This is a genomic window from Mycobacterium sp., from assembly GCF_050700595.1.
GTDB lineage: Bacteria > Actinomycetota > Actinomycetes > Mycobacteriales > Mycobacteriaceae > Mycobacterium.
This window is the reverse complement of record NZ_JBOHHI010000169.1, coordinates 1-46,596: the sequence shown is the minus strand read 5'-3', so window position 1 is coordinate 46,596 and position 46,596 is coordinate 1. Positions and strand designations below refer to the sequence as shown.

The following is a 46,596-nucleotide window of genomic DNA, read 5'->3' as shown; positions in this document are numbered from 1 at the left end:
CACAGGTGCTCGCGGCTGACCACGCTGTCTTGATGGTCACCGAGCAAGGTCTGGATGGCCTTGGCGCGTTCGGCTACGTTCGTCGCGCCCGTCGCCGCCGCGGTGTAGCGGAGTCGCTTGGCGCTCTTGCGCGTCCGGTGCAGCGCCTCGTTACGGCTTTCTTCGGGGGATTGGACCGCGGCCTTGGCGGCCTTGCGCACGCGCTTGTAGGCGGCGTCGACGGTCGCCGGCGCCGATTCGACGCCGCCCTCGACCGGTGGCGGCTCGCACACCAGCGCGTCCAATGCGTCGAGCAACCGGAAGTATCGCCGCGATCTCAGTGCCATCAGGGATCGCTGCAGCCCGGTGCGATACCGCCCTCGCGCGCCACCGACCAGGCGTTTGGCGATCGGGCCGCGCACCAGTTCGGCCGGCAACCGGTCCAGCGCGCGCTGATAGCGCTCGGCCAGCACTTCGGCGTCGCGGGCGGTACCCAGTACCCGCGCCAACTCGCGGAGTTCGTCGAGGACCCACGTGTCGTCGGCCAGCCCGAACGTATCCGGGGCGACCCGTAACAGACTGCGGAGCTTGCGGCTGGTCACCCGCATCTGGTGGACCGCATCGTCGGCGTCGGCCCGCACCGCCCGATCCCATACCAGCAACTCGTCGATCTGCTCGGCCACCGCACAGCGAAGCGGGTCCGACGACGAGTCCGGCGCGGGCGCGGTCTCGTCGAGCAACCGCGCCAGTTTGGAGCCGTGCCGCGCCGGCGTGGCGCCGGCGTCGAGTAGCCGGTTGCTCAGCCGGTCGAACAGGTCGGTGTTCGCGATAGCGTCGGGACCGACAAGTTCGATTTCCCACTCCCGCCACCGTTGCATCTCCTCGGCGGGTTCAGCCAGGCATGCGGCAACCTCGTCATCGCAGAATTCGGCCAGTACCTCGCCGTTGTGCCCGCACAGCAGATGAACATCCCGGGTGGTGGAGATCTGCGCGACCGGCCGCAGCGGGCGATCGCGGACGATGGCCGACACCACGTCGCGCAACTCGTCGGGCACGGTGTCCCGGCTGGCGTCCGCCGCGCCCAACGGTGCCCGAACCTCGGTGCGGGCGTCGGGCCCGGCGGGCAACTTCAGGTGCCATCCGGCATCCTGGCCGCCGCTTCGGCGACGCAACGTGACTCGTTTGGCGGCCAGGACACGCGCAGGGGTATCGAAATAGACAGCGTGCAGGGCCAGCGGTGGCTGTTTTTCGATCCGGGTGATGGCCGCAAGTCCGGCAAATGACGGCGACAGCGTGGACTCGTCAACGTCGAATTTGCGCTCCACCTCCACATGCCGCGACGTGTTCGGAGTCTCGGCAGCCATCAACGCCTCCGTCGCCGCTATGGGGGATAGGCGTCCAGCGTGCCACACGCCGGTGAATGGAGCGCGAGAACCGCCTTTAGAAGCTGTGCTCGTCGGCGGGAAAAGCTCCGCTTGCCACTTCTTCTGCGTACTGCGTTGCAGCGCGGCGTAATTCACCGGCGACATCGCCGAACCGCTTGACGAAGCGGGCCGTCTTGCCGCTGGTGAGTCCGGCCATGTCCTGCCAGACCAGCACCTGGGCGTCGCAGTTGGGGCCCGCACCGATGCCGATGGTGGGAATGGTGAGCTTGCCGGTTATCTGGGTGGCCAACTCGGCCGGCACCATCTCCATCACCACCGAAAAGGCGCCCGCTTCGGCGACCGCGATCGCGTCGGCGATGGTCTGTTCGGCGGCGTCACCGCGGCCCTGCACCTTGAAGCCGCCGAGGCTGTTGACGCTTTGCGGGGTGAACCCGATGTGTGCCATCACCGGGATGCCGGCGGCGGTCAGGGTAGCGATCTGCTCGGTTACCCGCTCGCCGCCTTCCAGCTTGACAGCATGCGCGCCGCCCTCCTTCATGAACCGGGAGGCGCTGGCCAACGCGGCGGTAGGTCCGGCCTCGTAGCTACCGAACGGCAGATCGGCGACGACCAGGGCGTGTGGAGCGCCTCGTACCACTCCGCGGACCAGCGGGATCAGTTCGTCGATGCTGATGGGCACAGTGGTGTCGTAGCCATAGACGACGTTGGCGGCGGAGTCACCGACCAGCAGCACCGGAATGCCGGCGTCGTCGAAGACACGGGCGGTGGAGTAGTCGTAGGCCGTCAGCATGGCCCAGGTGTGGCCTTCGGCCTTCATCTTCTGCAGGTGATGGATGCGGGTCTTGGTCCGCGGTGGCGCACCTGGCCGGGAGGGGGAAGCGCCATAGACAGTCTGCTCAGACATCATGTCCCTAGTGATGGTCGGGTCGATCCTCGTGGCCCTGCCGGGTCCCCGGGTTCGTCTGACCCTGCCAGTCTGCCATCTGTGCCGGTGTGGATGCACGCGCAGACCAGTGGACTTTCTCACACCGGGACCTGGCCGGGCGATTCGGGCACCAGCGCGAGGTCCCGGACATACCATCTGCGCATGCAGCGGCTCAGTGGACTCGACGCCAGCTTTTTGTATTTGGAGACCCCGTCGCAGCCGTTGCATGTCTGTTCAATCTTGGACCTGGACACCTCGACGATGCCGGGCGGTTACACCTTCGACCGGTTGCGCGACGAGTTGGCGATCCGGATCAAAGCGATGCCGCAGTTTCGGGAGAAGCTGGCCGACACCCCACTCAACCTCGACCACCCGGTCTGGGTCGACGACGACAACTTCGACGTGAGCCGGCACCTGCACCGCATCGGGCTGCCGCCACCGGGCGGGCGGATGGAATTATCCGAGATCTGTGGCCACATCGCCGGACTGCCGCTGGATCGCAGCCGGCCGCTGTGGGAGATGTGGGTCATCGAGGGCGTCGCGGACACCGACGCCGCCTGCGGTGGCCGCCTGGCGGTGATGACCAAGGTGCATCACGCGTGCGTGGACGGTGTGACCGGAGCATCGTTGTTGTCGCAGCTGTGCAGCACCGAAGCCGAGGCGCCGCCGCCGGAGCCGGTCGACGGGGTCGGCGGCGCCAGCCAAGTCCAGATCGCAGTGAGCGGCTTGATGAAATTCGCGTCGCGGCCGCTGCATTTGGTCAACGTGGTGCCCAATACCGTCTCGTCGGTCGTCAAAACCCTGCAGCGTGCCCGCACCGGGCTCACGATGGCACGTCCGTTCGCCGCACCGCAGACCACGTTCAATGCCAGCATCACCGCCCACCGCAACATCGCTTACGCGCAACTGGATCTCGAGGACATCAAGAAGGTCAAGAACCACTTCGACGTCAAAGTCAACGATGTGGTGATGGCGCTGGTGTCCGGGGTCTTACGACAGTTCCTGCTCGAGCGCGCCGAGCTGCCGGCCGCGTCATTGGTGGCGATGGTTCCGGTATCGGTACATGGGAAGTCCGATCGGCCGGGGCGCAACCAGGTTTCTGGTATGTTCTCCCGGCTGGAAACCCAGATCAGTGACCCGGCGGAACGACTCAAAGCCATCGCCGATGCGAATTCTGTTGCCAAACAACACAGTTCGGCTATCAGCGCGACGCTGCTGCAGGATTGGTCACAGTTCGCCGCGCCGGCGGTGTTCAACATGGCGATGCGGGCATATGCCCGGACTCGACTGACCCGCAGCCGGCCGGTGCACAACCTGGTGATCTCCAATGTGCCCGGGCCGCAGATGCCGCTGTACTTTTTGGGCGGCGAGGTCAAGGCGATGTACCCGCTGGGGCCGATCTTCCACGGCTCAGGCCTGAACATCACCGTGATGTCGCTCAACCGCAAACTCGACGTCGGGCTGATCGCCTGCCCGGAGTTGATGCCCGACTTGTGGGAGTTGGCCGACGACTTCACCGTTGGCATGGAAGAACTGCTGCTCGCCGCCGGCTAGCGCAGCCCGGTCGAAGCCCATGGCAGCATAGGTGGGCATGGGCCTGCCTCGCCGCGACACAATCGCGCGCACGCTGCTGATTTGGACCGTGATCTCCGTGATCGTGCTCACGGTCGCAAGCTGCACCCGCGTCGTCGGTGGGCGGGCGGTGCTGGCCAGTCCGAAAATCGGTCAGCCGGTGGAGTGGGGACCGTGCCGGGTCATCGGTGGCGATGGCAAGGTGAAGCTCCCGGCCGGCGCGCAATGCGGCAAGATCGCCGTGCCGGTCGACTACGACCACCTCGGTGGGGACGCGGCGACACTGGCGATGATGCGGTTTCCGGCGACCGGACGCAAGATCGGCTCGTTGGTCATCAACCCGGGCGGCCCGGGTGAGTCCGGCATCGAGGCCGCGCTGTCCATCGTCGGTTCGCTGCCGCCGCGAGTGCGCGAGCGGTTCGACCTGGTCGGGTTCGACCCGCGCGGCGTGGGGTCGTCGCGGCCGGCGGTCTGGTGCAACTCTGATGCCGACAACGACCGGCTGCGCACCGAGCCGCAGGTCGACTACAGCCCGGCAGGGGTGGCGCATATCGAGGGCGAGACCAAGGCGTATGTCGGTCGCTGTGTCGACAAGATGGGTAAGAAGTTCCTGGCGAAGGTCGGCACCGTCAATGTCGCCCGAGATCTGGATGCGATCCGCGACGGGCTGGGCGACGACAAACTGACCTACCTCGGCTACTCGTACGGAACCCGGATCGGTTCCGCCTACGCCGAGGCCTACCCGGGGAACGTGCGGGCAATGATCCTCGATGGCGCCATCGACCCGAACGTCGATCCGATCGAGGCAGACCTGCGGCAAGCCAAGGGTTTTCAGGACGCGTTCAACGACTATGCGGCCGATTGCGCCAAGTCTGCCGAGTGCCCGCTGGGTACCGACCCGGCAAAATCCGTCGACGTCTACCACAGCCTGGTGGATCCGCTGGTCGACCCGCAGAACACGATGATCGGCAGGCCCGCCAAAACCAAAGATCCGCGCGGGCTCAGCTATAGCGACGCCATCGTCGGCACCATCATGGCGCTGTACTCACCGGCGCTGTGGCATCACCTGACCACCGGGCTGACCGAGCTGAAGATCGACCGCGGTGACACACTGCTGGCGCTGGCCGACATGTACATGCGCCGCGATTCGCACGGTCACTACACCAATGCCAGCGACGCCAGGGTGGCGGTGAATTGCGTTGATCAGCCGCCGGTCAAGGACCGCGCCAAGGTCATCGACGAGGACCGCCGCTCGCGCGAGATCGCGCCGTTCATGAGCTACGGGAAGTTCACCGGCGACGCCCCCCTGGGCACCTGCGCCTTCTGGCCGGTCCCGCCGACCAGTGAACCGCATACGATCTCGGCACCCGGCCTGCCACCCACCGTCGTGGTCTCGACCACCCACGATCCGGCGACCCCGTACAAAGCGGGTGTCGACCTTGCCAAACAGCTGCACGCCGGGCTGCTCACCTTCGACGGGACCCAACATACGGTGGTCTTTCAGGGCAACAGCTGTATCGACGACTATGCGACCGCCTATCTCATCAACGGCACCATGCCGCCGCAGGACGCGAAATGCTAAGACGCCGCAGCAGATAACGAGACCAAGGTGTGACCTTCTGGCGTCGCCATGGCGGTTGACCCGTGCGACGATTGACAGCCATGTGGCGCATGAGACGGCTGAGCTCAGCGCTGTTTTCATTCGTGCTGCTGGCGTCGGCGGCCGTCGTACCGGCACACGCCACCCCGGAATCCGACACCGGCCAGACACCGGGCTCGGCCGTCCCGCAACCGACTGCGGCACCGGCACTGACCTGGGGAAGCTGCAGCCGGTTCGTGGACGACACCAGCGATATTCCCACCGCCCAATGCAGCACCGTGCCGGTCCCGATCGACTACGACAACCCGGGCACCGGGCAAGCCCAGCTCGCGCTGATCCGGATTCCGGCGAGCGGTCCGCGGATCGGATCGCTGCTGGTCAATCCGGGTGGGCCCGGAGCGTCGGCGGTCGACACCGTCGCCGGGATGGCACCGGCGCTGGCGGATACTGAGATCACCCGGCACTTCGATCTGGTGGGGTTCGACCCCAGAGGGGTCGGCCATTCCACCCCGACAGTGCGTTGCCGCACCGACGCCGAGTTCGACGCCTGGCGGCGCGAACCGATGGTCGACTACAGCCCGGCCGGCGTAGCGCACATCGAGCAACTCAACCAGCAGCTGGCCTCCGAATGCGTCAATCGGATGGGGTCGGCATTCCTGGAAAACGTGGGCACTGCGTCCGTCGCGCGCGACATGGACGTGATCCGCCAGGCGCTCGGCGACGAACAGATCAACTACCTCGGCTTCAGCTATGGCACCGAACTGGGCACCGCCTACGTCGAGAGGTTCGCCGAACATGTGCGGGCCATGGTGCTCGATGGCGCCATCGACCCGACCGTCGGACCGATCGAGGAGAACATCAACCAGCAGGCCGCATTCCAGACGGCGTTCAACGACTACGCGGCGGATTGCGCCCGCTCGTCGGCCTGCCCCCTGGGCACCGACCCGACCAAATCGGTCAGCCGCTACCACGACCTGGTGGACCCGCTGGTCGAGGAGCCGGGTAAGACGGCGGACCCGCGCGGGCTGAGCTACGCCGACGCGACCACCGGGACCGTCAACGCGCTCTACACCCCGCAGTACTGGAAGTTCCTGACCAGCGGACTGCTCGGATTGCAGCGCGGCACCGACGCGGGGGATCTGCTGACGCTCGCCGACGACTACTACGAACGCGACGCGCACGGCCACTATGACAACTCCCAGGACGCCTTCAACGCGATCCGGTGTGTCGACGCACCGTCACCGACCGACTCGGCGTCCTGGGTGGACGCCGACCGGCGCATCCGTCAGGTAGCGCCCTTCGAGAGCTACGGGCAGTTCACCGGGTTCGCGCCGCGCGATCTGTGCGCGTTGTGGCCGGTGCCGGCCACCTCGTCGCCGCATCCGGCGGCGCCCGTGGCGCCGGGCAAGGTGGTCGTGGTGTCCACCACCCATGATCCCGCCACGCCGTATCAAGCCGGCGTGAACCTGGCCCGCGAACTCGGCGCGCCACTGATCACCTATGACGGCACTCAGCACACTGCGGTATTCAACGGTGATCGCTGTGTGGACACCGCGGTCGTACGCTATTTCGTCGATGGTGTGCCGCCGCCGGGCAACTTGCAGTGTTAGGGAGGCTTCCGTAACACAGAATTCACTGGCAGGGCATACTGTTCGAGGTATGGATCGACAGAAGGAATTCGTGCTGCGCACGCTGGAGGAACGGGATATCCGATTCGTCCGGCTGTGGTTTACCGACGTGCTCGGTTACCTCAAGTCGGTCGCGATCGCCCCGGCCGAACTCGAGGGCGCCTTCGAGGAAGGCATCGGCTTCGACGGATCCTCGATCGAGGGCTTCGCCCGGATCTCGGAGGCCGACACCGTAGCGCACCCCGACCCGTCGACTTTCCAGGTGCTGCCCTGGATCGGCAGCTCCGGACAGCACCACTCCGCGCGGATGTTCTGCGACATCACGATGCCGGACGGCTCACCATCGTGGGCCGACCCGCGGCACGTGCTGCGGCGCCAGCTGTCCAAAGCCAACGATCTCGGCTTCTCGTGCTACGTACATCCGGAGATCGAGTTCTTCCTGCTGCAGCCCGGGCCCTATGACGGGTCGGTGCCGGTTCCGCTCGATAATGCCGGCTATTTCGACCAGGCGGTGCACGACTCCGCGTCGAACTTCCGCCGCCGCGCCGTGGAGGCGCTGGAATTCATGGGCATTTCAGTGGAGTTCACCCACCATGAGGGCGGGCCCGGGCAGCAGGAGATCGACCTGCGGTTCGCTGACGCGCTGTTGATGGCCGACAACGTGATGACCTTCCGGTATGTCATCAAAGAGATCGCCCTGGAGGAGGGAGCGCGGGCGAGCTTCATGCCCAAGCCTTTTGGAGAGTACCCGGGCTCGGCGATGCACACTCACATGAGCTTGTTCGAGGGTGAGGTCAACGCGTTCCACAGCCCAGATGACCCGCTGCAGCTGTCCGATGTGGCCAAGTCCTTCATCGCCGGAATCCTGGAGCACGCCTGCGAAATCAGCGCAGTGACCAATCAATGGGTCAACTCCTACAAGCGGCTGGTGCACGGGGGCGAGGCGCCTACGGCGGCCTCATGGGGGGCAGCCAACCGGTCGGCGCTGGTGCGGATTCCGATGTACAGCCCACACAAGACCTCGTCGCGACGCGTCGAAATACGCAGCCCCGACTCGGCGTGCAACCCTTACCTGACGTTCGCGGTGCTGCTGGCCGCCGGGCTGCGCGGGGTGGAGAAGGGTTACGCGCTGGGCCCGCAGGCCGAAGATAACGTGTGGGACCTCACCCCCGAAGAGCGTGGCGCGATGGGCTATCGCGAGCTGCCGGCCAACCTGGACGGTGCGCTTCGCGCCATGGAGAACTCCGAGCTGGTCGCAGAGGCTTTGGGCGAGCACGTATTTGATTTCTTCCTGCGCAACAAGCGCCATGAGTGGGCGAACTACCGCAGCCACGTCACACCGTACGAGCTGAGGACTTACCTTTCGCTCTAACCGCTCTCGGTAGCCGCAGGATCTGCCGGCCCGATGCGCTACCGTCGTGATCGTGAGCCAACCCGCCACGCAACGCCCGAAGTTGCCCAGCGTCGGCCGGCTCGGACTGGTTGACCCGCGCGCGAGTGTCCACCTGGCACAGCTCGGCTGGGACACCGACGCGCACGTCGACCTGCTCTGGTCGCTGTCGCGGGCACCGGATGCCGACGCCGCGCTGAACGCGATGGTGCGGCTGGCCGAGGGGCTCGGCACCGGGTGGGACGAGCTGCACACCGCCCTGCTGATCGACCGCGGCCTGCGCGGGCGGCTGCTGGCGCTGCTCGGGTCCTCGCTGACCCTGGGCGATCACCTGGTCGCCCATCCGCAGTCATGGCATCGACTGGCCGGTGATGTGAACCTGCCGTCGGCCGAGCAGCTGCGCCGCGCGTTTACCGACTGCATCGACGAAACATCAAGTGCGCCAAGCGCAGAGCGGTTACACACGCTGTACCGGGACCAACTACTGGTGTTGGCCGCTCTCGATGTGGCACCGGCCGTCGAGGACGAACCGGTGCTGCCGTTCACCGCGGTCGGGGCGCACCTGGCCGACATCGCCGATGCCGCACTGGCTGCAGCGCTCGCTGTGGCTGAAAACACCGTGTGTGGCGGCGACACACCGCCCCGGCTGGCCGTCATCGCAATGGGCAAATGTGGTGCCCGTGAACTGAACTACGTCAGCGACGTCGACGTCATCTTCGTCGGCGAGCGCGCCGACGCGGTGACCACCCGGGTGGCCGGCGAGATGATGCGGCTGGCGTCGGAGGCCTTCTTCGAGGTGGACGCCGCACTGCGTCCGGAGGGCCGGCACGGCGAGCTGGCGCGCACCGTCGAGTCCCACACCGCCTACTACCAGCGCTGGGCCAAGACCTGGGAGTTTCAAGCGTTACTCAAGGCCCGGCCCGCCGCCGGCGACCCCGGGCTGGGCGAGCGATACATGGCCGCCCTGATGCCGATGGTGTGGACCGCCTGCGAACGCGAAGACTTCGTCGCCGAGGTCCAGGCGATGCGGCGGCGGGTAGTACAGCTGGTGCCGGCCGATGTCCGCGGTCGCGAGATCAAGCTCGGCAGCGGCGGGCTGCGCGACGTGGAGTTCGCAGTGCAGTTGCTGCAGCTGGTGCACGGCCGCAGCGACGAGTCGCTGCACGTGGCGTCGACCGTGGACGCGCTGACCGCGCTGGGCAGTGGCGGCTACGTCGGCCGCGACGACGCCGCGAACCTGACCGCCTCCTACGAGTTTCTTCGGCTGCTGGAACACCGGCTGCAGCTGCAACGGCTCAAGCGCACCCACATGCTGCCCGCGGTCGACGACGACGAGGCGATGCGGTGGCTGGCACGCGCGGCCCACATCGTGCCCGACGGACGTCACGACGCCGTCGGCGTGCTGCGCGACGAACTCAAGCGGCAGAACGTGCGGGTGTCCCGGCTGCACGCCAAGCTGTTCTACCAACCACTGCTGGAATCGATCGGGCCCGCGGGCCTGGAGTTCTCGCACGGCATGACGCCCGCCGCCGCCGAGCTTCAGTTGGGCGCGCTCGGCTACGACAGGCCGAAGAGCGCGCTGACCCACTTGAGCGCGTTGATCAACCAGAGCGGGCGTCGCGGGCGGGTGCAGGCGGTGCTGTTGCCCAAACTGCTGGACTGGTTGTCGGACACCCCCAATCCGGACGGCGGGCTGTTGGCCTACCGCCGGCTGTCCGAGGCAATGGCCGCGCAGCGGTGGTATCTGTCCACGCTGCGCGACAGCAGCGCGGTGGCCAAGCGGCTGATGCACGTGCTGGGCACCTCGGCGTACGTGCCCGACTTGCTGATGCGGGTGCCCGAGGTAATCCAGTCCTACGGCGACGGGCCGGCGGGCCCGAAGCTGCTCGACGTCGACCCCGACGCGGTGGCCGGCGCTTTGGTCGCATCGGCAAGCCGGCACGCCGATCCGATTCGGGGCATTGCCGCCGCGCGCAGCCTGCGCCGGCGCGAGCTGGCCCGGATCGCCTCCGCCGACCTGCTCGGCATGCTCGACGTCACCGACGTGTGCAAGGCGCTGACCTCGGTGTGGGTGGCGGTGCTGCAGGCTGCGCTGGACGCGGTGCTCCGGGCCAACCTGCCCGACTCGGGTTCGGCCCCGGCCAGCATTGCGGTGATCGGGATGGGCCGGCTGGGCGGCCGCGAACTGGGCTACGGGTCCGACGCCGACGTGATCTTCGTCTGCGAGCCGTCCGACGGCGTGGATGACTCGCAGGCGGTGCGCTGGTCGGGGTCGGTCGCCGAACAGCTGCGGACACTGCTGGGCACACCCAGCGTCGACCCACCGTTAGAGGTCGACACCAATCTGCGGCCGGAGGGCCGCAACGGGCCGCTGGTCCGGACGCTGGCCTCCTATACCGCCTATTACGAGCAGTGGGCGCAGCCCTGGGAGATCCAGGCACTGCTGCGTGCCCACGCGGTGGCCGGCGATTCGGACCTGGGTCAGCGGTACCTGGTGATGGCCGACAAGATTCGCTATCCCGCCGGCGGGTTGTCGACCGAGACGGCGCGCGAAATTCGGCGGATGAAGGCGCGTATCGACGCCGAGCGGCTGCCCCGCGGCGCCGACCCCAAAACCCACACCAAGCTGGGACGCGGCGGCCTGGCCGACATCGAATGGACCGTGCAACTGCTGCAACTGCAGCACGCGCACGCGATCGGCGCGCTGCACAACACCTCGACACTGGAAGCCCTGGACGCCATCTCCGCGGCCGAACTGATCGCCGCCGACGACGTGGAGTTGTTGCGGCAGGCCTGGCTGACGGCGACCCGTGCCCGTAACGCGCTGGTGCTGGTGCGCGGCAAGCCGACCGACCAGTTGCCCGGACCCGGGCGCCAGCTCAACGCGGTAGCCGTCGCCGCCGGGTGGAAGGGCGGTGACAGCGGCGAATTCCTGGACAACTATCTGCGCATCACGCGGCGGGCAAAGGCAGTGGTGCGCAAGGTGTTCGGCAGCTGAGAGCGCCCCGGCGCACCGCGCAGCGCGGCTCGATGTTAGTAAGGACGGGTGAACACGATCTACGAGGTCATGAGCGCCGAGGAGCACGACCGGTTGACGGCGCTGTACGGACCGCTGACCGACGCTATCCGCGAGCTCATCGACGCCACCATCCGGACCCGGGCCGACGCCGACGCCATCCGGGAGGCGCGCCGGGCGATCGAGGCGGTGACGCACACGTTGCGGCCGCGCCAACCCGACCAACCGCAAGGTATGCGCTTCGTCGTCGACGGCCGTCCGCTGGCCTGGGGGAACGCCGTGGTCGGCCTGCGTAATCCGATCTCGCCGCCGCTGACCATCCACCATGATGACGACGCGACGAGATGCTGGAGTGAGTTCAGTCTGGGTGTGGCTTACGAGGGGCCGCCGGGACTGGTGCACGGCGGTGTCTGCGCCCTCGTACTCGACCACATCCTGGGCGAAGCGGCCAGTGAAGGTCTGACCAAGCCGCTGTTCACCGGGACCATCAGCGTGAAATACCTGCGCGGCACCCCGCTGGGCAGGCTGCGCGCCGAAGCCGCGATCGAGCGCACCGAAGAGGTCAAAACGTTTGTCCGCGGGCACCTTTGCGACTCTGAGGGAATCACCGCCGAAGCGGAGGGCATCTTCGTTCGGCCGGCATGGGCGCGCGAAGCCGGATGAAGTTCTACATCAGCAGCGCCTACCTGAACACTCGCGAGATCGTCGAGGTCGCCAAAGCCGCCGACGAGCTCGGCTACGACGGGATCGGGATTCCGGACCACGTCGTCAATCTGGAAACGCTGAGCACCCCATACCCGTACACCAAAGACGGTCAGCGTCGGTGGCAGCCTTTCACCGAGTGGCCCGACCCGTGGGTGCTGGTCGGCGCGCTCGCGCAGGTCACCACCCGGCTGCGGTTCGTCACCACCGTCTACATCCCCGCCATGCGAAACCCCTATGCCGCGGCGAAAGCCATTGGCACCGCAGCCTATCTGGCCGACGGCCGAGTGGAGCTCGGCGTGGGTGTCGGCTGGTGCGCGGACGAGTTCGCCTTGATGGAACAGCGGTTCGATGATCGCGGCAAGCGCACCGACGAGATGCTCGAACTGCTGGCCGCGCTGTGGTCGCCGGGCTGGACCGAGTTCGACGGCGGGTTCTACCAAACGCCCCGGCTGGAGATGCAGCCCACGCCGCCGCGGGTACCGGTCTATGTGGGCGGGCTCAGCGGGACCGCGTTGCGCCGCGCCGCCGGCCACGACGGCTGGATCGGTGACCTGATCAACACCGACCGGGCGATCGAGGCGGCTACCCGACTGTGTGAGTTACGGGCCGAAAAGGGTTTGTCGATGCGGGATTTCACCATTCTGACGCCCCTTACCGATGCGTTCACGATCGCCGACTATCAGCGGGCCGCGGATGCCGGTATCACCGGCATCCTGACCATGCCGTGGATGTTCTACGCCGGGCCGGACGCCACGCTCGCCGAGAAGGTGGATGGCATGCGCCGGTTTCGCAAGGACTTGGCGCTCGACGAGTGATGTCATGCGGACGTCGCCTACCATCAGCTCATGCGCGGCGCCAAGATCCTGATCACCGGTCCCACCGGCCAGGTCGCCACTCCGGTCGCCCGGGCGATGGCGGCCGACAACGAGGTGTGGGGTATCGCCCGATTCACCGACGCCGCGGCGCGTGAAGGTCTCGAGCAAGCCGGAGTTCGGTGCGAGACCGTCAACCTGGCCGCGGGTGATTTCACCGGCTTGCCGTCCGATTTTGATTACGTCCTGAACTTTGCAGTCGCCAAGAGCGGCAACTGGGAGAAGGATCTCGGGGCCAACGCGGAGTCGATCGGCCTGCTCATGGCCCACTGTCGCGGGGCAAAAGCCGTCCTGCACTGCTCATCGGCGGCCGTCTACGACCCACCGGACGATGAACCGCGCACCGAGCGTGCCGCCCTGGGCGACAACCACAAGTTCTTGTTCCCCACCTACTCCATCTCCAAGATCGCCGGCGAAGTCGTCGCCAGGTCAATGGCGCGCGTCCTCGGCGTGCCCACGACCATCGCCCGGCTCAACGTCCCGTACGGCGACAACGGTGGGTGGCCGTACTACCACATGGAGATGATGCTGGCCGGCATACCGATCCCGGTCCCGCCCGGCGGGCCGGCCCGCTACCACCCGATCCACGAGGACGACGTCATCGCAACCATCCCGAAGCTGCTTGAGGTGGCCTCGGTCCCGGCGACCATGGTCAACTGGTGCGGCGAGGCGGCCGTCGCCCTCCAGGAGTGGTGTAGGTATCTCGGCTCGCTGGTCGCCAGGGAACCGATTTTCGAGGAGAGCGAGCGGGCGTTGCGCGGTAATCCCACTGACGTGACCCGGATGCACGAGCTCGTCGGCGGCACCACGGTCGACTGGCGCGAGGGGATGCGCCGGATGGCGGCCAAGTTCCATCCGGAGCTGGTCGGCTCGTGAACGTCGAGCAGCGAAAGCGTTCCCTCGCCGGTCCGTTTGTCCTAACCTTGCCAGGGTGGATTCACACGTAACCCCCGAACTGGTGCCCGTCGAGGCATTGCGCTCAGGTGACCCGGTCACAGATGTCCATGGTGGCGGTCAGCACTACGTAGTTCTGGAGTCCAAGGCGATCGGCGAGGGCTGCGTGGTCCTCGAGCTCGAGTCGAAAGCGAACGACCGGCTTCGGGTGATCGAGATGTCCTTCCCCGCCGGCTACCACATGGGGAGGTCACCTCGGCGCATTCTGTGATGCCCGAACTCAGACCGTTTCGCATCGAGGTGCCGGATACGGTGCTCGATGATCTGCGGGAGCGTTTGGCGCGCACCCGTTGGCCGGAAGCCGAGTGTGTCGATGACTGGAGCCAGGGCATGCCGCTGGCATACACCCGCGAACTGGCCGCGTATTGGGCCGACGGCTACGACTGGCGGGCTTCCGAAGCCGCGCTGAACCGATTCGATCAATTCATCACCGAAATCGACGGACTCGATATCCATTTCATCCATCAGCGCTCCCCGCATGCCGACGCTCTGCCGCTGCTGATCACGCATGGCTGGCCGGGGTCGGTCGTGGAGTTCCACAAGGTGATCGAGCCGCTGGTGAACCCCCGACGTCCCGGGGATGCGTTCCATGTCGTCTGCCCTTCGCTGCCCGGCTACGGATTCTCCGGCAAGCCCACCCGGACCGGATGGGGGGTCGGCAAGATCGCGCAGGCGTGGGAGACGCTGATGGGCCGCCTCGGGTATGACCGCTATGGCGCGCAGGGCGGAGACTGGGGCGCAGCCGTCACGACTCAGATCGGCCGCAACCGGGGCCACTGCATCGGCATCCACCTGAACATGCCGATCGCGCGACCCCCGACGGGATCGACCACGGATCCCACCGAGGACGAGCAACGAGCGCTGGCGGCGGTGGCGCAGCACCGCCGTTGGGGCACTGGCTATTCCAAGCAACAATCCACCCGGCCTCAGACGCTCGGGTATGGACTTGTTGATTCGCCCGTCGGACAACTCGCGTGGATCGTGGAGAAGTTCTGGGCGTGGATGGACTGCGACGGGCATCCGGAGAACGTCCTCACACGCGACGAACTCCTCGACAACGTGATGCTGTATTGGGTGACCGGTAGCGGGGCATCGTCGGCTCGGCTGTACTGGGAGAGCTTCAACAGCTTCGCCGGGGCCGGCCGGGTCGAGCTACCGACCGGAGTCGCCGCGTTCCCCAGGGAAATCCTGCCCACCCCGCGACGCTGGTGCGAGGACGCCTACAACATCACGCACTGGTCGACGATGCCGCGCGGCGGGCACTTCGCCGCATTCGAGCAGCCGACACTTTTCGTCGACGACGTTCGCGCTTTCTTCGCGACGGTCCGATAACCCTGTGCGGCGCCCGCGCAAGAGCGCATAATGACCTCCTCCGACGAGGACCGGTCCGGCGGGGAGGTACGCGAACGTGGCAAAATTACTGGCGGTCAGCTACGGCGCGCTGAATTACCTGATATTCGTGGTGGCATTCCTGTATGCGATCGGCTTCGTCGGCGACATCGTGGTCCCGCGCAGTGTCGATCACGGGATAGCCGCGCCGGTCGGGCAAGCGATCGTCGTGGATGCGCTGGTGCTCGGGCTCTTCGCCGTGCAGCACAGCGTGATGGCGCGCCCGGCGTTCAAGCGGTGGTGGACGCGGTTCGTACCGCAACCGATCGAGCGGAGCACCTACGTGCTGGCGTCGAATCTGGTGCTCTTTCTGCTGTATTGGCAGTGGCGTTCCATACCGGCCGAAGTTTGGCACATCGGACCTCCGGCGGCTCGGCTGGGCGTGTGGGTTTTGTTCTGGCTCGGCTGGGCGATCGCGTTCCTGAGTACCTTCATGATCAGTCATGTCGACCTGTTCGGCCTGCGACAGGTGTATCTGTTCTGGCGCGGAAAACCACAGAACGACATCGCGTTTCGCGCGCCGCTGTTTTACCGCCTGGTGCGGCACCCGTTGATGGTTGGCTTCATCATCGCCTTTTGGGCGGCTCCGACGATGACGGCCGGGCATCTGCTGTTCGCGGTGGCGACCACCGCATACATCGTGATCGCCGTGCAGCTGGAAGAACGGGATCTGGTGGACGCACTGGGTGATCAATACCTGGACTACCGCCGAGAAGTGCCGATGCTGGTGCCGCGGCCACGCCGCCAGTCGACCCGGTAGCGCTGAGATTGCGCCGAGGGCTGTGATCCGCCGAAAATCACGACCCTTGACGCAATCTCAACGACAGGCGGTTCGCCCGCGTGCTGAGCCGGGCCTCAAACGTCGTAGTACAGCGCGAATTCGTATGGATGTGGTCGGATGTTGATCGGCTCGATCTCGTTCTCGCGTTTGTAGGCGATCCACGTCTCGATCAAGTCGGACGTGAAAACGCCTCCCTCGGTGAGGTATTCGTGGTCATCCTCGAGACGGTCGATCACAACGGCCAGCGACGTCGGCGCCTGCGGGATGTTGGCGGCTTCGTCGGGCGGCAGCTCGTAGAGATCCTTGTCGACCGGCGCCTGCGGCTCGATCTTCTTCTTGATCCCGTCGATGCCGGCCATCATCATCGCCGAGAACGCCAGATACGGGTTGCCCGACGAGTCGGGGCAGCGGAATTCCAGCCGCTTGGCCTTCGGGTTGTTGCCGGTGATCGGGATGCGCACGCACGCCGAGCGATTGCGTTGGCTGTACACCAGGTTGATCGGCGCTTCGAACCCGGGCACCAGTCGCTTGTAGGAGTTGACGGTCGGGTTGGTGAACGCCAGCAGTGACGGCGCGTGGTGCAAAATCCCGCCGATGTAGTGGCGTGCGGTGTCGGACAACCCCGCGTAGCCGACCTCGTCGTAGAACAGCGGTCCGCCGTCCTTCCATAGCGACTGGTGACAGTGCATCCCGGAGCCGTTGTCGCCGAACAGCGGCTTGGGCATGAACGTGACGGTCTTGCCGTTCTGCCACGCCGTGTTCTTGACGATGTACTTGAACAGCATCAGGTCGTCGGCGGCGTGCAGCAGCGTGTTGAACTTGTAGTTGATCTCGGCCTGCCCGCCACTGCCGACCTCGTGGTGGCCCTTTTCCAGGGTGAACCCGGCGTTGATCAGGTTGGTCAGCATCTTGTCCCGCAGGTCGACGTACTGGTCGTTGGGCGCCACCGGGAAGTAACCGCCCTTGGGCCGGACCTTGTAGCCACGGTTCGGGCTGCCGTCGGTCTCGGTCTTCAAGCCGGTGTTCCACCATCCGGAGATCGCGTCGACCTCGTAGGAGGCGGTGTTGGTCGCCGACGTGAACGAAACCGAGTCGAAGATGTAGAACTCGGCCTCGGCGCCGAAGAACGCGGTGTCCGCGATGCCGGTGCTGATCAGATAGTTCTCCGCTTTGCGGGCGACGTTGCGCGGATCGCGGGAGTACGCCTCGCGGGTGAACGGGTCGTGCACGAAGAAGTTGAGGTTGAGCGTCCTGGCTTCACGGAACGGGTCGATCTGGAGGGTTTCGGGGTCGGGCAGCAGAATCATGTCGGACTCGTGGATCGACTGGAAGCCGCGAATCGACGAGCCGTCGAAGGCCAGCCCGTCCTCGAAGACGCTCTGGTCGAACGCTGACGCCGGGATCGTGAAGTGCTGCATGACGCCGGGCAAGTCGCAGAACCGGACGTCGACGTACTGGACTTTCTCGTCCTTGATGAGCTTGATGATGTCGTCGGCCGTCTTTTCGGACACCGAAGCGCTCTCCTTTACTGAGGGCATCGAATCTAATGCGGTCATTGAGGCGCTCTCCTTTACGGGCCGTGACGGGGTGGCCCGATCAGACCGTAGGGAGGCGATGTTGCCCGGTAGTCAACCACGTGTTGCGCTGACGTTACGCGACCCCATTGGCCACCATCGAAGCCGGGTAGCCGCCGTCATATTGTGGGCGCATGGCCCGCGGCATCGCTTCCTGGCTGTCCGGCGCGCCGCCCCCCGCCAGCGGGCGATACTCGGGGGAGACGCTCGGCTTGCCCGAGCACGGGTCGGGTTCGCTGGCCCGGATGGGCCGTCGGTTGGCGGCGCTGCTCATCGACTGGTTGGTGGCCTACGGGCTGGCCGCACTCGGGGTGACGCTCGGGCTCGGCACGCCGCGACTGTTGCCGACGGCGGTGTTGGTCATCTGGATGGTGCTCGGCATGGCCGCTGTCCGGTTGTTCGAATTCACGCCGGGCCAGTTTGCGCTCGGGCTCCGGGTAGTTCCGCTGGGCGGCCGGGAGCATGTCGGTCTCGGTCGCGCCGCATTGCGTGGGCTGATGATCGCGCTCGTCGTCCCCCCGTTGTTCGTCGACGGCGACGGCCGGGGCCTGCACGACCGGATCAGCGGTACCGCGGTGCTGCGCCGCTGAGCGCTACCGCCTGCGCCGGGCGGTGGCCGTACGCCCCGCAATCCGCCGGCAGGCGTCGTTCGTGTTGAAAGCCGTTGCCACGCCGTCTGAAACGACCAGCGTTGGCCGGCTTACGTCCCTCGTACCTCGCTGGATTAAGCACGTTTGACTGATCGATCAGATAGTATCGTGCTGCGCCCGGGAGGTGGTGATCACGACAATCTCGACGATTGCAGACGGCGATGGTTCCGCATACGGCGCCGTCGACGCCAGGCAGCGAATTATGTGGGCGACCGTGGAGTGCTTCCGTGAGTACGGCTATGAAAAGTCGTCGATGAAGAAAATCTCCGCCAGGGCCGGGGTGTCTCAGGCATTACTGCACTATCACTTCGAGACCAAGGCGAAACTCTTCGAGTCGACGATGGACAACCTGGCTCAGACATTGTTCGCAGCGGCCGCGGACTCTCTGCCGCAGGGGAAATCGGCGCGGGAAGGCTTCACGGAGGCGGCTGACCTGCTCTACACGCTGTTCATCAGCAACCTCGATGCGGTCACGTTCACGGTCGAGTTCGCCGCCGCGGCCAATCACAATGAATTTTTGCGGACGGCATACATAAGCTATCGAGATACCCAGCGTCGGCAACTTGCTAATGTGCTGCGCGGTATTGCCGGCGGTCGCGCACCGGCCAGCCTGATCGACGAAACGGTCTACTTGATCGAGACCGGGCTGCTCGGCATGTCGATGCAGCGCCCGTTCGTTGCTGACGAACGCGCCTTCCGGGCCGACTTCGACGCGTATATCCACACGGTCACCGCCAGCTTCATCGACAAATTGGACTCGGCGTCGCCGTGACCCACCATCGCGATTCGGCAGAAAACCCCAGCTAGCCGTTAACGGCACCGTGAAACGACCGGATTGGTCGCTCGACTTTCCTCCGTTCTCTTGCCTGACTGATCGATCAGGTAGTAGCCTGACTGATCAGTCAGCGTGGTAACTGATCGATCAGTCAGCCGCCACTAGAGGGCACCGAGAGGGGTCGGTGATGCTCGCAACGATCTCGAAAAGTCCAGACGGCGGACTCGCCGCCGCCGACGCCAGGCACATCATCCGGGCGACCGGCAAGGCGGTAGGTTCGTCGCGCCTTCCGATGAGTGCCGGCCGCACGCTGAAAGCGGCTCGGTCGCCAGTTCGCGGCCGGGCCGCTGTGGAGATCGTCGAGGACGGTCCCAGCGTCGCGGGCCGGCTTTTATGGCTTGCTGCCCGGCTAACTGTCCGGTCAACCTTGGCAGTTGGCAGCTACCTGCCGGACCTGCCGTGGCCCTGGGGCCTTGTCGACTTCGTCGCCCGGGCGACGCCGCCCGCCTCCGGCAGCACTCGCGCCACCATCCGGTTGCCACAGTGCACCGCGCAGTTGGTTCACGCCGCCGGTGTGCGGCCGGCCGACGGCACGCGTCGCGTTGTGCTGTACATGCACGGCGGCGCCTTTCTGACCTGTGGACCCCATACCCACGGTCGGCTCGCCGAGAGGCTGTCGAGGTATGCAGACAGTCCGGTGCTGGTGCTGAACTACCGGATGATGCCCAAGCATTCGATCGGTGAAGCGATCGATGACTGCTACGACGGCTACCTCTGGCTGCGCGAGCGAGGCTACCCGCCCGACCAGATCGTGCTCGCCGGCGACTCCGCCGGAGGCTACCTGTCGTTGGCGCTGGCCGAACGACTGCTCGACGAAGGTGAGAGGCCCGCGGCGATTGTCGCCATGTCGCCGCTGCTGCAGCTCGTCAAGGAGCCCAGGCGGGTGCAGCCCGGCATCCCCACGGACGAGGTGATTCCGGCCAAGGCCTTCGACGTGTTAGTCGAGCTGATTGCCAAGGCCGCCAGGCGCCGTTTGGTCGACGGGCGTTTCGAGGAGATCTACGAACCGCTCGACCACATCGAGCCCGGTCTGCCCCCGACGTTGATCCATGTATCGGGCTCCGAGATGCTGCTTTACGACGCCCGCCTGGCGGCAGGTGAGTTAGTCGCGGCCGGCGTTCCGGTGGAGGTGCGGGTGTGGCCCGGCCTGATGCACGTATTCCAGATCGCCGCACCGTGGGTGCCGGAGGCCACCCGGTCGTTGCGCCAGATCGGCGAGTACATCCGCGATGCGACCGGATAGTAGCGATGACAACGATCCCGAAGAACCCGGCCGGTGTACGCGCGGTCGCCGACGCCAGGCGAATTATGCGGGCCGCCGTGGCGTGCTTCCGTGAGCTTGGTTATGGAAAGTCGTCGATGAAGAAGATCTCCGCCAGGGCCGGGGTGTCTCAGTCATTGCTGCACTATCACTTCGACACCGAGGCCAACCTCTTCGAGTCGACGATGGCAAACTTGGCCGAGACAATGTTCGCAGCTGCCGCGGCCTCTCTGCCGCGGGGAAAATCGGTACAGGAAGGCCTGGCGGCGGCGGCTGATCTGCTCTACACGCTGTTCATCAGCAACCCCGATGCGGTCACGTTCACGGTCGAGTTGACCGCGGCGGCCAATCACAACGAGTTTTTGCGCATGGCGTATGCGAGCTATCGAGATGCCCAGCGTCGGCAACTCGCTAATGTGTTGCGGGGCATCGTCGGTGACCGCGCACCGGCCAGCCTGATCGACGAGACGGTCCGCTCGATCGAGACCGTGCTGCTCGGCATGTCGATGCAGCGCCCGTTCATTTCTGACGAACCTGGCTTTCGGGCCGACTTCGACGCGTGTATTCAGACACTCACCTCACGCTTCATCGACAAATTGGAATCAGCGTCATCATGACCCACCGCCGGGAGGGAAGGGGACCGCTAGTGGCAGATACACGGATCGCGACGCGGAGGACGAACGTAGCACCGACAAGCAGCGCCATCCCTCGCGCTGATGCCGAGTCACCGACTGCCTGGGTTTCCGAGGCCCTGTGCCGGTCGGTCGACCCTGATCAGCTCTTTGTCACCGGCGCCGCACAACGCAAGGCGGCGGTGATCTGCCGGCACTGCCCGGTAGTGCTGGAATGCAGGGCCGACGCGCTGGACAACCGTGTCGAGTTCGGCGTGTGGGGCGGCATGACCGAACGCCAGCGCCGTGCCCTGCTCAAACAACGCCCCGAGGTGGTGTCCTGGGCGGAGTTCTACGCCGCACAACGAAAACACCGCAGCGCCGGCTAAGTGGTCAAGGCCCTACCGCCTGCGCACGGTGCGCTGGACGCCGCGCATCTTGGCGGCGCCGGGCAACGGTCCCTTCGGCGTCGCGGCCGTCCCGGCCCGAGACCCCAGCGCTGTGAGCCGCGATTCCAGTGAGTCCATCTGTTTGACGGTGATGTTCGCCGGCAGCCGGGTCAGGTGGCGTTCGAGCTTGGCCAGCGGAATCTCGCCGTCGCCGTTGCCGACGATGATGTCGTAGATCGGTACATCACCGACCAGCCGGGCGGTGCGCTTCTTCTCCTGGGCGAGCAGCGGCTTGATCCGGGTCCCCGAGCCCTCGGCCACCAAGATGACACCGGGGCGGCCGATCACCCGGTGCACCGCGTCGAAGTTACCGGTGGCGGCCACACCGGGGGTGACCCGCCACTTGCCGCGCAGGTTGTCCAGCGCCCACGCTGCAGCGCCGGTCTGCCCGTCGGCTTTGCGGAACACCGATCGCTGCGCGCGCCGACCGAAGATGATGAACGCCACCAGCGCGCCCAGCACCACTCCGAGCGGGATCATCGTGATCGTGGTGAACCCGCCGGCCGAGAGTCCGGCCGCCACGGACAGGCCCACGATCAGCACAAACGCACCGATCATGTACGGCAGCAGCCGCTTGTCCTCTTTGCGCTGAATGGTGAACGCCTGCCATAGCTGGCTGCGGCGCTGTCTGGCGGCGGCCTTGCGGCCCGCTCTGGCCTCGGCTCTGGCAGCCTTGTTTTGGGCGGCGTTGCGGGGTCTTGGCATTGCTTCAGGATACGGCCGGGCGCGCCTGCACGGCCTGCTGGTAGAGCCGCCCGGCCCGGTAGGACGATCGCACCAGCGGGCCCGCCAGCACCCCGGCGAAACCCAGCCGCTCGGCGTAGTCGGAGTACTCGACGAACTCGTCGGGCGGCACCCACCGCTCAACCGGGTGGTGCCGCGGCGAGGGACGCAGATACTGGGTGATCGTGACGAGTTCGCAGCCCGCGTCGTGCAGATCGACCAGCGCGGTGTGCACCTCGTCAGGCGTTTCGCCCATGCCGAGGATCAGATTGCTCTTGGTGACCAACCCGAACTCGCGGGCGGCGGTGATCACGTCCAGGCTGCCCTGGTAGGAGAACGCGGGCCGGATCCGCTTGAAGATGCGCGGCACGGTTTCGACATTGTGCGCCAACACTTCCGGGCCGGACTCGAACACCTGCCGCAGCCGGACGCGATCGCCGTTGAAGTCGGGGATCAGCAACTCCACACCGGTGGACGGGTTGAGCCGCTTGATGGCACGCACAGTTTCCGCATACAGCCAGGCGCCACCGTCGGGCAGATCGTCCCGGCACACCCCGGTGACGGTGGAATACCGCAGCCCCATGGCCTGCACGCTCTCGGCGACCCGCCGCGGCTCGTCGCGGTCCAGCGCGGCGGGCTTGCCGGTGTCGATTTGGCAGAAGTCGCAGCGACGGGTGCACACCTCGCCACCGATCAAGAAGGTGGCCTCGCGGTCCTCCCAGCACTCGTAGATGTTGGGACAGCCCGCCTCCTCACACACGGTGTGCAGGCCCTCGCGCCGGACTAAGCTCTTGAGCTCGGTGTATTCCGGACCCATCCGCGCCCGTGTCTTGATCCACGGCGGCTTGCGCTCGATCGGGGTCTGCGCATTGCGAACTTCCAGGCGCAGCAGCCTTCTGCCTTCGGGCGCGACGGTCACATGGGTGATGCTACGCGGGCAGCGGGCTGCCAGGTCAGCGCAAGCCGCCCGTCCAGGGCGTCGCATACCGCGTCGGCGACCGCGGGCCGGACGTCGTCGACACCCACCCGGCGACCCAATTCGGCGGTGATCGACGTCACCCCGGCGTCGGTGATGCCGCACGGCACGATCGGTTCGAACGCAGCCAGGTCGCAATCACAGTTGAGCGCGAAGCCGTGCAGCGTCGTCGCCCGCGACACCCGCACGCCGATAGCGGCGACCTTGCGCGTGGGCCGACCGCCGCTTGCCGGCAGCCACACCCCGGAGCGGCCGTCCACGCGGCCGGTGTCCATGCCCAGATCGTTGCACACCTTGATCAGCGATTCCTCAAGGCGCCGAACATAATTGACCACGTCGAGTGGTTCGGCCAGCCCGATGATCGGATAGCCGACGAGTTGTCCCGGGCCGTGCCAGGTGATCTTGCCGCCGCGGTCGGTGTCGACGACCGGCGTGCCGTCCACCGGTCGCTCGTGCGCGACGGTGCGTCGTCCGGCCGTGTACACCGAGAAGTGTTCCAGCAACAGCAATGTGTCGCTGCCGTCGGCCACCCTTGTGTCGGCCAATTCGCGTTGCAGCTGCCAGGCGGCGCGGTAGTCCAGGGTGCCGAGTTGGCGGACGTCGACGGGGTTCAGGCTGGCCCGAATGGAACTCACAGTAGTCGAGGTTACTCGAGTGTAGTGTCACGCTGGCGTGACGCTCGGATGCGGTGGTCACGCTAGCGTGACGCCCGACGAGCCAGGGCCGCTCTGACCCGGCGAATGATGTCGGTTGGTTGGTCGCCGGCGACCACCCGCACGATGATCCAGCCACAACGCTCGAGCAGCTCATGCCGTCGGACGTCCCAGGTGTACTGTCGGCGGTCGCTGCGGTGTTGCTCGCCGTCATACTCGACCGCGACTTTGACGTTCTCCCAACCCATGTCGAGATAGCCGATCAAGTCACCGAACTCGTCATGAACCCGAATCTGCGTCTGAGGCCGGGGAAGTCCGGCGTCGATTAGTAGTAACCGAAGCCACGTTTCCTTAGGTGACTGTGCTCTGGAATCCACTAGGCCGAGGGTGATGCGCCCACGGCAGATGCCACGTCGACCCGGATAGCGCTGCACCAGCAGCTCCACGTCTGCAGCCTTCACGTCTACAGCGTGAGCGAGAGCATCGATCGCCGCGACCGCTTCGCCGGTCGAATACCAGCAAGCCAGATCGAGTGCGGTGCGAGCCGGCGTGGTGACTGGAATCCTGTCGGCCACGGCGACCTCGTCCTCTTCGATGTGATCGCCGCGAACCCGGAGCCCAGCAAGCGGGTTTCTGTTGGTGTGAATGATTTCCAGCGGTGCGGCGGTGTCAACCCATTTGGCACCGTGCAGCGCGGCAGCCGACACGCCAGCGATGATTCCGCGGCGTCCAGACCACAACCAGGCCGCGTGCGCACGAACATGTACGGTCAACTCGGTTCCGGGGTGGACGTACACGTCATGGAACACCTTGGTGTAGTGCGTCCGAAGCGCGCTCTTGACAACGTCCCCGTTAACGACGGCCGCACTGCCGATAAATGGCTCTGCCACCGGCGCAGTGTGACATTCGGCACCCACGGCGTCACGTCACCGTCACGCTCGATGTGGATTGTCACGCCAACGTGACGCTCGGCAGGGTACTAGGCGACGTCGGGTCCCGCCGTGGCGTAGGCCAGCGCCTCACCAATCGTGTTGTGGTGGAACTGGAAGCCGGCATGTTCCAGGGCGGCCGGGATGGCGCGCTGACCGCACAGCAGCCCCTCGTCGGCGAACTCGCCCAGCGCCGCGCGCACCGCGAAGCCGGGCACGATCAGCGGGGTAGGCCGGTGCACCGTACGGCCCAGCGCGGTGGTGAACTCGGCGTTGGTGACGGGCGCAGGGCCGGTGAGGTTCACCGGCCCGGACAGGTCGCCGTGCGAAACGGCAAACTGCAGCGCCCGAACCTCATCCTCGAGGCTGATCCACGACATGTACTGGCGGCCGTTGCCCAGCCGGGCGCCCAGGCACACCGAGAACAGCGGCCGCAGCCGGCTCAGCGCGCCGCCCGACGGGGCCAGCACCAATCCGGTTCGGGCCAGCACGACACGGGTGCCGGCCTGTTGCGCGGGAGCGGTGGCCGCCTCCCAGTCCACACACAGCTGAGCCAGGAAACCGGTTCCCGCGGAATCGGTTTCGTCGACAGCCCGGTCCCTGGTGTTGCCGTAGTAGCCGACCGCGCTGGCGTTGACCAGCACACCTATGCCGGCGTCGGCGACCGCGCCGGAGAGCACCTCGGTGGGCGTGATCCGGCTGTCGCGCAGGCTCTGCTTGAATGCGCCCGACCAGCGCCGTTGGCCGATACTGATGCCGCACAGGTTGACGACGGCGTCCACGCCTTTCAACGCGGAGCCGTCGAAATCGCTGCTGTCGGGGTCCCAGCGCAGCTCGTTGCCGTTCGCCGGCGGCCGGCGCACGATCCGGAGCACTGGGTGGTCGGCGGCACGCAACGCCGTCACCAGAGCCGAGCCGATCAGCCCGGACGACCCCGCGATCGCAATGGTGGCTTTGGCCACGTCGGCAAGCCCTTCTATAGCCCCAGGTCGGCCTCGAAAGCGCCCTCTTCGAGCCGGTATTTGATGGTCGTCAGGAAACGCCCGGCATCGGCGCCGTCGATCAGCCGGTGGTCGTAGGTCAGCGGCAGGTAGCAGACCGAGCGCACGCCGATGGATTCGTTGCCGGTGTCGTCGACGACGACCCGCGGCCGTTTGACGATGGCACCGGTGCCCAGCATCGCGGCCTGCGGCGGGACCAGGATCGGGGTGTCCAGCAGCGCGCCCTGGCTGCCGATATTGGTGATGGTGAAGGTGCCGCCGGACAGCTCGTCGGGCTTGAGGTCACCGGACCGGGCGCGGGCGGCGATATCGGCGATGGCGCGCGCCAGCCCGGCCAGCGACAGATCGCCGGCGTTGTGGACGACGGGGGAGAGCAGGCCTTGCTCGGTGTCGACGGCGATGCCGAGATGCTCGGCGTCGTAGTAGGTGATCTCGTTGGTGGCCTCGTTGTAGCTCGCGTTGATATTGGGGTGGATCTTGAGGGCGTCGATCACCGCGCGGGCGATGAACGGCAGGAACGTGAGGTTCACGCCTTCCCGTTCGGCAAAATCGGCCTTGGCCCGGGCCCGCAGGGCCACGATCCTGGTCATGTCGACCTCGTGGGTCTGGGTCAGTTGAGCAGTGGCCTGCAGCGATTCGCGGGTCTTGCTGGCGGTGATCTGCCGGATCCGGCTGGCCTTCTGGGTGGTGCCGCGCAGATGCGCCAGTGCGGGCGCCGGACTAGAGGCGGCCGGTTCAGCACCGGCGGCCGGGGCCTGCGGTGCCGGAGGCTTCTGTGCTTCCTCTTTTTGCTCGGCGGCCGACAGCACGTCCTGTTTGCGGATGCGACCACCCACACCGGTCCCGGTCACCCGGGCCAGGTCGATGTTGTTGTCCGCGGCCAGTTTCCGCACCAGCGGCGTGACGTACGGGGTGCCGGGCGCGCCGGCCGCCGGCTGTGGTTCGCGTCGAGGCGGCGCCGGCTCGGGCTCGGGTGCCGGTGTGGGCTCGGGTGCCGGTGTGGGCTTGGCTTGCGGCGGGGGCGGCGGTTCGGGTTCGGGTTCCGGCCTGGCCTCGGGCCGGGGGGTCGGCCCGGGTGCCGGCCGGGCTTGGGGTGCCGCGGCGCCGGTGCCGATTTTGGCCAGCTCGCCGCCCACCGAGACGGTGACGTCCTCCTCGGCGGTGATGCTGACCAGCGTGCCCGACACCGGTGACGGAATCTCGGTGTCGACTTTGTCGGTGGAAACCTCCACCAGCGGCTCGTCGGCCTCCACGTGGTCGCCGACCTTCTTCAGCCAGCGGGTCACCGTGCCCTCGGTGACCGACTCGCCGAGTTCGGGCATCAGCACCGGCGTCGTTTCGCCACCGCCGGCGGCGGGCGCCGACGTGGCAGCCGGCTGCGGTTCGGGCTGGGGTGGGGCTTCCGGCTCGGGCTGCGGTTCGGGAGCTGCCTCGGCCGGCGCTCGACCGTCGGCGCCTTCGCCGGCGTCTCCGATAACGGCCAGCTCGCCGCCGACCTCGACGGTGTCGTCCTCCTGGGCGATGATCTTGGTCAGCACACCGGCCGCCGGCGACGGGATCTCGGTGTCGACCTTGTCGGTGGACACTTCCACCAGTGGCTCATCGACCTCGACCGTGTCGCCTTCCTGCTTGAGCCAGCGGGTGACCGTCCCTTCGGTGACGCTCTCACCGAGTGCCGGCATCTGCACTGAGAAGGCCATCTGTGTTGACTCCTCGATCAATCGGTTGGTCGGCACCCGTCGACCTCTGGCTTACCACAGCGTCCCGTACCGGAGCGGTCACCCAAGCGGATTGTCCAAACCATCCTGTCATTACGGCGTTGCCGGCACACATCCAGGGCAGCGGGGCGTGACGTCTCTTGACACCCTTGCGCGGGCCGGGCAGTGTCGAAACACCCCTGCTGCTCGGAGGTTCGCGATGGCACGCCAACTGGCGCAGCGCTTCGTCGACAGCGCCGACGGTGTGCGCATCGCGGTCTACGAAGACGGGAATCCCGACGGACCCACGGTCGTGTTGGTACACGGCTGGCCGGATTCACATGTGCTGTGGAACGGCGTGGTGCCGCTGCTCGCCGACCGGTTCCGGATCATTCGCTACGACAACCGCGGTGTTGGCGGGTCGTCGGCACCCAGGCCGGTATCGGCGTACACGATGGCGCGGTTCGCCGACGACTTCGCCGCCGTCGTGGCGGCCTGCAGCCCCGCTGCGCCGGTGCACGTGCTGGCCCACGACTGGGGTTCGGTGGGGATCTGGGAGTACTTGAGCCGGCCCGGCGCCGCGGCCCGGGTCGCGTCGTTCACCTCGGTGTCCGGCCCGAGCCAAGACCACCTTGTCGATTACATCTTCACCGGTCTGCGGCGTCCGTACCGGCTGCGAACCTTCGGCCGGGCGCTCAGCCAGGCGCTGCGGCTGAGCTACATGGCGGTGTTCTCGATACCGGTGCTGGCACCGCTGCTGGTTCGCGCTGCGCTGCCCAGCAAGCGGGTTCGCCGTGCGTTGACCAAGGGCATCCCCGCCGAGCGGGTCCATCACTCGGACACTCTGGTGATGGACGCGGCGACCGCGCTGAAAACCTACCCCGCCAACTACTTTCGATCGTTTTCGCGTCAACGCCGGGACCTGTATGTCGACGTGCCGGTGCAGCTGATCGTCAACACCGAAGATCCCTACGTGCGGCCCTACGGTTATGACGCCACCGCGCGCTGGGTGCCGCGGTTGTGGCGCCGCGACATCAAGGCCGGTCACTGGTCGCCGATGTCGCACCCGCAGGTGTTGGCGGCTTCGGTGCACGAGTTCGTCGACCTGGCCGAAGGCAAGCAGCCGAGCCGTGCACTGCGGCGCGCACGGGTGGACGGCGACCGCGCCTACTTCTGCGACACGCTGGTCGCGGTGACCGGCGCCGGCAGCGGTATCGGCCGGGCAACCGCGCTGGCCTTCGCGCGCGAGGGTGCCGAGGTGGTGGTCAGCGACATCGACGAGGCCGCCGCCAAGGACACCGCCGGGCAGATCGCCGCGGCAGGTGGTGTCGCGCACCCGTATGTGCTCGACGTCGCCGACGCCGCGGCCGTCGAGGCGTTCGCTGAGCAAATCTGCGCCGACCACGGGCTGCCCGACATCGTCGTCAACAACGCCGGCATCGGGCAGGCCGGCGATTTCCTGGACACCCCGGCCGAGCAGTATGGCCGCGTCCTCGACGTCAACTTCGGCGGGGTGGTCAACGGCTGCCGAGCCTTCGCCCGGCGCCTGGTCGACCGGGGCACCGGCGGGCACATCGTCAACGTGTCGTCGATGGCCGCCTGGGCACCGGCGCAGTCGATGAACGCCTACTGCACGTCCAAGGCCGCGGTGTACATGTTCTCCGACTGCCTGCGCGCCGAACTCGACGCCGCCGGCGTCGGGCTGACCACGATCTGCCCGGGTGTCATCGACACCAACATCGTGCATACCACCCGGATCGACGCGCCCTACGCAAAAGCCGAACAGATCGAAGGCCGTCGGGCACAGCTCGAGAAGATGTTCGCGATGCGGCGCTACGGCCCCGACAAGGTGGCCGACGCCATCGTGTCGGCGGTCAAGAAGGACAAGGCGATCCGGCCGGTGTCGGCGGAAGCTTACCTGCTGTACGGCGTATCACGAGTGTTGCCGCAGGCATTGCGCAGTGTCGCGCGCGGGCGAGTGGTGTAGCCGGCGTCGGCCGCTTTGACGTAATCGCGAAACTCGATGCACTGCACAGCGGTAGCATCCCTGAGTCGGTATCGAACGGACGGCGGTGACCGTGAAATCCCTGGCCATGAGCGTGGCGGCGATAGCTGCAGTCGCAGCTGCAGCAGCCGGTGCGACTTCTGTTGCACCCATTAGCCCGACCACATCGACGGTCCACCCCGTCGTACTCGGCGTGCCACTACCGCTAGCTCCCAGCGCAGACGTGCCCAGCTCCGACCAGCTGTTGGCGGTACTCAACGGGCTGGGGAATCCCAACGTTCCGTTCGCCAACAAGAGCAATCTGGTTGAGGGCGGCATCAGTCCGGTCGAAGCCCGGCTCGCGGACGTCCGGATGCGACAGGCGGTTGCCAGCGGCGAGACGCCGCTTAGGGTAAGTGTCGCGAACATCCACCCGACCGGCGCGAATGCGGCCTCGGCGGACGTCACTGTCTCTGGTCCGAAACTCGCGCCGACCACGCGGAGTGTCACTTTCGTGAACCACGGGGGCTGGAAGATAACCCACGCCTCCGCGATATCGCTGCTGCAGGAATCGGGCGCGGGTAGCAGCTAACCGGGTGCGACAGGAAGACCCGGGCACACCGTGAGGTAGCCGACATTCGGGGACACCCAGTCGCGCCACTGCTGTCGGCTCATATTGGCGGTGATTTTGTCGCAGAGCAGCTCGTGCCAAGCTGCGGGGCCCGGCCACAACCGTACGGTCTGGTCTTCGCTGCCGGAGACGATGCGCCGCCCGTCCGGGCTGAACGCCACACCGGTCACCCGGTCGGTGTGCCCGGTGAGCGCGACACCGGTCTGCTGGCCGGTGCCGGCGTCCCAGAGCCGCAGCGTGTTGTCGGCGCTGCCGGACACGATGCGCCGCCCGTCGGGGCTGAACGCCACGCTGAGCACCGCCCCGGTGTGTCCGGTCAGCGGGGCACCGATCGGCGCGCCGGTGCCGGCGTCCCACAGCCGCAGGGTTTCATCCCAGCTGCCGGAGACAATGCGCCGCCCGTCGGGGCTGAACGCCACATCGCGCACATGGCTGGTGTGTGCGGTGAGCGGGGCGCCGATCTGCTGGCCGGTGTTGGCGTCCCAGAGCCGCAGGGTGTTGTCCCAGCTGCCGGAGACGATGCGTCGCCCGTCCGGGCTGAACGCCACGCTGGACACTGCGTCGGTGTGCCCGGTCAGCGGCACGCCTATCAGCGCGCCGGCGTCCCACAGCCGCGCCGTGTTGTCGTCGCTGCCGGAGACGATGCGCCGCCCGTCCGAGCTGAACGCGACGGTGGTCACCCGATCGGTGTGCCCGGTGAGCGGGGCGCCGATCGGTGTGGCGATCGCGGCGTCCCATACCCGCAGTGTCTTGTCCCGGCTGCCGGAGACGATGCGCCGCCCGTCGGAGCTGAACGCCACACTGGTCACCCGATCGGTGTGGCCGGTGAGCGGGGCGCCGGTCTGCTGGCCGGTGCCGGCGTCCCAGAGCCGCACGGTGTTGTCCCAGCTGCCCGAGACGATGCGGCGCCCGTCGGGGCTGAACGCCACGCTGGTCACCTCGTCGGTGTGGCCGGTGAGCGGGGCACCGATCGGGGCGCCGGTGTCGGCGTCCCACAGCCGCACTGTGTCGTCGGTGCTACCGGAGACGATGCGCTGCCCGTCGGGGCTGAACGCCGCACTGGTCACATAGCTGGTGTGGCCGGCGAGCGGGCCGCCGATCGGCGCGCCGGTGCCGGCATCCCACAACCGCACCGTGCTATCCCAGCTGCCGGAGACGATGCGCCGCCCGTCCGGGCTGAACGCCACACTGTCCACCGCGCTGGTGTGGCCGGTGAGCGGGCCGCCGATCGGCGCGCCGGTGTCGGCGTCCCACAGCCGCAGCGTGTCGTCGGCGCTGCCGGAGACGATGCGCCGTCCGTCCGGGCTGAACGCCACACTGGTCACGGCGTCGGTGTGGCCGGTGAGCGGGGCGCCGATCGGCGCGCCGGTGCCGGCGTCCCACAGCCGCAGCGTGTCGTCGCTCCCGCCGGAGACGATGCGCCGCCCGTCCGGGCTGAACGCCATTACCCCGACGGTTGGTTGCGGTAGCGGGACGATTTTTACGGTGGTTTGCCGCGCCACCACCGTATCCAGGAGTGCACCGACGTCGGTGGTTGGCGCGATGGTGGGAGCCGCGAGGATCTGCTGGATCGCCCGCTCGTCACCACCGGCTTGAATACCAGCGAGCATTGCCTGTCCCTGTGAGGTCAACTTCAACGCGACGGCCTGATCTCGCTGCTGGATGGCAACTTGGCGCTGGCGGAACGCTTCGCGCTGCTGAACGACCGCGACGAGTGCCGCGACGACCGCTACCACCGTCAGCACCACCAGCCCGGTGATCGCCGCGGCGCGCAGCCGGCGGAACCGCCGCTGCTCGCGCAGATCATCGCTGGCCAGCTGGTCTTTCGGCTTGCCGTGAATCGGGGCGGCCAGCGCAGTGATCTTTTCCCGCAGTGTCGCCGCGCCCGGATCCCACGGCGCATCCTCGCCGACATCGATGAAAAACGGCTCGACCGGCAATACCCCCGGCTCGGTCAACACCGGCAGAGCCGCACTGGACAACTCTGGATCGAACCGCGCGTGCCGGGGGTCCCACCGCAGTTGGCCACCGGCGAGCACCAGCAGCAGCCGCTCACGACCGTCGTGCTCGAGCCAGTAGCTGACTTCCCTGTCGACCCAGTGCGATTGCGCAGCCTCAGGTGACAGCACCACCACAAGGAAGTGGGCACGGTCGAGCGCCTCGGTGATCTTGCCCCACAAATCCGGACTGACGGTCAGGTCCGTGTCATCACGAAACACCCGCAGTGCGCGCAACCGACCCAGCCGCCGCCCGATCTGATGCAAACCCTTCTGGATCCCGGTGGCCACCTGCCGATCCCGATGCCCGTACGACAAAAACGCGTCATACTCCAGCGGCTTGGCCTGTCCTATCCCAGCGGCGTGCGTAGACCACCGCGAACGGCGCGGCGCGGACTGCCGGTCTGTCGATGGTCTGGCCATCAGCACTCCGACTTGGCCGGTGGATGGAATTCGACATAGCGTTGGGCAAATTCATCACCGGGAACCGGCCATTGCTCGCCGTCGGCACCGCGAACGACCCAGTCGCCGTCCGCCGCAGTCACGGAGCCCTCCAGGGTCTTGAGTGTTTCGCCCGGCTGCGCCCGCCGGGCCAAAACCTGTCCGCGCCTTCGCCATTGCCGTCCACCGACGAGCTCGTAGGTGGCCTGGAAAATGTCGTCGCGCACCGACCAACTCTCCCCATCGTCCTGGACTGCCCAGTCTCCGGCGTTGGCCCGCATCGTCTCGCCCGACCGCGATGCCCACGTCCAGGGTGTGTTCCGCTGGTCGGCGATGACGGTCCCGACCCGGGTGAATGGTTGCCACACCGGAAGTGACCGGTAGCCGAGCTGCCGAAGGCTCCACAGGGTGGCCGCCAAACTCGTCAGGGCGGTGTTGAGCAGATCCGGGTTACCTTCGATCACCGACCAGTCGACGAGCTTGTCGTGAATCCGGCGCGCATCGTGGCGGGATGGACCGGACTTCCAGCCGGCGCGCCGGTAGTAGCGGCACCAGTCCTCATGTTCGGCCCGTGCCATTTTCGTCGCCGTGTCACGGTCGAAGCCAAGGTGCGCAAGCTGTTCCAGCGGTGGCGATCCGAGCATGTCGCGGGCGGCCAGCGGGGTCGGCGGGCTGCCCCAGGTATTCCAGGTATGCCCCGCGATCCGTTCGACCATCCACAGCGCGTTGCGGACCTGGCGACGATTCGAGCCGCGGTAGAACGCGTCGAGCTGGGTCCAAGGCGACGTCGCCGGAGATTGGTGTGACCCCGGGGCGATCGCGGCGACGTAACGCTCGTGGATGAGTCTGGCCGCGCGCTCCCAGGCGTCCTGGGCCTGTCCCTCGGGCAAGTCCAGCCGCAGGCGGTATGTCCGCAGCTGCCCCACGATGTGCAACCGGTCGTCGGACGTGCGCGCGTCGGGGTCCCAGCTGTATACGGCCATGGCGGGAAAACGGGCGGCCAGCCTGGTCCCCGTCGTCGTGCTGCCGGGGGATCGGCCGGCGGGGTCGTCGACGAATATCGCGGCATAGTTTTGCGCGTCTCCATCGCCGATCAACCGCATCAACGTCTGCACCGTCGGCGCCTCCGGCGTCGCGGCGATGGTCGGCCCACTGGACACTAATCCGATTTGTCCGCAGTGGAATTCGTGATCGTGCAGGTATCCTTCGGCATCCTCGCCGACCAGGGTGAGCGCCGGTAGTGCCGCCTCGTCCGGCGCAACGTAGTAGTCGTACTCGAGTTGACGACGGGTCAGGTCGGCGCACAGTGCCAACGTCAATTGCGATGTTCCGCAGACGAATACATGCCGTATCGTCTTGGCCGCGACGATGTTGTCCAGCAGCCAACGAGCGGTGACTTCGTATTTCCCGACAGCGTCGGCGGCCCATCTGGTGTCGGATCCACCGAACTGCTGGGCACGCCATGCCTCCGCTTGCCACGGGTCGTCTATGCGCACAATGAGGGGCAACCGGTGCTTGCTGCCGACCACGGCGAGTCGACGCGAGATCACGCTTAGCCACAACAAGTTCGTGGACGGATCGGCCGACATCAGGTAAAGCCGCTCGAGGTTGCGCCATAGCGACAGCGATTCAAGGGCCGCCGGTGTGTTGAAGTCCACCGACAACACGCGGGCGCCCTGGATGCGGGCCTCCTGCTCGCTGGGTCCATCGGATCCGCCGGTGATGACGACCAGCGTGCTGCGTCGGTCCAACGTCCGCGCGACGGCGCTGATCATTGACCGGGTGTCGTCGTCGATGCCCACGACGGCGGTCACGCTGCCGGCGAGGCTGACCCGCAGCCGGTCCAACTGTGACCGGAACACCGCGATCACCACACCGCCCAGGCCGGTGAAAATTGCCGCTAGCGCTGCTAGTCGTGCCACCTCGAGGGCGTTGGGGGTGGGATACGGACAAATATGTCCGCTGAGCTCTATGTCGCTGATACCGCCCTTGACCAACGACGCTGTCCAAATCAGTGGCGTAATGAAGACCGGATGCGTCGCGTCGTGACAGTTCCAGTACGAGAAGAAGCCCAGCACCGCGCCGGTGGCGGCGAGACCGGCGATGACGGTGATCGGAACGTTCCCCGACCGGTTGCCGCGTTGCGTTCGGAAGCTCAGCACGCACAGCGCCGCCAGCACCGCGGCGGCGACCGCGATTGCTTGCCACGATCCGGGCCGGCCGAACCATCTCAGCCAAGTTGGCAGTCCGGCAGATGCTGACGGCCACAACGCCAATGTCGATAGGTAGGCGACCAGCGCCAGGACCACGCCCGCGATAGCCAATCGCACGACGCGGATGGTCGTTACCGCGCGGAGCATCGATGACCTCCCTTCGCGTACCTGCATCGTGATGATGACACTGCGGGCGGTTGCCCGGACGTCAAACAGCACACCCGGGCGGCGACGGGAGCGGTATAGAGCGTGTCGAGTGGTCGGTTATTGCACAGGTTTTCGGGCTGCAATAAGTGGGCGCTCGCCGAGCTGCGTTAGCCGTTTTTGCAGATGTCCTCCAGCACCGCGAACATGGTGCGGGTCGGCACGCCGGTGCCGCCCTTGGGGGTGTAGCCCCACGGGCTGCCGGTGTTGTACGCGGGACCGGCGACGTCGATGTGGGCCCAGGCAACCGAATCGGCGACGAACTCGCGCAGAAACACGCCGGCCACCAGCATCCCGGCGAACCGCTGCCCGCTCACATTGGCCAGGTCGGCGACCGTGGACTTCAAATCGTCCTTGAGCTCGTCGGGCAGCGGCATCGGCCAGCCGTTTTCCCCGACGGCCTGCGAGATCGCCGCCACCCGGTCGCGGAACTCGTCACTGCCCATCACGCCCGGTGTGCGGGCGCCCAGCGCGACGGTCTGCGCGCCGGTCAGCGTCGACGTCTCGATCAGGTAGTCGGGCTTGTCCTCGCACGCCCGCACGATGGCGTCGGCCAGGATCAGCCGGCCCTCGGCGTCGGTGTTGAGCACCTCGACAGTGGTGCCGCCGTACTGGGTCAGCACGTCGCCGGGACGCTGCGCGGTGCCCGACGGCATGTTCTCGGCCATCGGCACGGTGGCGATCACGTCGATCGGCAAGGCCGACTTGGCGGCCAGCGTGACGGTCGCGATCACCGCGGCGGCCCCGCCCATGTCCGAGGTCATGTAGTGCATCGAGGCCGCCGGCTTGATCGAAATGCCGCCGCTGTCAAAGGTGATGCCCTTGCCGACCAGGGCTACCTTGCGGGCCTGCTTGGGGTTTTCGGCCAGCCGCGAACCGCGATGGGTCAGCCGCACCAGCCGCGGCGGCCGCGACGAGCCCTTGCCGACGCCGATCACGCCGCCGTAGCCGGCTTTGGCCAGCGCCTTGTCGTCCAGGACCTCGACCTGCAGGCCGACCGATTCACCCAACGTCTGCGCCCGCCGGGCGAATTCGGCCGGAAACAGGTGGCTCGGTGGGGTATTGACGAAGTCACGGGCGGTGGCGACGGCGGTCGCGATGGCCGCGGCATGCCCGGCTGCTGCCCTGGCGGCCCGGGTGCTGGACAGCGCGGTGATCTTGCGCAGACCCTGGTCTTTGGGCGCGGTCTTGTCGGTGCGGAAGGCGGTGAATCGGTAGCCGCCCAAAATCATCCCCTCAACGGCAGCGGCCGGGTCCAGCTCGCTCAGCGTGGTGACGACGGCCTCCGCGCTGCCCAGCGCCCGCGCCGCCGCCCCGGCGGCGCGGCGGATCACCTCGGCGGGCCATTCGTCGCGGTGCTTACCCAGCCCGATCGTCAGCACGCTGGCCACCGGCAGCGACGCCACCACCAGCGGGTGCACCTGCTCGCTGCCGCCGGTCGCGCCCAGCGCCCGCAGACCGGCCTCGATCTCGGCGACCGCGTCGGCGTCCAGGAACGGCTCGGCCGCGGCGACGACCGCTCCCGGTCCGCCCTCGTCACCGGTCGAGACCACCGGAACGATCAGGACCGCTTTGGCGACCCCGCGACTCGGTAGCGACGCGGCCACGGCGACGGAAGGGGACTGGTAACCGGATTGGGTGCTCACCGGCATCACCCTACGGCCGGCTGCCGCCGTGCAGGTCGTAGGCCGTCACTGGTTCATCGAATCCCTTGAGCGTCAAGGGATCCTGGACGATCGCCGGCCAGTCCGGTAATTCCTCGTACACATCGGCTGCGGCGAGGATCTGGCCGGGCTGCGCGGCGGCGACGAGCCGGGCGGCCAGGTTCACCGGGTTGCCGAAGTAATCGCCGTTGATCGCCAGCATCTGGCCATAACCGAGGCCGACGCGGACCTGCAGTCCGGTCTTCCGTGCCCGTGGGTGGTCGACGAGGTCGACCGCCGCCCGCGCCAGCCGTTCGACGTTTGGGCTCACCCACATCACAGCGTCGCCGATGAATTTCACCACTCGTCCGCCGTCGGCATGCACGACGTCGGAGACGGTGGCGCCGAACTCGGTGAGCATGGCCGACAGCTCCGCGAGCGTGAGCAGCTGGGTCAGCGCGGTGAAGCCGGACAGGTCCATGAAACCGACGCCGCACACCATGCTGGCCGACGGGCCCCCGCCAAGCCCCTCGAGGAACGTTCGGGCGCTGACCAGGTGGTGGCGGTGGACGGCGTCGATCATCGCTCCGATGCGGGGGATGAGCTCCGTGGTCGCGCGCCAGGCTCGCGCTGTGGCGACTTCGTCCTGGGTGTGGCCGAGCCACACGTCGGGCTGGCTGACCCGGATCATCGACGACTCGGCCTCGGCGAGCCGGGCCATCGTCACGCCGAGCACCCGCAGGATGGTGTCGGCGAGGTCGCCGAACTGCGCCCGCATCGCGACCCAGGTCGCCAGGCCATCGACATCGGCCTGGCTCAACACCGGCGTGTCGCGACCCGCGACACTCAGGCCGAGCATCGTCCAGGCGCGCTCGACATCCTCGACCGGAACGTCCAGCGCCTTCGCGGCGCTCCGCAGGCTGTAGACCGGCGGCCCCGACCATCCCAGGACGTCACCGCCAAGCCCGAACAGCCGGCCGCGGCGCTCGGCCTCGGCCATCTCGTCAACGCTGAAGCCCAGGCCGTCCAGATATTCGATCAGGGCGGCTCGCCCGCGGGCATCGGCGATTCCGGCAGTCTCGAAGGCATCGAAATCAACCACCTGGACGAGTCTGCCTTAGGGTGGGGCGTCGTGAGCGAACTCCAGCACGGACCCCTCGAAGACCGCCACCGCGAACTGGCCGCGAGCTTCGCCGAGTTCGGTGGCTGGCTGATGCCGGTGTCGTACGCCGGCACCGTCGGCGAACACACCGCGACCCGTACCACCGTCGGGCTGTTCGATGTCAGCCACCTCGGCAAGGCGATGGTGCGCGGGCCGGGGGCCGCGCAGTTCGTCAACTCCGCGCTCACCAACGACCTGAGCCGCATCGGGCCCGGCAAAGCGCAATACACGTTGTGCTGCACCGAATCCGGCGGGGTGATCGACGACTTGATCGCCTATTACGTCGCCGACGACGAGATCTTTTTGGTGCCCAACGCCGCGAACACCGCCGCGGTGGTCGCCGCGCTGGCCGATGCCGCGTCCGCGGCGCTGAGGATCACCGACGAGCACCGGTCCTATGCGGTGCTGGCCGTGCAGGGCCCGCGCTCGACCCGGGTGCTCGACGAGCTGGGATTGCCGACCGCCATGGACTACATGGCCTACGCCGACGCGGCGTTCGCGGGCGTGCCGGTGCGGGTGTGCCGCAGCGGCTACACCGGTGAGCACGGCTACGAGCTGATGCCACCGTGGGAATCGGCCGGTGTGGTGTTCGACGCGCTGCTGGCGGCGGTCACCCGGGCCGACGGGCAGCCGGCCGGTCTGGGCGCCCGCGACACGCTGCGCACCGAGATGGGGTATCCGCTGCACGGTCACGAGCTGTCGGCCGACATTTCGCCGCTGCAGGCCCGCTGCGGCTGGGCGATCGGCTGGAAGAAAGACGCGTTCTTCGGGCGCGACGCGCTGCTGGCCGAGAAGGCGGCGGGTCCACGACGAGTGCTGCGCGGGCTGCGCGCGGTCGGCCGCGGTGTGTTGCGGCCCGAGCTGACGGTGACCGGCGGGGACCGCAAGGTCGGGGTCACGACTTCGGGAACGTTTTCTCCGACATTGAAAGTCGGCATCGCGCTGGCGCTCATCGACACCGATGCGGGCGTGATCGATGGCCAGCAGGTCAGCGTCGACGTCCGCGGCCGGGCCGTCGAATGTGAGGTGGTCCGACCGCCCTTTGTCGATGCGAAAACCCGGTAGCGGGCAGATATACAATCTCGCCATGACTAGCCGCCTGCTCGAGTTCACGGTGTCACCTGCCGCAAACCCGACGAGCGACGAGGTACGCCAATCGATCCTGGCGGACCCGGGTTTCGGCAGATATCACACCGACCACATGGTGTCGGTCGACTACGCCGAGGGCCAGGGTTGGCACAATGCGCGGGTCATCGGCTACGGCCCGATCGAACTGGATCCGTCGGCGATCGTGCTGCACTACGCCCAGGAAATCTTCGAAGGGCTCAAGGCCTACCGCTGGGCGGACGGGTCGATCGTGTCGTTCCGCCCCGACGCCAACGCCGCCCGGATGCGGTCATCCGCACGCCGGATCTCGATCCCCGAACTGCCCGACGAGCTATTCGGAGAATCGCTGCGGCAACTGATCGCCGTCGACAACGCCTGGGTGCCCCCGGCCGGCGGCGAAGAGTCGTTGTATTTGCGGCCGTTCGTGTTCGCCACCGAGCCGGGGCTGGGCGTGCGTCCGGCCAAGCAGTATCGGTACCTGGTAATGGCGTCCCCGGCCGGCGCGTATTTCCCGCACGGCCTGAAGCCGGTCAGCGTCTGGGTGTCGACGGAATACGTGCGGGCCAGCCCGGGCGGCACCGGTGCCGCCAAATTCGGCGGCAACTACGCTGCGTCGCTGGTCGCCCAGGCGCAAGCCGCCGACAACGGTTGCGAACAGGTGGTGTGGCTGGATGCCGTGGAACGCCGCTACATCGAAGAGATGGGCGGGATGAACATCTTCTTCGTGTTCGGCAGCGGCGGATCGGCGCGGCTGGTCACCCCGGAGCTGTCCGGCTCGCTGCTGCCCGGGATCACCCGGGATTCGTTGCTGCAGTTGGCTACTGACGCGGGCTTCAGCATCGAGGAACGCAAGGTCGACATCGACGAGTGGCAGAAGAAGACCGCGGCCGGTGAGATCACTGAGGTGTTCGCCTGCGGCACCGCGGCCGTCATCACCCCGATCGCCCACGTCCGCTACGGCGAGAATGAATTCACCATCGCCGACGGCGAACCCGGTGAAGTGACGATGGCGCTGCGCGACACGCTGACCGGAATCCAGCGGGGCACCTTCGCCGACACCCACGGTTGGATGACGCGGCTCGGTTAGGTGCGGGTCAGAACCGCACCAGTGCGGCCAGTAGCACCGCCGTCACCGTCGTCGTCAGTTCGATCGCCGCGCCCAGCACGTCACCGCTGATGCCGCCGAACCTGCGCACGCAGTGCGCCACCAACACCGCCGCGCAGCACAGCGCCACCAGCACCGCAACGGGTCCCCGCCAGGCACCGACGGCCACCGACACCGCGGCCAGCACCGCGATCCAGCCCGCCACCACCGGTGCCGACTGGGTGCCCGCGACGCGGGCACCCAGCACACTGCCCTGCATCGCCGGCACCGATCGACGGCAGGCCAGCACCGCCGCAACCCGACCGGCGCACACCGCCACGACGATCCCGACCGGGCTCAGCACCGAAAAGGCCAGCCCCTGCAGCGTGATCACCAAGACGACGGCCGCGACGCCGAACGGGCCGGTCGACCCGTCACGCATCACCTGCTGCGCGCGCTGCGGTGGGCGAAAGCAGCCCAGCCCGTCGGCGGTGTCGGCCACGCCGTCGATGTGCAGGCCACGGGTGGCGGCCAGCAGCGCGGCCACCGCCAACAGACCGGCCAGCGGGCTACCCGCTCCGAAGGCAAAAGCGCCGGCCCACGCCACGGCCGCGGCCAGCCCGCCCAGCGCGGCGCCCACGACCGGGAGCGCGGTCACCGTGCCGCGGCTCAGCGGCCGATCCGCTACACCGGGCACCGGCAGGACCGTCCCGAACCCGAAAGCCGTTGCCAGCGAGGCGATCACGATGACATCCGGTTGGACACACCCGCCGAAGAGAACGTGGCCATCGAGGACAGCGCGGCCACCGCGGCCCGCAGCACCGGCACCGCGACCAGCGCGCCGGTCCCTTCCCCCAATCGCATCCGCAGGTCCACAATCGGGTCGAGCGCCAACTGCGCCAGGGCCAGGTGATGCGCCGGTTCGGTGGAGCGATGCCCCGCTTGCCACCACAGCCGGGCGCCGGGCGCCAGGCGTTCGGCGACCAGAGCGGCCGCGCTCACCGCCAGGCCGTCCAGCAGCAGCGGGGTGCGCCGGACCGCCGCCTGCGCGCAAAAGCCGGCCAGCGCCGCCAGGTCGGCACCACCGCAACACCGCAGCAACCCGACCGGATCGCAGGCCACCGGCCCCGCCCGAAACAGCGCGTCGCGCACCGCCGCGGTCTTGCGCATCCAGCCGGCGTCGTCGACCCCGGTCCCGTGGCCGACCGCGGCAACCGGCTCGACACCGGTCAGTGCCGCCACCAGAACCGTTGCCGCCGTGCTGTTTCCGATGCCCATATCGCCACCGATGAGCAGGTCTGCTCCGGCGTCGACCTCCTCGTCGGCGATCTGCGCACCTGCCCGGATCGCGGCGGCGGTCTCCGCGTCGGTCAACGCGTCCTGGATTGCGATGTTTCCGCTGCCGGCCCGCACCTTGTGGGCGCCGATCTGCTCGGAGGGCGCATCGGCATTCACGGCCAGATCGGCGACCCGCACCGTCGCGCCGGCCACAGCGGTCAGCGCGTTGACCGCCGCACCGCCGGCCTCGATATTGGCGACCATCTGAGCGGTGACTTCTTGCGGGTACGCCGAGACCCCGGAGGCGGCGACGCCGTGGTCACCGGCGAACACCACCACCCGGATGCGTTCGAATTGTCGTGGCGGACAACGACCTTGGCACGACGCAACCCACACCGAGAGATCCTCCAGGCGGCCCAGCGCACCCGGTGGTTTGGTCAACGTGTCCTGGCGGGCGCGGGCCGCCGCTGCGGCATCAGCGTCGGGCGGCGACACCGGTGGGAATTTCATCGCGCCCCTGCCGGTTTGATCGACACCGGCTGCCCGGCCACCACCAGCACCACCCGGTCGCACAGGGCGGCCAGTCGCTGGTTGAGCGTGCCCAGCTCGTCGGCGAACCGGCGGCCCGACGCGGTGGCCGGTAGCACGGTCATCCCGACCTCCGGGCTGATGACCATCAACGCCGAACCGAACGAGGCGACCGCCGCGAGCAGGTCCTCGACCTCGACCGACACCGACCCGTTCTCCCACGCCCTGCGGTGATCGAACGTGGCGGTCAGCCAGCCGCCGACATCATCGATGAGGGTTGGCGTGTTCGGTGACTGTCGCAATTGTGTTGTCAGGTCGTAGGTTTCGATCGTCGACCAATGCGCGGGTCGGCGGTCGCGGTGCTCGGCCACCCGCCGCGACCAGGCCGCGTCGGCATCGGCCACCGGACCGGTAGCCAGATAACGCACCGGCTGGCCGGGCTGCACCGACTCGGTGATCGCGGCCTCCGCCCAGCGGGACTTACCCGACCTGATCCCGCCCAGTACCAGGGTTCGCACGGCGGTTCAGTAAAGTTCAAGCGACACGGCCGCCGCGCTTGACCCGGGGCCGAGGCGCCCGCATCCGGCGCATCTGAGACGCCCGGCCGGCAGCGTAAAGGCCTAGCTTCCAACGGCTTTCGGTGTTGGTCGGGAATTCCTGGTCGACCAGCTTGGTGACCTTGCGGCCCAAGACTATCCCGTCGATCACCATCAGCACCATCAACACCATCATCGCGGGTGACATGTAGGGCTGCAGCTGCGGGACGCCGAACATGACGAACATCAGCGCCAGCGCCGTCGGCAGGAAGAGGCCGAGCAGGTTGCGGCGGGAATCCACCACGTCACGGACGAACCGGCGCACCGGGCCCTGGTCGCGTGGCAGCAGGTAGCCCTCTTCGCCGGCCATCATCCGCTCCCGGCGGTCGGTCATCGCGGCCCGCCGCGTCGCGCTCTGGGCACGGCGTTCAGCGCGGCTGAGTTTGGGCCCGGCGACCGTTTTGCGCCGGGCGCGGGCCTCGGCGGCGGTCATCGGCGCCGGGGCGATTGGTCCCCTTTTCTTACGCCGCTTGGCGGCCTCGCGTTTGGGTGTGGGCCGGCCCTTGGGCGCGGTCGTCTGCGACCCGCGAGGATCGCCGGCGCCGGTATCGATTAGATCGGCGGCCACCGCCGACTCGTCGGCAGCGCGGTCGTCGTTCTTACGGCCCAACAGCTTCACGCTGGCCAGGTTACTGCGCGGTGGCATGAATCGGCATGCGGACTTTCCTACCCGGCCCTACGCTGGCTGGGTGGGCGGCTGGGCGGTTGGCGTTGATGGCCATACGCCGGCCAATACCCAGGTGCCGGCCCTGCGGATCCTGATCGCCCCCGATGGCTACGGCGACAGCCTGACCGCGGTACAGGCCGCCGGCGCCATTGCGGCCGGCTGGAACCGGGCACGTCCCGGCGATCAGTTCATCATCTCGCCGCAATCCGACGGTGGCCCCGGCTTCGTCGAAGTACTGGCCGGTCGGCTGGGTGAGCCGCGGCGGTTGCGGGTGTGCGGCCCGCTGGACGACGACGTCGAGGCAGCGTGGGTGTTCGATGCCGAGTCGGCTACCGCATACCTGGAATGTGCGCAAGCCTGCGGGCTGGCGTTGTTGGGTGGTCCGCCCACACCGCGGACCGCGGTCGCGGCCCACAGCAGGGGAGTTGGCCAGCTGATCACCGCGGCACTGCGGGCGGGCGCAAGACGGATCGTGGTTGGGTTGGGTGGCAGCGCGAACACGGACGGCGGCCGCGGACTCGTCGACGACCTTGGCGGCTTGGCGGCCGGCCGGCGTCAGTTGGCGGAAGTCGAGTTGATCGCGGCTTCCGACGTCGAATACCCGCTGTTGGGGCCGTGGGGTGCCGCCCGGATATTCGGCCCGCAGAAAGGCGCGGATTCGGCCACGGTGGCGACACTCGAGCAGCGGCTCACCGGGTGGGCCGTCGAACTGGACGCTGCCGCCGGACGGCCGGTGAGCGCGGAATCGGGCGCCGGGGCCGCCGGCGGGATCGGTGCCGCGCTGCTCGCGCTGGGCGGCCACTGCGAATCGGGTGCGGCGATCATCGCCGAACACACCGGCCTGGCCGACGACATCGCTGCCGCCGACCTCGTTGTCACCGGTGAGGGCCGGTTCGACGACCAGTCCCTGCACGGCAAGGTGATCGGTGCGCTGGCGGCCGCGGCGCGGTCACATCGGACCCCGGTGCTGGTACTGGCCGGCCAAGTCGATCTGGACGATTCCGCACTGCGATCGGCAGGCATCCTGGCCGCGTACGCGATCGCCGACTACGCCGGTTCGGTGCGGCTGGCGCTGGTCGATGCCGCCAACCAGCTGATGGGTCTGGCGTCTGCGGCCGCGGCGCACCTCGGGTATAGCGGGAATAGCGGGGTGACAAGGTACCTTTGACTAGGTGGGGTTTTGTGGGCGCTGCGCGCGGAGTGCAACCCACCGCACCCACGGCCGATTGGGCATGTACAGGTAGGGAGAAGCAATGACTGTTCAGGGCGAGTCAGCCACCACCACCCATGGCGTGATCTTGACCGACACCGCGGCAGCCAAGGCGAAGGCGCTGCTGGACCAGGAGGGACGCGACGACCTGGCGTTGCGCATCGCGGTCCAGCCCGGTGGGTGCGCGGGTCTGCGCTACAACCTGTTCTTCGACGACCGTTCCCTCGACGGCGACTTGACCGCGAAGTTCGGCGGCGTCACGTTGACCGTCGACCGGATGAGCGCGCCGTACGTCCAGGGTGCCTCGATCGACTTCGTCGACACGATCGAGAAGCAGGGCTTCACGATCGACAACCCGAACGCCGGCGGGTCGTGCGCCTGTGGTGACTCGTTTAACTGAGCACTAGTAGGCACCGGCGGTACGCAGCACGTACGAGCACACCAGCACCTGGTTGTGCTGGGACAATAGCTGGGCCATGCCCTGCACCGCCTCGCGCGGCGGGCCGCCGGTCGCCGGGGTGACCCGCATGGTGAACAACACCTGGGCCTGGTAGTTCGACCAGTACACGATCTTATCGATCGAGGTGACCTTCGCCTCGGAAAACTGCTTGCGAAACGCGTCGCTGCTCAGTTTGGCCAGCGCCTGGTCGGGCCGGCGGTCCCGAATGGCGTCGTAGATACCGCACAGCGTGTTGCGGGCGATGGTGTCGGTGTCGCGGTGTTCCAGCGCGTCCAGGTAGCCCTGGACCGCTGTCTTGGCCGTGGTGTCGGAAATCGCGCGGCCGGTGGGCTCGTTTTGCCGCACGCCGTAGACGATCGCAACCGTCATTCCCGCGATCAGCGCGACGGCCACCAAGACGCCCATTACCAGCCGTCGGCGGTGTGGTTTGGGGTAGGGCACCGGCGGCGGCAGCGGGCCCGGGTAGGCGGCCGACGGCGAAGCCGCCTCGCCGGGATGGGGTTGGGTGACCGGCTCGTCGGCGCCGAGCCCGTGGTTCGACGACTGCGGACCCGGCATCGATCGTTCTCCTCCGGCGTACTGGACTCGGGTGCGACAAACGGTCGCCGCCTACAGCTGGCGGGCGCGGGCGGCGAGTTCTCTAGGCAGGCTAGCGCACCACCGGCCACCGGCCGTGATGTAAGGCCGACGACGACCCCGGTAGTCTTACCTAGGCGAGCTTAGAAATTGAAGGGACTTTTCGTGACGATTGCGGTGACCGGTTCGATTGCCACTGACCATCTGATGCGATTTGGAGGCCGGTTCTCCGAACAGTTGCTCGCCGAGCACCTGCAGAAGGTTTCGCTGAGCTTTCTGGTTGACGACCTGGTGATCCATCGCGGCGGCGTGGCCGGCAACATGGCCTACGCCATCGGCGTGCTCGGTGGCGACGTCGCGCTGGTCGGTGCCGTCGGCAGCGATTTCAGCGAGTATCGCAAGTGGTTGCAGACACACGGCGTCAACTGCGACAACGTGCTGATCTCGACGACCTCGCACACCGCGCGGTTCGTGTGCACCACCGACCTGGATATGGCGCAGATCGCGTCGTTCTACCCGGGTGCGATGTCGCAAGCGCGCGACATTTCGCTCGCCAAGGTGGTCGACGACATCGGCACCCCGGAGTTGGTGATCATCGGGGCCAACGACCCGGAGGCGATGTTCCTGCACACCGAGGAGTGCCGCCGGCTCGGGTTGGCCTTTGCTGCCGACCCGTCGCAGCAGCTGGCCCGGCTGACCGGTGAGGAGATCCGCAAGCTCATCGACGGCGCCACCTACCTGTTCACCAACGACTACGAATGGGATCTGTTGTTGTCCAAAACCGGCTGGACCGAAGCCGATGTGATGGCACAGGTCGGGCTGCGAGTGACCACGCTGGGCCCCAAGGGCGTGGATCTGGTCGACCCGGACGGCACGGTGGTCCACGTCGACGTGGTGCCGGAGAACAGCCAGGTCGACCCCACCGGCGTGGGCGACGCGTTTCGGGCCGGCTTTTTGACCGGCCGCAGCGCGGGCCTGGGACTGGAGCGTTCTGCCCAGCTCGGGTCGCTGGTGGCGGTGCTGGTGCTGGAGTCGACCGGCACCCAGGAGTGGGATTGGGATCGTGACGTCGCGGTGGACCGGCTGGCCGGTGCCTACGGCCCGGACGCTGCTCAGGAAATCGCCGCCGCGCTGGCTTAGCCTCGATCCACCGATGAGCTGAGGTCCGGCTGTAGTGGTCGGTTGTGATGGTACGTGTCGGTGTGTGGGCATAAAGTATCTGCTGGTCTGCCCAGCTTTTCCTGTGCGCTCCGGTCGGGC

Annotated in this window: 41 protein-coding genes; 23 read left to right on the top strand and 18 right to left on the bottom strand. The window is 67.4% G+C overall.

Annotated features, from left to right (window positions below):
* Both ACRDTL_RS15590 and panB read right to left on the bottom strand, forming a co-directional pair.
* Window positions 1-1,343, bottom strand: a 1,343-nt coding sequence (locus tag ACRDTL_RS15590) for a CHAD domain-containing protein (RefSeq protein ID WP_431507603.1), incomplete at its 3' end; no start/stop codon positions are given.
* 76 nt (window positions 1,344-1,419) lie between these two features.
* The gene (panB, locus tag ACRDTL_RS15585) at window positions 1,420-2,268 is read right to left on the bottom strand and encodes a 3-methyl-2-oxobutanoate hydroxymethyltransferase (RefSeq protein WP_431507610.1); all 849 of its coding nucleotides are present in this window, start codon (window positions 2,266-2,268) and stop codon (window positions 1,420-1,422) included.
* Here panB and ACRDTL_RS15580 point away from each other — a divergent pair.
* The 11 genes from ACRDTL_RS15580 (at window position 2,194) to mddA (ending at window position 16,175) form a co-directional block, all read left to right on the top strand.
* A complete protein-coding gene (locus ACRDTL_RS15580; RefSeq protein ID WP_431507602.1) occupies window positions 2,194-3,843 on the top strand; it encodes a WS/DGAT/MGAT family O-acyltransferase in 1,650 nt (549 codons plus the stop codon). The genes panB and ACRDTL_RS15580 overlap by 75 nt on opposite strands.
* Window positions 3,844-3,874: 31 nt before the next feature.
* Complete coding sequence (locus ACRDTL_RS15575; RefSeq protein WP_431507601.1) at window positions 3,875-5,443, top strand: alpha/beta hydrolase; 1,569 nt, start codon at window positions 3,875-3,877, stop codon at window positions 5,441-5,443.
* Window positions 5,444-5,514: 71 nt separating this feature from the next.
* Complete coding sequence (locus tag ACRDTL_RS15570; protein WP_431507609.1) at window positions 5,515-7,071, top strand: alpha/beta hydrolase; 1,557 nt, start codon at window positions 5,515-5,517, stop codon at window positions 7,069-7,071.
* 49 nt (window positions 7,072-7,120) lie between these two features.
* On the top strand, window positions 7,121-8,461 hold the full coding sequence (glnA, locus tag ACRDTL_RS15565) for a type I glutamate--ammonia ligase (protein WP_431507600.1): 1,341 nt from the start codon (window positions 7,121-7,123) through the stop codon (window positions 8,459-8,461).
* A 46-nt stretch (window positions 8,462-8,507) separates the two neighbouring features.
* A complete protein-coding gene (locus ACRDTL_RS15560) occupies window positions 8,508-11,477 on the top strand; it encodes a bifunctional [glutamine synthetase] adenylyltransferase/[glutamine synthetase]-adenylyl-L-tyrosine phosphorylase (protein WP_431507599.1) in 2,970 nt (989 codons plus the stop codon).
* A gap of 69 nt (window positions 11,478-11,546) precedes the next feature.
* A complete protein-coding gene (locus ACRDTL_RS15555; protein WP_431507608.1) occupies window positions 11,547-12,158 on the top strand; it encodes a PaaI family thioesterase in 612 nt (203 codons plus the stop codon).
* The gene (locus ACRDTL_RS15550) at window positions 12,155-13,015 is read left to right on the top strand and encodes a TIGR03619 family F420-dependent LLM class oxidoreductase (protein WP_431507607.1); all 861 of its coding nucleotides are present in this window, start codon (window positions 12,155-12,157) and stop codon (window positions 13,013-13,015) included. The genes ACRDTL_RS15555 and ACRDTL_RS15550 overlap by 4 nt, the downstream gene beginning before the upstream one ends.
* 30 nt (window positions 13,016-13,045) lie before the next feature.
* Window positions 13,046-13,948, top strand: a complete 903-nt coding sequence (locus ACRDTL_RS15545; RefSeq protein WP_431507598.1) for an NAD-dependent epimerase/dehydratase family protein — start codon at window positions 13,046-13,048, stop codon at window positions 13,946-13,948.
* Between the two features lie 55 nt (window positions 13,949-14,003).
* Window positions 14,004-14,237, top strand: coding sequence for a hypothetical protein (locus ACRDTL_RS15540; RefSeq protein ID WP_431507597.1), 234 nt, complete (start codon window positions 14,004-14,006; stop codon window positions 14,235-14,237).
* Window positions 14,237-15,358, top strand: coding sequence for an epoxide hydrolase family protein (locus ACRDTL_RS15535; protein WP_431507596.1), 1,122 nt, complete (start codon window positions 14,237-14,239; stop codon window positions 15,356-15,358). Before ACRDTL_RS15540 ends, ACRDTL_RS15535 begins: the two co-directional genes overlap by 1 nt.
* 76 nt (window positions 15,359-15,434) lie before the next feature.
* Window positions 15,435-16,175, top strand: a complete 741-nt coding sequence (gene mddA / locus ACRDTL_RS15530) for a methanethiol S-methyltransferase (RefSeq protein ID WP_431507595.1) — start codon at window positions 15,435-15,437, stop codon at window positions 16,173-16,175.
* A gap of 95 nt (window positions 16,176-16,270) precedes the next feature.
* Here mddA and glnA (ACRDTL_RS15525) read toward each other — a convergent pair whose 3' ends face one another.
* Complete coding sequence (glnA, locus tag ACRDTL_RS15525) at window positions 16,271-17,707, bottom strand: type I glutamate--ammonia ligase (RefSeq protein WP_431507594.1); 1,437 nt, start codon at window positions 17,705-17,707, stop codon at window positions 16,271-16,273.
* Window positions 17,708-17,904: 197 nt separating this feature from the next.
* Between glnA (ACRDTL_RS15525) and ACRDTL_RS15520 the strand changes: the two genes are divergently transcribed.
* The 5 genes from ACRDTL_RS15520 (at window position 17,905) to ACRDTL_RS15500 (ending at window position 21,516) form a co-directional block, all read left to right on the top strand.
* Entirely contained in the window at window positions 17,905-18,360 is a 456-nt protein-coding gene (locus tag ACRDTL_RS15520; RefSeq protein ID WP_431507593.1) for an RDD family protein, read from the top strand.
* A gap of 187 nt (window positions 18,361-18,547) precedes the next feature.
* Window positions 18,548-19,192 (top strand): TetR/AcrR family transcriptional regulator, encoded by a 645-nt coding sequence (locus ACRDTL_RS15515; protein ID WP_431507592.1) that lies wholly within the window; start codon window positions 18,548-18,550, stop codon window positions 19,190-19,192.
* 253 nt (window positions 19,193-19,445) lie between these two features.
* Entirely contained in the window at window positions 19,446-20,498 is a 1,053-nt protein-coding gene (locus tag ACRDTL_RS15510; RefSeq protein WP_431507606.1) for an alpha/beta hydrolase, read from the top strand.
* A 5-nt stretch (window positions 20,499-20,503) separates the two neighbouring features.
* Window positions 20,504-21,133 (top strand): TetR/AcrR family transcriptional regulator, encoded by a 630-nt coding sequence (locus ACRDTL_RS15505; RefSeq protein WP_431507591.1) that lies wholly within the window; start codon window positions 20,504-20,506, stop codon window positions 21,131-21,133.
* 29 nt (window positions 21,134-21,162) lie between these two features.
* Window positions 21,163-21,516, top strand: coding sequence for a WhiB family transcriptional regulator (locus ACRDTL_RS15500; protein WP_431507590.1), 354 nt, complete (start codon window positions 21,163-21,165; stop codon window positions 21,514-21,516).
* Between the two features lie 12 nt (window positions 21,517-21,528).
* On the opposite strand, the gene ACRDTL_RS15495 is transcribed toward ACRDTL_RS15500, so the two are convergent.
* From ACRDTL_RS15495 to sucB, 6 genes are all read right to left on the bottom strand, one after another.
* Window positions 21,529-22,281 (bottom strand): DUF4191 domain-containing protein, encoded by a 753-nt coding sequence (locus ACRDTL_RS15495; RefSeq protein WP_431507589.1) that lies wholly within the window; start codon window positions 22,279-22,281, stop codon window positions 21,529-21,531.
* A gap of 4 nt (window positions 22,282-22,285) precedes the next feature.
* Window positions 22,286-23,218 (bottom strand): lipoyl synthase, encoded by a 933-nt coding sequence (lipA, locus tag ACRDTL_RS15490; RefSeq protein WP_431507588.1) that lies wholly within the window; start codon window positions 23,216-23,218, stop codon window positions 22,286-22,288.
* Window positions 23,215-23,910, bottom strand: coding sequence for a lipoyl(octanoyl) transferase LipB (lipB, locus tag ACRDTL_RS15485; protein WP_431507587.1), 696 nt, complete (start codon window positions 23,908-23,910; stop codon window positions 23,215-23,217). The genes lipA and lipB overlap by 4 nt, the downstream gene beginning before the upstream one ends.
* Window positions 23,911-23,972: 62 nt before the next feature.
* The gene (locus ACRDTL_RS15480) at window positions 23,973-24,818 is read right to left on the bottom strand and encodes a DUF559 domain-containing protein (protein ID WP_431507586.1); all 846 of its coding nucleotides are present in this window, start codon (window positions 24,816-24,818) and stop codon (window positions 23,973-23,975) included.
* Window positions 24,819-24,907: 89 nt separating this feature from the next.
* Complete coding sequence (locus tag ACRDTL_RS15475) at window positions 24,908-25,819, bottom strand: TIGR01777 family oxidoreductase (RefSeq protein WP_431507585.1); 912 nt, start codon at window positions 25,817-25,819, stop codon at window positions 24,908-24,910.
* A gap of 14 nt (window positions 25,820-25,833) precedes the next feature.
* The gene (gene sucB, locus ACRDTL_RS15470) at window positions 25,834-27,558 is read right to left on the bottom strand and encodes a 2-oxoglutarate dehydrogenase, E2 component, dihydrolipoamide succinyltransferase (RefSeq protein ID WP_431507605.1); all 1,725 of its coding nucleotides are present in this window, start codon (window positions 27,556-27,558) and stop codon (window positions 25,834-25,836) included.
* A 217-nt stretch (window positions 27,559-27,775) separates the two neighbouring features.
* On the opposite strand from sucB, the gene ACRDTL_RS15465 reads away from it, so the two are divergent.
* Window positions 27,776-29,542 (top strand): SDR family oxidoreductase, encoded by a 1,767-nt coding sequence (locus ACRDTL_RS15465; RefSeq protein ID WP_431507584.1) that lies wholly within the window; start codon window positions 27,776-27,778, stop codon window positions 29,540-29,542.
* A gap of 106 nt (window positions 29,543-29,648) precedes the next feature.
* Window positions 29,649-30,131 carry a hypothetical protein gene (locus ACRDTL_RS15460; RefSeq protein WP_431507583.1) on the top strand — a complete coding sequence of 161 codons (483 nt, stop codon included), beginning with the start codon at window positions 29,649-29,651 and terminating at the stop codon, window positions 30,129-30,131.
* Here the strand turns inward: ACRDTL_RS15460 and ACRDTL_RS15455 are convergent.
* From ACRDTL_RS15455 to ACRDTL_RS15440, 4 genes are all read right to left on the bottom strand, one after another.
* A complete protein-coding gene (locus ACRDTL_RS15455) occupies window positions 30,128-32,590 on the bottom strand; it encodes a TIR domain-containing protein (RefSeq protein ID WP_431507582.1) in 2,463 nt (820 codons plus the stop codon). The genes ACRDTL_RS15460 and ACRDTL_RS15455 overlap by 4 nt on opposite strands.
* Window positions 32,590-34,938 carry a hypothetical protein gene (locus ACRDTL_RS15450; protein ID WP_431507581.1) on the bottom strand — a complete coding sequence of 783 codons (2,349 nt, stop codon included), beginning with the start codon at window positions 34,936-34,938 and terminating at the stop codon, window positions 32,590-32,592. Before ACRDTL_RS15450 ends, ACRDTL_RS15455 begins: the two co-directional genes overlap by 1 nt.
* 197 nt (window positions 34,939-35,135) lie before the next feature.
* Window positions 35,136-36,671 carry a leucyl aminopeptidase gene (locus ACRDTL_RS15445; protein ID WP_431507580.1) on the bottom strand — a complete coding sequence of 512 codons (1,536 nt, stop codon included), beginning with the start codon at window positions 36,669-36,671 and terminating at the stop codon, window positions 35,136-35,138.
* Window positions 36,672-36,681: 10 nt separating this feature from the next.
* Window positions 36,682-37,770 carry an adenylate/guanylate cyclase domain-containing protein gene (locus tag ACRDTL_RS15440; protein WP_431507579.1) on the bottom strand — a complete coding sequence of 363 codons (1,089 nt, stop codon included), beginning with the start codon at window positions 37,768-37,770 and terminating at the stop codon, window positions 36,682-36,684.
* A 30-nt stretch (window positions 37,771-37,800) separates the two neighbouring features.
* Between ACRDTL_RS15440 and gcvT the strand changes: the two genes are divergently transcribed.
* Both gcvT and ACRDTL_RS15430 read left to right on the top strand, forming a co-directional pair.
* Window positions 37,801-38,895 (top strand): glycine cleavage system aminomethyltransferase GcvT, encoded by a 1,095-nt coding sequence (gcvT, locus tag ACRDTL_RS15435; protein WP_431507578.1) that lies wholly within the window; start codon window positions 37,801-37,803, stop codon window positions 38,893-38,895.
* 22 nt (window positions 38,896-38,917) lie between these two features.
* Complete coding sequence (locus ACRDTL_RS15430) at window positions 38,918-40,024, top strand: branched-chain amino acid aminotransferase (protein WP_431507577.1); 1,107 nt, start codon at window positions 38,918-38,920, stop codon at window positions 40,022-40,024.
* Between the two features lie 7 nt (window positions 40,025-40,031).
* Here the strand turns inward: ACRDTL_RS15430 and ACRDTL_RS15425 are convergent, their stop codons facing one another.
* Genes ACRDTL_RS15425 through ACRDTL_RS15410 form a run of 4 tightly spaced genes read right to left on the bottom strand, consistent with a single transcriptional unit; the run spans window position 40,032 to window position 43,042 of the window.
* Complete coding sequence (locus ACRDTL_RS15425) at window positions 40,032-40,766, bottom strand: adenosylcobinamide-GDP ribazoletransferase (RefSeq protein WP_431507576.1); 735 nt, start codon at window positions 40,764-40,766, stop codon at window positions 40,032-40,034.
* Window positions 40,763-41,809: a nicotinate-nucleotide--dimethylbenzimidazole phosphoribosyltransferase gene (cobT, locus tag ACRDTL_RS15420; RefSeq protein ID WP_431507575.1), complete on the bottom strand. Its 1,047-nt coding sequence runs from the start codon at window positions 41,807-41,809 to the stop codon at window positions 40,763-40,765. Before cobT ends, ACRDTL_RS15425 begins: the two co-directional genes overlap by 4 nt.
* Window positions 41,806-42,345: a bifunctional adenosylcobinamide kinase/adenosylcobinamide-phosphate guanylyltransferase gene (locus ACRDTL_RS15415; protein ID WP_431507574.1), complete on the bottom strand. Its 540-nt coding sequence runs from the start codon at window positions 42,343-42,345 to the stop codon at window positions 41,806-41,808. Before ACRDTL_RS15415 ends, cobT begins: the two co-directional genes overlap by 4 nt.
* Window positions 42,346-42,361: 16 nt before the next feature.
* On the bottom strand, window positions 42,362-43,042 hold the full coding sequence (locus tag ACRDTL_RS15410) for a DUF3043 domain-containing protein (protein ID WP_431507573.1): 681 nt from the start codon (window positions 43,040-43,042) through the stop codon (window positions 42,362-42,364).
* A 130-nt stretch (window positions 43,043-43,172) separates the two neighbouring features.
* Here ACRDTL_RS15410 and ACRDTL_RS15405 point away from each other — a divergent pair, with 130 nt between their 5' ends.
* Both ACRDTL_RS15405 and ACRDTL_RS15400 read left to right on the top strand, forming a co-directional pair.
* Complete coding sequence (locus tag ACRDTL_RS15405; protein WP_431507604.1) at window positions 43,173-44,258, top strand: glycerate kinase family protein; 1,086 nt, start codon at window positions 43,173-43,175, stop codon at window positions 44,256-44,258.
* An 85-nt stretch (window positions 44,259-44,343) separates the two neighbouring features.
* Window positions 44,344-44,700, top strand: a complete 357-nt coding sequence (locus ACRDTL_RS15400; RefSeq protein WP_431507572.1) for an iron-sulfur cluster assembly accessory protein — start codon at window positions 44,344-44,346, stop codon at window positions 44,698-44,700.
* A gap of 3 nt (window positions 44,701-44,703) precedes the next feature.
* Here the strand turns inward: ACRDTL_RS15400 and ACRDTL_RS15395 are convergent, their stop codons facing one another.
* Window positions 44,704-45,318: a hypothetical protein gene (locus ACRDTL_RS15395; protein ID WP_431507571.1), complete on the bottom strand. Its 615-nt coding sequence runs from the start codon at window positions 45,316-45,318 to the stop codon at window positions 44,704-44,706.
* Window positions 45,319-45,501: 183 nt separating this feature from the next.
* Between ACRDTL_RS15395 and ACRDTL_RS15390 the strand changes: the two genes are divergently transcribed.
* Window positions 45,502-46,476: a carbohydrate kinase family protein gene (locus ACRDTL_RS15390; protein ID WP_431507570.1), complete on the top strand. Its 975-nt coding sequence runs from the start codon at window positions 45,502-45,504 to the stop codon at window positions 46,474-46,476.
* The last annotated feature ends 120 nt before the right edge of the window (window positions 46,477-46,596 follow it).

Coding starts and splice junctions, on each gene's coding strand:
- ACRDTL_RS15580 (WP_431507602.1), top strand. CDS start 2,194: ATGGATGCGGGTCTTGGTCCGCGGTGGCGCACCTGGCCGGGAGGGGGA.
- panB (WP_431507610.1), bottom strand. CDS start 2,268: ATGTCTGAGCAGACTGTCTATGGCGCTTCCCCCTCCCGGCCAGGTGCG.
- glnA (WP_431507600.1), top strand. CDS start 7,121: ATGGATCGACAGAAGGAATTCGTGCTGCGCACGCTGGAGGAACGGGAT.
- ACRDTL_RS15555 (WP_431507608.1), top strand. CDS start 11,547: ATGAGCGCCGAGGAGCACGACCGGTTGACGGCGCTGTACGGACCGCTG.
- ACRDTL_RS15550 (WP_431507607.1), top strand. CDS start 12,155: ATGAAGTTCTACATCAGCAGCGCCTACCTGAACACTCGCGAGATCGTC.
- ACRDTL_RS15545 (WP_431507598.1), top strand. CDS start 13,046: ATGCGCGGCGCCAAGATCCTGATCACCGGTCCCACCGGCCAGGTCGCC.
- ACRDTL_RS15535 (WP_431507596.1), top strand. CDS start 14,237: ATGCCCGAACTCAGACCGTTTCGCATCGAGGTGCCGGATACGGTGCTC.
- ACRDTL_RS15520 (WP_431507593.1), top strand. CDS start 17,905: ATGGCCCGCGGCATCGCTTCCTGGCTGTCCGGCGCGCCGCCCCCCGCC.
- ACRDTL_RS15505 (WP_431507591.1), top strand. CDS start 20,504: ATGACAACGATCCCGAAGAACCCGGCCGGTGTACGCGCGGTCGCCGAC.
- ACRDTL_RS15495 (WP_431507589.1), bottom strand. CDS start 22,281: ATGCCAAGACCCCGCAACGCCGCCCAAAACAAGGCTGCCAGAGCCGAG.
- sucB (WP_431507605.1), bottom strand. CDS start 27,558: ATGGCCTTCTCAGTGCAGATGCCGGCACTCGGTGAGAGCGTCACCGAA.
- ACRDTL_RS15465 (WP_431507584.1), top strand. CDS start 27,776: ATGGCACGCCAACTGGCGCAGCGCTTCGTCGACAGCGCCGACGGTGTG.
- ACRDTL_RS15460 (WP_431507583.1), top strand. CDS start 29,649: ATGAGCGTGGCGGCGATAGCTGCAGTCGCAGCTGCAGCAGCCGGTGCG.
- ACRDTL_RS15455 (WP_431507582.1), bottom strand. CDS start 32,590: ATGGCCAGACCATCGACAGACCGGCAGTCCGCGCCGCGCCGTTCGCGG.
- ACRDTL_RS15430 (WP_431507577.1), top strand. CDS start 38,918: ATGACTAGCCGCCTGCTCGAGTTCACGGTGTCACCTGCCGCAAACCCG.
- cobT (WP_431507575.1), bottom strand. CDS start 41,809: ATGAAATTCCCACCGGTGTCGCCGCCCGACGCTGATGCCGCAGCGGCG.
- ACRDTL_RS15400 (WP_431507572.1), top strand. CDS start 44,344: ATGACTGTTCAGGGCGAGTCAGCCACCACCACCCATGGCGTGATCTTG.
- ACRDTL_RS15395 (WP_431507571.1), bottom strand. CDS start 45,318: ATGCCGGGTCCGCAGTCGTCGAACCACGGGCTCGGCGCCGACGAGCCG.